At 62.4% G+C, this 56,908-nt stretch carries 54 protein-coding genes (2 of these 54 running past the window's edge); 16 read left to right on the top strand and 38 right to left on the bottom strand.

Translation table 11 applies throughout. The annotated features are described in order from the left end of the window. On the top strand, nt 1-155 hold the 3' portion of the coding sequence (locus C7H85_RS17015) for a GGDEF domain-containing protein (RefSeq protein WP_106730897.1). It extends 883 nt beyond the left edge of the window; 155 of the gene's 1,038 nt are visible here — the last part of the coding sequence; the start codon falls outside the window, past its left edge; it ends in the stop codon at nt 153-155. Here C7H85_RS17015 and ispH read toward each other — a convergent pair. The 6 genes from ispH to murJ form a co-directional block, all read right to left on the bottom strand. Further along, nucleotides 152-1,096: a 4-hydroxy-3-methylbut-2-enyl diphosphate reductase gene (gene ispH / locus C7H85_RS17010; protein WP_106730896.1), complete on the bottom strand. Its 945-nt coding sequence runs from the start codon at nt 1,094-1,096 to the stop codon at nt 152-154. The two genes, C7H85_RS17015 and ispH, sit on opposite strands and share 4 nt — an antisense overlap. A gap of 1 nt (nt 1,097) precedes the next feature. Beyond that, entirely contained in the window at nt 1,098-1,544 is a 447-nt protein-coding gene (fkpB, locus tag C7H85_RS17005; protein ID WP_106730895.1) for an FKBP-type peptidyl-prolyl cis-trans isomerase, read from the bottom strand. Beyond that, on the bottom strand, nt 1,541-2,029 hold the full coding sequence (lspA, locus tag C7H85_RS17000; protein WP_106730894.1) for a signal peptidase II: 489 nt from the start codon (nt 2,027-2,029) through the stop codon (nt 1,541-1,543). The genes fkpB and lspA overlap by 4 nt, the downstream gene beginning before the upstream one ends. Further along, nucleotides 2,029-4,854, bottom strand: coding sequence for an isoleucine--tRNA ligase (ileS, locus tag C7H85_RS16995; RefSeq protein ID WP_106730893.1), 2,826 nt, complete (start codon nt 4,852-4,854; stop codon nt 2,029-2,031). Before ileS ends, lspA begins: the two co-directional genes overlap by 1 nt. A gap of 5 nt (nt 4,855-4,859) precedes the next feature. Further along, entirely contained in the window at nt 4,860-5,807 is a 948-nt protein-coding gene (gene ribF / locus C7H85_RS16990; RefSeq protein ID WP_106730892.1) for a bifunctional riboflavin kinase/FAD synthetase, read from the bottom strand. 66 nt (nt 5,808-5,873) lie between these two features. After that, entirely contained in the window at nt 5,874-7,430 is a 1,557-nt protein-coding gene (gene murJ / locus C7H85_RS16985; protein ID WP_106730891.1) for a murein biosynthesis integral membrane protein MurJ, read from the bottom strand. A gap of 197 nt (nt 7,431-7,627) precedes the next feature. Here murJ and rpsT point away from each other — a divergent pair, with 197 nt between their 5' ends. Further along, nucleotides 7,628-7,888, top strand: a complete 261-nt coding sequence (rpsT, locus tag C7H85_RS16980; RefSeq protein ID WP_106454074.1) for a 30S ribosomal protein S20 — start codon at nt 7,628-7,630, stop codon at nt 7,886-7,888. Between the two features lie 118 nt (nt 7,889-8,006). Here rpsT and C7H85_RS16975 read toward each other — a convergent pair whose 3' ends face one another. From C7H85_RS16975 to rppH, 7 genes are all read right to left on the bottom strand, one after another. Beyond that, entirely contained in the window at nt 8,007-8,306 is a 300-nt protein-coding gene (locus tag C7H85_RS16975) for an ArsR/SmtB family transcription factor (RefSeq protein WP_106730933.1), read from the bottom strand. A gap of 25 nt (nt 8,307-8,331) precedes the next feature. Continuing rightward, entirely contained in the window at nt 8,332-9,279 is a 948-nt protein-coding gene (gene nhaR, locus C7H85_RS16970) for a transcriptional activator NhaR (RefSeq protein ID WP_106730890.1), read from the bottom strand. A gap of 93 nt (nt 9,280-9,372) precedes the next feature. Beyond that, entirely contained in the window at nt 9,373-10,563 is a 1,191-nt protein-coding gene (gene nhaA / locus C7H85_RS16965) for a Na+/H+ antiporter NhaA (protein ID WP_106730889.1), read from the bottom strand. 179 nt (nt 10,564-10,742) lie between these two features. Then, a complete protein-coding gene (thyA, locus tag C7H85_RS16960; protein ID WP_106730888.1) occupies nt 10,743-11,537 on the bottom strand; it encodes a thymidylate synthase in 795 nt (264 codons plus the stop codon). Then, on the bottom strand, nt 11,534-12,352 hold the full coding sequence (lgt, locus tag C7H85_RS16955; protein ID WP_106730887.1) for a prolipoprotein diacylglyceryl transferase: 819 nt from the start codon (nt 12,350-12,352) through the stop codon (nt 11,534-11,536). The genes thyA and lgt overlap by 4 nt, the downstream gene beginning before the upstream one ends. A gap of 68 nt (nt 12,353-12,420) precedes the next feature. Beyond that, nucleotides 12,421-14,679: a phosphoenolpyruvate--protein phosphotransferase gene (gene ptsP / locus C7H85_RS16950; protein WP_106730886.1), complete on the bottom strand. Its 2,259-nt coding sequence runs from the start codon at nt 14,677-14,679 to the stop codon at nt 12,421-12,423. Between the two features lie 31 nt (nt 14,680-14,710). Further along, entirely contained in the window at nt 14,711-15,229 is a 519-nt protein-coding gene (gene rppH / locus C7H85_RS16945) for an RNA pyrophosphohydrolase (RefSeq protein WP_106730885.1), read from the bottom strand. A gap of 675 nt (nt 15,230-15,904) precedes the next feature. Between rppH and mutH the strand changes: the two genes are divergently transcribed. Then, entirely contained in the window at nt 15,905-16,582 is a 678-nt protein-coding gene (mutH, locus tag C7H85_RS16940; RefSeq protein WP_425445080.1) for a DNA mismatch repair endonuclease MutH, read from the top strand. Between the two features lie 127 nt (nt 16,583-16,709). On the opposite strand, the gene rplS is transcribed toward mutH, so the two are convergent. From rplS to ffh, 5 genes are all read right to left on the bottom strand, one after another. Beyond that, complete coding sequence (rplS, locus tag C7H85_RS16935; RefSeq protein ID WP_106730884.1) at nt 16,710-17,072, bottom strand: 50S ribosomal protein L19; 363 nt, start codon at nt 17,070-17,072, stop codon at nt 16,710-16,712. A gap of 32 nt (nt 17,073-17,104) precedes the next feature. Beyond that, on the bottom strand, nt 17,105-17,854 hold the full coding sequence (gene trmD, locus C7H85_RS16930; protein ID WP_106730883.1) for a tRNA (guanosine(37)-N1)-methyltransferase TrmD: 750 nt from the start codon (nt 17,852-17,854) through the stop codon (nt 17,105-17,107). A 29-nt stretch (nt 17,855-17,883) separates the two neighbouring features. Then, nucleotides 17,884-18,405: a ribosome maturation factor RimM gene (rimM, locus tag C7H85_RS16925; protein WP_106730882.1), complete on the bottom strand. Its 522-nt coding sequence runs from the start codon at nt 18,403-18,405 to the stop codon at nt 17,884-17,886. 23 nt (nt 18,406-18,428) lie between these two features. Next, nucleotides 18,429-18,677 (bottom strand): 30S ribosomal protein S16, encoded by a 249-nt coding sequence (gene rpsP / locus C7H85_RS16920; protein WP_106730881.1) that lies wholly within the window; start codon nt 18,675-18,677, stop codon nt 18,429-18,431. Between the two features lie 149 nt (nt 18,678-18,826). After that, nucleotides 18,827-20,212 carry a signal recognition particle protein gene (gene ffh, locus C7H85_RS16915; RefSeq protein WP_106730880.1) on the bottom strand — a complete coding sequence of 462 codons (1,386 nt, stop codon included), beginning with the start codon at nt 20,210-20,212 and terminating at the stop codon, nt 18,827-18,829. A 145-nt stretch (nt 20,213-20,357) separates the two neighbouring features. Here ffh and C7H85_RS16910 point away from each other — a divergent pair, with 145 nt between their 5' ends. Together C7H85_RS16910 and C7H85_RS16905 are read left to right on the top strand one after the other, a co-directional pair. Next, a complete protein-coding gene (locus tag C7H85_RS16910; RefSeq protein WP_210433685.1) occupies nt 20,358-21,152 on the top strand; it encodes a cytochrome C assembly family protein in 795 nt (264 codons plus the stop codon). 80 nt (nt 21,153-21,232) lie between these two features. Further along, the gene (locus tag C7H85_RS16905; RefSeq protein WP_106730878.1) at nt 21,233-22,501 is read left to right on the top strand and encodes an HlyC/CorC family transporter; all 1,269 of its coding nucleotides are present in this window, start codon (nt 21,233-21,235) and stop codon (nt 22,499-22,501) included. 10 nt (nt 22,502-22,511) lie between these two features. Here C7H85_RS16905 and nsrR read toward each other — a convergent pair whose 3' ends face one another. Continuing rightward, nucleotides 22,512-22,973: a nitric oxide-sensing transcriptional repressor NsrR gene (gene nsrR / locus C7H85_RS16900; RefSeq protein ID WP_106730877.1), complete on the bottom strand. Its 462-nt coding sequence runs from the start codon at nt 22,971-22,973 to the stop codon at nt 22,512-22,514. A 139-nt stretch (nt 22,974-23,112) separates the two neighbouring features. Then, nucleotides 23,113-23,766: a tetratricopeptide repeat protein gene (locus C7H85_RS16895; protein ID WP_106730876.1), complete on the bottom strand. Its 654-nt coding sequence runs from the start codon at nt 23,764-23,766 to the stop codon at nt 23,113-23,115. Nucleotides 23,767-23,996: 230 nt separating this feature from the next. Here C7H85_RS16895 and ptsG point away from each other — a divergent pair, with 230 nt between their 5' ends. Beyond that, nucleotides 23,997-25,436 (top strand): PTS glucose transporter subunit IIBC, encoded by a 1,440-nt coding sequence (ptsG, locus tag C7H85_RS16890; RefSeq protein ID WP_106730875.1) that lies wholly within the window; start codon nt 23,997-23,999, stop codon nt 25,434-25,436. A gap of 380 nt (nt 25,437-25,816) precedes the next feature. On the opposite strand, the gene mazG is transcribed toward ptsG, so the two are convergent. Genes mazG through rlmD form a run of 3 tightly spaced genes read right to left on the bottom strand, consistent with a single transcriptional unit; the run spans nt 25,817 to nt 30,165 of the window. Then, nucleotides 25,817-26,620 (bottom strand): nucleoside triphosphate pyrophosphohydrolase, encoded by an 804-nt coding sequence (gene mazG / locus C7H85_RS16885; RefSeq protein WP_106730874.1) that lies wholly within the window; start codon nt 26,618-26,620, stop codon nt 25,817-25,819. An 11-nt stretch (nt 26,621-26,631) separates the two neighbouring features. After that, the gene (gene relA / locus C7H85_RS16880) at nt 26,632-28,845 is read right to left on the bottom strand and encodes a GTP diphosphokinase (RefSeq protein WP_106730873.1); all 2,214 of its coding nucleotides are present in this window, start codon (nt 28,843-28,845) and stop codon (nt 26,632-26,634) included. A gap of 9 nt (nt 28,846-28,854) precedes the next feature. Further along, nucleotides 28,855-30,165, bottom strand: coding sequence for a 23S rRNA (uracil(1939)-C(5))-methyltransferase RlmD (gene rlmD / locus C7H85_RS16875; RefSeq protein WP_106730872.1), 1,311 nt, complete (start codon nt 30,163-30,165; stop codon nt 28,855-28,857). Nucleotides 30,166-30,244: 79 nt separating this feature from the next. Here rlmD and barA point away from each other — a divergent pair, with 79 nt between their 5' ends. Then, nucleotides 30,245-32,941: a two-component sensor histidine kinase BarA gene (barA, locus tag C7H85_RS16870; RefSeq protein ID WP_106730871.1), complete on the top strand. Its 2,697-nt coding sequence runs from the start codon at nt 30,245-30,247 to the stop codon at nt 32,939-32,941. 103 nt (nt 32,942-33,044) lie between these two features. On the opposite strand, the gene pdxJ is transcribed toward barA, so the two are convergent. The 10 genes from pdxJ to rpoE form a co-directional block, all read right to left on the bottom strand. Further along, nucleotides 33,045-33,782, bottom strand: a complete 738-nt coding sequence (pdxJ, locus tag C7H85_RS16865) for a pyridoxine 5'-phosphate synthase (protein WP_106730870.1) — start codon at nt 33,780-33,782, stop codon at nt 33,045-33,047. After that, a complete protein-coding gene (gene recO, locus C7H85_RS16860; RefSeq protein WP_106730869.1) occupies nt 33,775-34,482 on the bottom strand; it encodes a DNA repair protein RecO in 708 nt (235 codons plus the stop codon). The genes pdxJ and recO overlap by 8 nt, the downstream gene beginning before the upstream one ends. A 2-nt stretch (nt 34,483-34,484) precedes the next feature. Continuing rightward, nucleotides 34,485-35,390 carry a GTPase Era gene (era, locus tag C7H85_RS16855; RefSeq protein WP_106730868.1) on the bottom strand — a complete coding sequence of 302 codons (906 nt, stop codon included), beginning with the start codon at nt 35,388-35,390 and terminating at the stop codon, nt 34,485-34,487. Continuing rightward, the gene (rnc, locus tag C7H85_RS16850) at nt 35,387-36,055 is read right to left on the bottom strand and encodes a ribonuclease III (protein WP_106730867.1); all 669 of its coding nucleotides are present in this window, start codon (nt 36,053-36,055) and stop codon (nt 35,387-35,389) included. Before rnc ends, era begins: the two co-directional genes overlap by 4 nt. Next, entirely contained in the window at nt 36,055-36,969 is a 915-nt protein-coding gene (gene lepB, locus C7H85_RS16845) for a signal peptidase I (RefSeq protein ID WP_106730866.1), read from the bottom strand. Before lepB ends, rnc begins: the two co-directional genes overlap by 1 nt. Nucleotides 36,970-36,971: 2 nt before the next feature. Further along, the gene (lepA, locus tag C7H85_RS16840; protein ID WP_106730865.1) at nt 36,972-38,768 is read right to left on the bottom strand and encodes a translation elongation factor 4; all 1,797 of its coding nucleotides are present in this window, start codon (nt 38,766-38,768) and stop codon (nt 36,972-36,974) included. Between the two features lie 80 nt (nt 38,769-38,848). Then, complete coding sequence (locus C7H85_RS16835; RefSeq protein WP_106730864.1) at nt 38,849-39,298, bottom strand: SoxR reducing system RseC family protein; 450 nt, start codon at nt 39,296-39,298, stop codon at nt 38,849-38,851. Beyond that, nucleotides 39,295-40,260: a MucB/RseB C-terminal domain-containing protein gene (locus tag C7H85_RS16830; protein WP_106730863.1), complete on the bottom strand. Its 966-nt coding sequence runs from the start codon at nt 40,258-40,260 to the stop codon at nt 39,295-39,297. The genes C7H85_RS16835 and C7H85_RS16830 overlap by 4 nt, the downstream gene beginning before the upstream one ends. Nucleotides 40,261-40,278: 18 nt before the next feature. Further along, complete coding sequence (locus C7H85_RS16825; RefSeq protein WP_106730862.1) at nt 40,279-40,833, bottom strand: sigma-E factor negative regulatory protein; 555 nt, start codon at nt 40,831-40,833, stop codon at nt 40,279-40,281. A gap of 16 nt (nt 40,834-40,849) precedes the next feature. Continuing rightward, nucleotides 40,850-41,428: an RNA polymerase sigma factor RpoE gene (gene rpoE, locus C7H85_RS16820; RefSeq protein WP_106730861.1), complete on the bottom strand. Its 579-nt coding sequence runs from the start codon at nt 41,426-41,428 to the stop codon at nt 40,850-40,852. 180 nt (nt 41,429-41,608) lie between these two features. Between rpoE and nadB the strand changes: the two genes are divergently transcribed. Continuing rightward, complete coding sequence (gene nadB / locus C7H85_RS16815) at nt 41,609-43,234, top strand: L-aspartate oxidase (RefSeq protein WP_106730860.1); 1,626 nt, start codon at nt 41,609-41,611, stop codon at nt 43,232-43,234. Here nadB and C7H85_RS16810 read toward each other — a convergent pair. Further along, nucleotides 43,210-43,593 carry a protein YgfX gene (locus C7H85_RS16810; protein WP_106730859.1) on the bottom strand — a complete coding sequence of 128 codons (384 nt, stop codon included), beginning with the start codon at nt 43,591-43,593 and terminating at the stop codon, nt 43,210-43,212. The two genes, nadB and C7H85_RS16810, sit on opposite strands and share 25 nt — an antisense overlap. Next, on the bottom strand, nt 43,562-43,825 hold the full coding sequence (locus C7H85_RS16805) for an FAD assembly factor SdhE (RefSeq protein WP_106730931.1): 264 nt from the start codon (nt 43,823-43,825) through the stop codon (nt 43,562-43,564). The genes C7H85_RS16810 and C7H85_RS16805 overlap by 32 nt, the downstream gene beginning before the upstream one ends. A gap of 118 nt (nt 43,826-43,943) precedes the next feature. On the opposite strand from C7H85_RS16805, the gene ygfZ reads away from it, so the two are divergent. Continuing rightward, a complete protein-coding gene (gene ygfZ / locus C7H85_RS16800) occupies nt 43,944-44,852 on the top strand; it encodes a CAF17-like 4Fe-4S cluster assembly/insertion protein YgfZ (protein WP_168388276.1) in 909 nt (302 codons plus the stop codon). On the opposite strand, the gene C7H85_RS16795 is transcribed toward ygfZ, so the two are convergent. Next, nucleotides 44,834-45,724: a LysR family transcriptional regulator gene (locus C7H85_RS16795; RefSeq protein WP_106730857.1), complete on the bottom strand. Its 891-nt coding sequence runs from the start codon at nt 45,722-45,724 to the stop codon at nt 44,834-44,836. The two genes, ygfZ and C7H85_RS16795, sit on opposite strands and share 19 nt — an antisense overlap. An 89-nt stretch (nt 45,725-45,813) precedes the next feature. Here C7H85_RS16795 and C7H85_RS16790 point away from each other — a divergent pair, with 89 nt between their 5' ends. After that, nucleotides 45,814-46,257 carry a PACE efflux transporter gene (locus C7H85_RS16790; RefSeq protein ID WP_106730856.1) on the top strand — a complete coding sequence of 148 codons (444 nt, stop codon included), beginning with the start codon at nt 45,814-45,816 and terminating at the stop codon, nt 46,255-46,257. 35 nt (nt 46,258-46,292) lie between these two features. On the opposite strand, the gene C7H85_RS16785 is transcribed toward C7H85_RS16790, so the two are convergent. Next, nucleotides 46,293-47,567 (bottom strand): dicarboxylate/amino acid:cation symporter, encoded by a 1,275-nt coding sequence (locus C7H85_RS16785; RefSeq protein WP_106730855.1) that lies wholly within the window; start codon nt 47,565-47,567, stop codon nt 46,293-46,295. Between the two features lie 389 nt (nt 47,568-47,956). After that, nucleotides 47,957-49,357, bottom strand: coding sequence for a MocR-like ectoine utilization transcription factor EhuR (gene ehuR, locus C7H85_RS16775; protein ID WP_210433684.1), 1,401 nt, complete (start codon nt 49,355-49,357; stop codon nt 47,957-47,959). A 423-nt stretch (nt 49,358-49,780) separates the two neighbouring features. Here ehuR and C7H85_RS16770 point away from each other — a divergent pair, with 423 nt between their 5' ends. From C7H85_RS16770 to eutB, 6 genes are all read left to right on the top strand, one after another. Continuing rightward, on the top strand, nt 49,781-50,968 hold the full coding sequence (locus tag C7H85_RS16770; RefSeq protein ID WP_106730853.1) for a M24 family metallopeptidase: 1,188 nt from the start codon (nt 49,781-49,783) through the stop codon (nt 50,966-50,968). A gap of 7 nt (nt 50,969-50,975) precedes the next feature. Continuing rightward, on the top strand, nt 50,976-51,977 hold the full coding sequence (doeB, locus tag C7H85_RS16765) for a N(2)-acetyl-L-2,4-diaminobutanoate deacetylase DoeB (protein ID WP_106730852.1): 1,002 nt from the start codon (nt 50,976-50,978) through the stop codon (nt 51,975-51,977). Between the two features lie 106 nt (nt 51,978-52,083). Further along, entirely contained in the window at nt 52,084-52,563 is a 480-nt protein-coding gene (locus C7H85_RS16760) for an Lrp/AsnC family transcriptional regulator (RefSeq protein WP_106730851.1), read from the top strand. 470 nt (nt 52,564-53,033) lie between these two features. Continuing rightward, entirely contained in the window at nt 53,034-54,551 is a 1,518-nt protein-coding gene (locus C7H85_RS16755) for an NAD-dependent succinate-semialdehyde dehydrogenase (RefSeq protein WP_106730929.1), read from the top strand. Nucleotides 54,552-54,604: 53 nt separating this feature from the next. Next, entirely contained in the window at nt 54,605-56,011 is a 1,407-nt protein-coding gene (locus tag C7H85_RS16750; RefSeq protein WP_106730850.1) for an aspartate aminotransferase family protein, read from the top strand. Between the two features lie 101 nt (nt 56,012-56,112). Continuing rightward, nucleotides 56,113-56,908: the 5' portion of a hydroxyectoine utilization dehydratase EutB gene (gene eutB / locus C7H85_RS16745; protein WP_106730849.1), read on the top strand. Its footprint extends 197 nt past the window's final position; 796 of the gene's 993 nt are visible here — the first part of the coding sequence; it begins with the start codon at nt 56,113-56,115; its stop codon lies beyond the right edge, outside the window.

The following is a 56,908-nucleotide window of genomic DNA, read 5'->3' as shown; positions in this document are numbered from 1 at the left end:
TACGGTCCCAGGAGCACAGGCTGATCATGACGGTCAGCATCGGTCTTATCGAGCTGCAACCCGAGCGCAGCCTGTCGGCGACGCTCAAGCTGCTGGACGATACCCTCTACCATGCCAAGGAAGAAGGCCGCAACCGGACCCTGATCGCCGGTTAGGGCAGCTGTTTTATCTTCAGCTCGGCGGGTACTTCGAACACGATGTTCTCTTCCCGGCCCGGGTGCTCGGCCACGGTGTTGCCGCCCAGAGACTGCAGGTGGGAGATCACCTCCTGCACCAGCACCTCGGGCGCCGAGGCGCCGGCGGTCACGCCGATGCGCGCCGCCCCCTCGAGCCAGGCCGGCTCGACCATCTCCAGGCAGTCGATCAGATAGGCACGGGTGCCCATCTTTTCGGCCAGCTCGCGCAGCCGGTTGGAATTGGAGGAGTTGCGCGAGCCCACCACCAGCAGCAGATCCACCTTGGCGGCCAGCTCCCGCACCGCGTCCTGCCGGTTCTGGGTCGCGTAGCAGATGTCGTCCTTGCGCGGCCCTTCAATGGTGGGGAAACGCGCGCGCAGGGCGTCGATCACGTCCGAGGTTTCGTCCACGCTCAGGGTGGTCTGGGTCACGAAGGTGAGGTTGTCCGGATGTTTGACCACCAGGCGCGTCACGTCGGCCGGGCTTTCCACCAGGTACATGCCGCCCTCGGCGCTTTCGTACTGGCCCATGGTGCCTTCCACCTCCGGGTGGCCGGCATGGCCGATCAGTATGGTCTCGATGCCCTTCTTGCTGGCCCGGTGCACCTCCATATGCACCTTGGTCACCAGCGGACAGGTGGCGTCGAACACCTTGAGGCCCCGGTTCTTGGCCTCTTCCCGCACCGCCTTGGACACCCCGTGGGCGGAGAAGATGACGATATTGCCGTCCGGCACCTGATCCAGTTCGTCCACAAACACCGCGCCCGCCTCCTTGAGCTTGTTCACCACGTAACGGTTGTGTACCACCTCATGGCGCACATAGATGGGCGCGCCGAATTTTTCCAGGGCGCTCTGCACTATGCTGATGGCCCTGTCTACGCCGGCGCAAAAGCCGCGAGGGTTGGCGAGGAGAATGTCCATGTCAGGCTCCGTGTTGATCGACGGCCAGAATTTCCACCTCGAAGGTGACGGTGCGGCCGGCCAGCGGGTGGTTGAAATCCACGGTGACCGAATCGCCGGCCACGCCGCGCACTATGCCGGGGATTTCGGCGCCGTTGGGCTGGGTGAAGGAGAGGATGGCGCCCTCTTCCAGCTCCATGTCGGCGGCGAAGCGGCTGCGCTCCATATGGTGGATGTTGTCCGGGTTGACCGGGCCGAAGGCGTCTTCCGGGCCCAGTTCAAAGCTTTTACTGGTGCCGGCTTCCAGCCCCAGCAGGCAGGCCTCGAAACTGGGGGTCAGGCTGCCGTCGCCCATCTGCAGCTTGGCCGGCTTGCCGTGCAGCTGGGTGCTGTCGGCGACGGAGCCGTCTTCCAGCTTGATGGTGAAATGAAACAGCACTTCGCTGCGAGGACCTATCTGTTGGCTCATTGGGGGCTGTCCTTCCTGAAACTGTCGATGATGATCATGGCGGCGCCGACGAAGATGAAGCTGTCGGCCAGGTTGAACGCCGGCCAGTGCCAGTTGCCCACGTAGAAGTCGAGAAAGTCCACTACGTGGCCCAGCGCCAGCCGGTCGATCACATTGCCGATGGCACCGCCGATGATCAGGGCGTAGGCCGCCGGCAGCCAGCGGGCGCTTCTGGGCGCCTTGTACATCCAGATGCTGAGCAATATGGTTACGGCACAGGCCAGGCCGGCGAAAAACCAGCGCTGCCAGCCGCCCTGGTCGGCCAGGAAGCTGAAGGCTGCGCCCGGGTTGTACACATGCACCAGGTTGAAGAAGGGGGCGATCTCCACCCCCGGGTAGCCGTAGTCCAGGTAGGACATGGTGAGCCACTTGCTCACCTGATCCAGCACCATGGCGACGATGGCCAGCCACCACCAGCGCAGGCCGCTATCGAGCAAGGGCTTCATCAGGCGAACCGGCGAACTTCGCCGTCTCCGGCCACGTTGGACACGCAGCGGCCACAGATGCCGTCGTGCCCCTCATGGCTGCCCACATCACTCACATGGTGCCAGCAGCGGCCACACTTGTCGGCGCAGCTCTTGCTCACCCGCACCTTGAGCCCCGCCAGTTCGGTGTCGGCGGCGCCCTCGGCCTCCGCCAGCGGCCTGACCACCGCCCTGGAGGTGAGCATCACGAAGCGCAGCTCGTCCTGCAGTTGCTCCAGCCGGCTGGCCAGCGCCTCGTCGGCATAGAGGGTGACCTCCGCCTCCAGCGCCGCGCCGATCACCTTGTCGGTACGGGCGGTTTCCAGCGCCTTGTTCACCGCCTGGCGCACCTTGAGCAGCTCGGCCCAGTAGGCGTCGTTCAGTGGCTCGCCTTCGGCCAGGCCGAACAGCCTGTCGTAAAACTCCTGGGTGAACACGAAATGGTCCCGCTCGCCGGGCAGCAGGGCCCAGATCTCGTCGGCGGTAAAGCTCATGATCGGCGCCATCCAGCGCACCAGGGCCTCGACGATATGGTAGAGGGCGGTCTGGCAGGAGCGGCGCGCCTGGCTGTCGGCCTTGGCGGTGTACTGCCGGTCCTTGATCACGTCCAGGTAGAAGGAGCCCATTTCCACCGAGCAGAACTGCATCAGCTTCTGGGTCACCTGGTGGAAGTTGTACTCGTCGTAAGCCTTGGTGATGTCCTGCTGGATGGACTGGGCCCGGCCCACCGCCCAGCGGTCGATCACCACCATGTCTTCCGGCGCCACCATGTCGGTAGCCGGGTCGAAGCCGTTCAGGTTGGCCAGCAGGAAGCGGGCGGTGTTGCGGATGCGGCGATAGGCGTCGGCGCTGCGCTTGAGGATCTCGTCGGAGACAGTCATCTCGCCGGAATAATCGGTGCTCGCCACCCACAGCCGCAGGATGTCGGCGCCCAGCTTGTTCATCACTTCCTGGGGGCTGACCACGTTGCCGATGGACTTGGACATCTTGCGGCCCTGGCCGTCCACGGTAAAGCCGTGGGTCAGCACCTGGCGGTAGGGGGCGTGGCCCTTCATGGCGGTGGAGATCATCAAGGAAGACATAAACCAGCCCCGGTGCTGATCCGAGCCTTCCAGGTACATGTCGGCGGGATGGCCCTGGAACTCGGGCCGCACGTCCACCACCGAGGCGTGGGTGGAGCCGGAGTCGAACCAGACGTCCAGGGTGTCCAGCACCTTCTCGTACTGCTCCGCCTCCTCGCCCAGCAGCTCGGCGGGATCCAGATCCCACCAGGCCTGGATGCCGGCCTGCTCGACCCGTTTGGCCACCTCTTCCATCAGCTCGGTGGCGCGGGGGTGCAGGGCCTGGGTGTCCTTGTGCACGAACAGGGCGATGGGCACGCCCCAGGTGCGCTGGCGGGAGATGCACCAGTCGGGGCGGTTTTCCACCATGGACTCGATACGGCTCTGGCCCCACTCGGGTACCCACTGTACCTTGCGGATTTCGCTCAGCGCCTGGCCGCGCAGCCCGGCCTGCTCCATGCTGATGAACCACTGGGGGGTGGCGCGGAAGATGATGGGCGTCTTGTGGCGCCAGCAGTGCGGATAGGAGTGGTTGTAGGCCTCGTGGTGCAGCAGGGCGCCGCGCTCCTTGAGCACCTCCACCACGGCGTCGTTGGCCTTGAACACGTGCTGGCCGGCGAACAGTTCGGTGTCGGGCAAGTAGACCCCGTTGCCGCCCACCGGGTTGGCCACTTCCAGGCCGTACTTCTGGCCCACCACGAAGTCTTCCTGGCCATGGCCGGGCGCGGTGTGCACGGCGCCGGTACCGGAGTCGATGGTGACATGCTCGCCCAGCACCACGGGCACATCGTAGCCGTAGAAGGGGTGGCGGAAGCGCTTGAGTTCGAGCGCCGCGCCCTGGCAGTAGCCCAGGTGGTGGTAATGGGCGATGCCGGCGCGGTCCATCACGTCCTTGACCAGGTCGGCGGCCAGGATCAGCCGCTCGGGCTGGTCGCCTTCCACCTGCACCAGGGCGTAGTTGAGCTCGGCGTGCAGCGCCACGGCGCGGTTGGCGGGCAGGGTCCAGGGGGTGGTGGTCCAGATCACCAGCGACACCGGGCCCTGGCCGGCATGGCCGTCGGCGCAGTCGAAGCTGGCCACGGCGGCGGCTTCGTCCGCCGCCCAGAAGCGCACGTCGATGGCCGGGGAGCGCTTGTCTTCGTATTCCACTTCCGCTTCCGCCAGGGCGGAGCCGCAGTCAGTACACCAGTGTACCGGCTTGGAGCCCTTGTGCAGGTGGCCGTTGTCGATGATCTTGGCCAGCGAACGGATGATGTTGGCTTCGGTGTCGAAGTTCATGGTGAGGTAGGGATTGTCCCAGTCACCCAGCACGCCCAGGCGGATGAAGTCGGTCTTCTGCGCCTCGATCTGCTCCCTGGCGTAGGCACGGCAGGCCTCACGGAATTCGGCGGCGGAGACCTTGACGCCGGGCTTGCCGACCTTGCCTTCCACCTTCAGCTCGATGGGCAGGCCGTGGCAGTCCCAGCCCGGAATGTAGGGCGAGTCGTAGCCCAGCAGGCCCTTGGACTTGACGATGATGTCCTTGAGGATCTTGTTGACCGAGTGACCGATATGAATGCTGCCGTTGGCGTAGGGAGGGCCGTCGTGCAGGATGAAGGGCTTGTTGCCGTGCTTGGCGCGACGCACCGCGCCGTACAGGTCCTGCTCATACCAGCGCTTTAGCATTTCCGGCTCGCGCTGAGCCAGGTTGCCGCGCATGGGAAACTCCGTTTCGGGCAAATTCAGGGTATTTTTATAGTCGCTCATGGATCCTACATTCCGTTCGGTTCTGATGCCGCCAGCCCGAACCAGTGTCGGGCGGCGGCGGCATCGCGTTGAATTTGCTCCTTTAACAGCTCAAAGGAAGCGAATTTTTGCTCGTTCCGCAATTTGTGGCGAAGCTCTACTTCCACCTGCCGGCCGTACAGATCGCCGATGAAATCAAACAGGTGGACTTCCAACAGGGCGCGGGTGCCGCCGACGGTGGGCTTGTGGCCGATATTGGCCACCCCGGGATAGTGCCGGCCATCGAGCAGCAGTTCGACCGCATAAACCCCGGACACCGGTATCACCTGCCGCTTGAGCGCCACATTGGCGGTGGGAAAGCCGATGGTGCGCCCCAGTTTGGCGCCGTGGGCCACCCGGCCGCACAGGCTGAACGGGCGGCCCAGCATCTGGTTGGCGTCATCCAGACGATCCGCCGCCAGCGCTTCGCGGATCAGGGTGCTGCTCACCCGCTGGCTGTTCATGCGCCAGCTCTGGGTACTGACCACCTCGAAGTCGAAGGCGCGGCCGGCCCGGGTCAGCAGTTCGAAGTCCCCGACCCGGTTCTTGCCGAAACGGAAATCATCCCCCACCACCAGGAAACGCACCCCCAGCTTGTCGACCAGCAGGCCGCGGATGAAGTCGTCCGGCGACTGGGCCGCGAAGGCGGCATTGAAACGCACGCACAGCAGGCGGTCGATGCCGAGCCGCGCCAGTTGCAGGTACTTTTCCCGCAGCCGGGTCAGCCGCGGCGGCGCCTGGGTGCCAGTGAACAGCTCTTGCGGCTGGGGCTCGAACACCATTACGCAGGCCGGCACCTTGAGCCGGCGCGCCTGCTCGGTCAGCCGGCGCAACACCGCCTGGTGCCCCAGGTGCACGCCATCGAAGTTGCCGATGGTCAGCACACAGCCGCGATGCCATGCCTTGATGTTGTGAATGCCGCGAATAAGCTCCATAAATCCCGCTGCTGGCCCTGCAAATCGGCGGATTATACCCCAGCCGGGCGCAAGGATCAGCCCTTGCTACGAGGTTTTGAGATGCTTGGGCCGCACACCGGCCAGCAACAGCAGCACACCGTAGCACAAGGCACCGGCGCCGATGTAACCCAGCAGGCAAAGCGCGCTTTGCAGCAGATCCCAGCCAGCCCACACCGTCAGCGGCGGCGACAGGTACCACAACAGCGCCGCCATGCCACCGCCCGCCAGCACTACTTTGAGGGCGAACAGCCCGGTCTGCCGGCTGGGGCTGTATACCCCGTGCCGGCGCAGCCCCCAGCCCAGCAGCCCCGCATTGAGGATGCCCGAAAGGGCGGTGGCCAGGGCCAGGCCCACGTAGCCGAGGGGGAAGATCAGGATGATGTTGAACACCATGTTGGCCACCATGGCGATGATGCCGAAGCGCACCGGGGTTTTGGTGTCCTGACGGGCGTAATAACCCGGCGCCAGCACCTTGATCAGCATAAAGGCCTGCAGCCCCAGGCCGTAGGCCACCAGGCTCCTGCCCGCCGCCGCCACTTCCTCGGCGCCGAATTCGCCGCGCATGAACAGCACCCGCAGCATCGGCTCGCTCAGCACGATGAGTCCCAACATGGCGGGAAAGCCCATCAGCAGCACCATGCGGATGCCCCAGTCCATGGTGGCGGCGAAACCGTCCCTGGCGTCGTCCACATGACGGCTGGAGAGGGCCGGCAGGATCACGGTGGCGATGGCGATGCCGAACAGCCCGAGGGGAAACTCCAGCAGCCGGTCCGAGTAATACAGGTAGCTGATGGAGCCGGTGGCCAGGAAGGAGGCCAGCATGGTGTCGAATAACAGGTTAACCTGGCTCACCGACACCCCGAACAGCGCCGGTATCATCAGGGTACGGATTTTCACCACCCCCGGGTGGTGCCAGGCCCAGCGCGGCCGCACCAGCAGGTGCAGCCGGGCCAGGAAGGGAAACTGGAACAGGAACTGGACGAGCCCCCCGGCGAACACGCCGATGGCCAGGCCGAGTTCGGGCTGGGCCAGCCGCGGCGACAGCCAGAGCGCCGCCGCTATCATCGCCACGTTGAGGAACACCGGGGTGAAGGAGGACACCGCGAACTTGCCGAAGGTATTGAGGATGGCGCCGGCCATGGCGGTAAAGCTGATGAACCACAGGTAGGGAAAGGTGATTTTCAGCAGCAGCGAGGCCAGCTCGAACTTGTGCGCCTCGGGACCGTCGTTCAACCACTCCATAAACCAGCCGGCGCCGAACAGAGCGGTGACCGCACCGGAGCCAAGCATCCCCGCCAGGGTCACCCCGGTCACGATCAACCCCAAGGTGCCGGACACCGCCGCCAGCAGGTCCTGGGTGTCCTTGAAACTGCGGGTCTGCTTGTATTCCGTCATCACCGGCACGAAGGCCTGGTTGAAGGCGCCTTCGGCAAACAGCCTGCGCAGAAAGTTGGGAATGCGGTTGGCGAAGAAGAACACGTCGGCCGCCGCCCCGGCTCCCATCAGGTTGGCGATCACCACGTCCCGCACCAGCCCCAGCACCCGGGAAACCAGGGTCATGGCGGACACAATCAGGCCCGATCGCAAAAGCGCCTTGCTCAAAATGAAAACCTCACGGTAAGAAAATTGCTGAATGCAGGCGAATGCTGCTAGAATTCGGCCGACAGTTTAACCCCCTGCCCTGTGCCTTGCCACAGGGCGGTGTTTATTTGCACAAATCAATTGACAATCAGCGGTGAAAAAGGCATATTCCTCGGCCTTTTAAGAACACTCGCTAAGACAGTTTTAGGAGTTTTACCTTGGCTAATATTAAATCTGCTAAGAAACGCGCGATTCAAGCAGAGAAACGCCGTAAGCACAACGCCAGCCGCCGTTCCATGGTGCGCACCTACGTCAAGAAAGTAGTTGCTGCCATCGCCACCGGTGACAAGGCCAACGCCCAGAAAGCCTTCGATGCCGCCCAGCCCCTGCTGGACCGCATGGCCACCAAAGGCCTGATCCACAAAAATAAGGCAGCTCGTCACAAGAGCCGCCTGAACGCTCAGATCAAGGCCCTGTAAACCAGGCTTGTTCCAAGCGCTCTAAAAAAACCGGCTCAATGCCGGTTTTTTATTGCCTGTCAGAAGGTGAAGCGTTAGAGACAACGCCGGGGTCATAGTCACTCCTCGCGCCTTCCCCTTACTCCTCTCTGCAATAAAGCCTGTGCAGCAGGGCGATGACTTCCCGCACTTCCTCGCTTTGCAGCGAGTAGTACACTGTCTGTGCCTCCTTGCGGGTGCGCACCAGTTCATCGTTGCGCAGTATCGCCAGGTGCTGGGACAGGGCCGACTGGCTCAACCCCAGGTGCTGGTTCATTTCCCCCACCGACAGCTCCTTGTCGAGCAAATGGCATAAAATGAACAGCCGGCGCTCGTTGGCCAGCGCCTTGAGCAGTTTCACGGCCTGGGCCGCGTTGGCTTCCATTTCCTCGATATTCATCGCCATAGTCGTCACATTCAGGTTCTCAGCTAAATTCACTGTCAAAGGTGGGCGGCGGTACCGTCACCGCCGAAAAATCGTCCAGGCCGGAAAACAGGGAAGTGAAATCGCTTTCACACAGCCGTTTCACCGCCGGGTGCTGGATCATGCGTTCGGCAAAGATCACATAGTACTCTTCCTTCAGTTCTTCCGCCCGGCCGATCTCGATCACCGGCTGGTGCTGCAGGATCGCCTCCCGGTAGATGGCCGGCGCCACGAAGATGCCCTGGTTGAAAAAGCCGAAGGCCTTCATCAGGGCGGCGTCGTCGAACTCGCCCAGGATCTGCGGCTTGAGCCCCTGCACCTCCAGCCAATGGCGCAGTTGCCGGCCCATGGCGGTACGCCGCCCGGGGATCAGCAACCGCCGCTCTTCCAGGCAGGCGGGAAAGGGCTTGCTCGGCAGCGGCTCGCGACAGTAGAAACCGATGTCGCACTCCCCCAGCTTCTTGGACAGCAGGCCCGCGTGCTGGGCCGAATCCACCGGGCAGTCGGACAGTATCATGTCGAGTTTGTGCTGGCTGAGCTGCTCCAGCAGCATTTCGTGGGTCGACTCATAGCAGCGCAGGTGGATGGAGCCGTCGTTGGGGATCACCGACAACAACACCCGGCTGGCCAGCCGCTTCGACAGCGCATCGGCGATGCCGACCTCGAACACCAGGTGATCTTCCTTGCGGTAGTTGACGATATCCAGCATCTCGTAGGACAGGCTGAACATGCGGTCCGCATACTGGAACACCAGTTGGCCCAGTTCACTCGCCTCCAGTTGCCGCCCCTTGCGCTTGAACAGCTTGCCACCCAGGCGCTGCTCGAGTTGGCGGATCTGCCCGGTTACCGTTTGCGGCGTCAAAAACAACGCTTCGGCAGCCTTGGTGACCGAGCCCTTTTTCTGGGTCATCCAGAAATAATACAGGTGGTTGTAGTTGAGGTGTGACAAGGAACCATCTCCGATACGCGGTGGCACCATCATAAAGAAACGGGCCGGGTTTGAATACCCGGCCGGTCATGTTGTGCAGAGAACAGAGTCAGCTCAGATGCGCTGCACCTGCAAAACCGGGGACTTCTCGGCCCGGGGCAACGCCAGGTGCAGCATGGTATAGCCGATCAGCGCCGCCAGGGTAGAGCCCAGCAAAATGCCCAGTCGGGACAGGTTGGCCAGCTCCGCGTGGCCGCTGAACGCCAGGGAGGTGATGAAAATGGACATGGTAAAACCGATTCCGCATAGCACCGACACCGCAAAAATCTGTTTGAAGCAGACGCCCGCCGGCAGCTGGGCGATGCGCAGCTTGACCGCCAGCCAGCTGATCAGGAACACCCCCATCGGCTTGCCCACCAGCAGTCCCATCATCACCCCCAACGGCAGGGCGGAAGACAGGTCGCCCAGCGACAGCCCGCGCAGCGAAACCCCCGCGTTGACGAAGGCAAACAACGGCAGGATCAGGAAGGCACACCAGGGATGCAGGGCGTGCTCCAGCCGCTTGGAGGGGGAGCCGCCAGCACCATACAGCGGCACCAGAAAGCCCAGCAGTACGCCGGCCAGGGTGGCATGAATACCCGACTTCAGCACCGCCACCCAGACCACCAGTCCCAGCAGCAGATAGGGTGCCAGGCTGCCGACCCGGGCGCGGTTGAGCCAGACCAGTCCCAGTATCCCGAGCAGGGCGATCCCCAGCGGCGGCAGTGACAGGCCATGGCTGTAGAACAGCGCGATGATCAGGATCACCCCCAGATCGTCGATGATCGCCAGGGCCAGCAGGAAGATCTTCAGGCTGAGCGGCACCCGTTTGCCCAGCAGCGCCATCACCCCCAGGGCGAAGGCGATATCGGTGGCGGCGGGAATGGCCCAGCCGTTCTGGGTAACCGGGTTGTCGGCATTGAACGCCAGGAACCACAGGGCGGGGAAAACCATGCCGCCGAGGGCGGCCAGGGCCGGAAATATCGCCTGCTCCCGCCGGGACAGCGCCCCTTCCACCAGTTCGCGCTTGACCTCGAGGCCGATCAGCAGGAAAAACAGCGCCATCAGGCCGTCGTTGACCCACAGCAGCAAGGGTTTGTCCAGGTCAAGGCCGCTGATGCGCACCTGGACCTGGGTGTTGAGAAAGGCACTGTAGAGATGGGCCCAATCGCTGTTGGCCATCAGGATGGCGGCAACGGCGGCCAGGATGAGCAGGATGCCACTGGCCGATTCCATGGCCATAAATCGTTTCAATACGGTTGACATAGATGAGTCTCCACACTTGGACTTACCCGAGTGTAATCAGCTCATGCGGTGGCGAGTAATCGGTTGTTTCTGCTTAACTACTCGGCAAAATCGAATATTTTTACAATTAGACCTTGGTATATCCGATATAAATAAAATTTATCACTTTAATTTAACAAAATTAACCATATTAATTCGCGTCAAACCGCCACCGGTGCCTTGATATGCGGGTGCGCCTGGTAGTTTTCCAGCACAAAATCCTCGAAGGTGTAATCGAACAGGGAGTCGGGCTGGCGGGCCAGGCGCAAGGTCGGCAACGGCAGAGGCTCACGCGTCAGTTGCAGCCGGGCCTGCTCCAGATGGTTGCGGTAGAGGTGCACGTCGCCCCCGGTCCAGACGAAATCCCCGACCTCCAGCCCCGCCTGCTGCGCCATCATGTGGGTCAGCAGGGCGTAGCTGGCGATATTGAACGGCAACCCGAGGAACACATCGCAGCTGCGCTGGTATAGCTGGCAGGACAACCGGCCGCCCGCCACGTAGAACTGGAACAGGGCATGGCAGGGGGCCAGCGCCATCCGGTCCAGCTCGCCCACGTTCCAGGCCGAGACGATGATGCGGCGTGAATCCGGGTTGTGTTTGATGGTCTCGAGCGCCTGGCTGATCTGGTCGGTCACCCGGCCATCCGCCCCCTGCCAACTGCGCCACTGATGACCGTAGACCGGCCCCAGATCGCCGTTTTCGTCGGCCCATTCGTCCCAGATACGCACCCCGTGCTGCTTGAGGTAGCCGATATTGGTGTCACCGTTCAGGAACCACAGCAGCTCATGGATAATCGATTTCAGATGGCACTTCTTGGTGGTGACCAGCGGAAAGCCCTGTTGCAGATTGAACCGCATCTGATGGCCGAACACCGACAGGGTGCCGGTGCCGGTTCTGTCTTCTTTCCGTTCCCCCTGCTCAAGAATATGCTGCATCAGCTCGAGATAGGCCTTCATGCGGTTCTTTCTCCATTGCCAAACCATCGGGGACGGCGGTACGCCGCCCATAACATCAATACGCCGGCCAGCATCATCGGCATTGACAGCAGTTGGCCCATGCTGAACACATTGAGATAGACCCCCAGGTGCGCGTCGGGCTCGCGCACGAACTCCACCATAAAGCGGAACAGCCCGTAGCACAGCAGGAACAGGCCGGACACCACGCCGCGCGGCGCCCGCAGCCGCCAGGCCAGGTTGAGGATGAGCAGCAGGGCCACCCCTTCGAGGGCGAACTGGTAGAGCTGGGAGGGATGACGCGGCAGCTCGCCCGCCGCCGGGAAGATGATGGCCCAGGGCACCTCGGTGACCCGGCCCCACAGCTCGCCGTTGATGAAATTGCCGATGCGCCCGGCGCCCAGGCCAAAGGGGATCAGCGGGGCGATAAAGTCGGAGACTGCGAAGAAGGTCTTGTTCTGCTTGCGGGCAAACAGCCAGAGGGCGGTGATCACCCCGATCAGGCCGCCGTGGAACGACATGCCACCGGTCCAGATCTTGATGAGGTAAAGCGGATCGGCGAGAAAGGTGTCGAGCTGGTAGAAAAACACATAGCCCAGGCGTCCGCCGAGGATAACGCCGAGGAAGCCGTAAAACAGCACGTCGGACACCTGATCCCGGGTCCAGCCCGAGCCCGGCTGCGCCGCCCGGCGATTGGCCATCCACCAGGCGAACATGAAGCCCAGCAAATACATCAGTCCGTACCAGTGCACGGCCAGTGGGCCGATTTGCACGGCGATGGGATCAAATCCGGGAAACACCCAGTGGCTTTCAGACATGCACTTACCCCGTCAAAAACAAAAACGGTATTGTGCAATCGGACGGCGGCAAAAGCCAGCGGTGCGGACTAACGCCCAGCCCGCATCAGGCCGCCCAGCCCCCGCTCTTCCAGGTAACGGCCGAAAACGCCCTTGAAAGCGCCGGTATGCTGATGGCTCAGGGCCTCCTGCAGCACCTTCTGCAATTCATCGGTACGAGACTGACGCACCACGTATTTGATACGCATGATATTGCTGTTGTTCATGCTGAAACGGCGGTAGCCCATGGCCATCAGCACCAGCACCCCCACCGGATCCCCCGCCAGCTCGCCGCAGATGGACACCGGCTTGGCATAACGGCGGGCCGCATCGATGATCTGCTGCAGGGCCCGCAGCACCGCCGGATGCATGGCATCGTAAATGTCCGCCACCCGGCCGTTGTTGCGGTCCACCGCCAACAGGTATTGGGTCAGGTCGTTGGTGCCCACCGACCAGAAATCCACCAGCGGCGCCAGTTCGGGCAACTGGTACAGCAGGGAGGGTACCTCGATCATCACGCCCAGGCTGGGGTAGCGGATGGTTCCCTGATGGGCGGCGGTTTCCGCCGACACTTCCCGCCAGGCCCGGTCCAGCAGCCGCCGGGCCGCCCGGACTTCGTCCAGGTTGCCGACCATGGGCAGCATGACCGACAGATTGTCCAGCCCCTCGCTGGCGCGCAGCATGGCCTTCAGTTGGACCAGGAAGATCTCCGGGTGATCCAGGGTCAGGCGGATGCCCCGCCAGCCGAGGAAGGGGTTCTCCTCGACGATGGGGAAATAGGGCAGCTGTTTGTCGCCCCCCACGTCCAGGGTGCGCATGCATACCGGTTTGCCCTGGTAGCTGGTCAGCACCCGGCGGTAGTTGGCCGCCTGCTCCAGCTCGGAGGGAAAGCGGTCCCGCATCATGAAAGGGATCTCGGTACGGAACAGCCCGACCCCGTCGGCGGCATCGTTCATGGCGATGTCGGTGTCGGCACTCAGGCCCGCGTTGAGCAGCAGCGACACGCTGACCCCGTCGAGGGTTTGCGAACGCTCCTGGCGCACCGTGGCAAACAGCTCGTCCATCTGGGCTTCTTCGGCCATCAGCCGGCGGTACTCGCGCAGCACCGACTTGATCGGCTCGACCAGCAGCTCACCGCTGTAGCCATCGACGATCAGGGTGCGATCTTCCAGCAGCTCGAAGGAGTGATCGATGCCCATCACCGCCGGTATGCCCATGGCCCGGGCCAGGATGGCGGCATGGGAGTTGATGGAGCCCTTGGCGGAGACGATACCCTTGAGCTTGCCCCTGGGGATTTCGGCGATCAGGGTGGCGCTGATCTCGTCCGCCACCAGGATGATCGGCTCCTCCGGAGTCAGCGGCCCCTCATCTTCATGGATCAGCCGGGTCAGCAGCCGCTGCCCCAGGTCGCGGATATCCGCCGCCCGTTCGCGCAGGTAAGGGTCGGACATGGTGGAAAACTGGGCGACCTGCTTTTCACACACCCGCTTGACCGCGCTGCCGGCGATCCAGCCTCGCTCGATTTCCTCACGGATCAGGCCGATGAACACCGGATCCTTGAGAATGTACTGATACACCTCGAACACCGCCACCGACTCGCTGGCCTGGGACTCCTTGAAGCGCAGCGCCATGCTGTCCAGCTCTTCCTCCACTTGGACCAGCACCTTGTCGAACCGGGCATGCTGCAAGGCGGGATCGTCGCCCTTGCGCGCCGTCACCTGGCTGAGCTCGACCCGCGGCCGCCATACCCAGGCCTTGCCGATGGCGATGCCGGGTGAACCGGCCAGGCCGCGCAGCACGCCGTGCCAGTTGGGGGACTTGAGGTTGCCCTTGGCTTCCGCATGGGCGATGACCGTTGCCAACTGGGAGGCCAGGGTCACCAGGAAGGATTCTTCCCCCTCCTCGAACAGTCGCACTTCCTTCTGCTGCACCACCAGCACGCCGAAGGTCTTGCGCTGGTGGATGATGGGGGCGCCGAGGAAGGACTTGAAGGCATCTTCATGGGCTTCGGGCAGGTATTTGAACTTGGGGTGATGCTGGGCATCGGCCAGGTTGATCAGCTCTTCCTTTTCACCGATAAGGCCGACGATCCCCTCCCCCAGCGGGATCTTGGCATGGCCCACCGCTTCCAGCGCCAGGCCGTCGGTGGCGGCAAGCAGATAGGCCTGCTCCAGATCCCGGCGCAGATAGATGGAACAGCAATCAACCTGCATGGCACTGCGGGTTTTCCTGACCAGTTCAGACATGGCTTCGTCAAGATCGGAGCTGGCCGTTACCCGCTGAACGATTTCCCGCAATTCCTTTAACACCGAGGCTTACTCCTGTATTGGTTGTGCCCTGCTACCTGTACCGCTTGCGCCCGTCTTTGCGGCCCTGTTGCTGCTCGGCCATGACGATGGGCGCAAACTCCCTCAGCACCCGCCTGTATACTTCCCGTTTGAAAGACACCACCTGTCGCACCGGGTACCAGTAGCTGACCCAGCGCCAGTCATCGAACTCGGGGTGCCCGTGGCAACCGAACTCGATGTGTGATTCATGATCCGAATCCAACCGCAACAGAAACCATTTCTGCTTTTGACCTATGCAGACGGGATTGCTGTCCCACCTTACCAGACGTTTGGGTAACTTGTATTTGAGCCAGTGGCGGGTCACCGCCAGCAAAGTGACATTTTCGGGCCTTAGCCCTATCTCTTCATACAATTCCCGGTACATGGACTGTTCCGGTGTTTCGCCGTCATCCACGCCGCCCTGGGGAAACTGCCAGGAGTGCTGCCCGTAACGTCTGGCCCATAACACCTGGCCTTTGCGATTGCAGATCACTATGCCTACATTGGGACGAAAACCGTCACCATCTATCACGCAATCACCAGACTAAAAAGCTCACATGAGGATGATTGTTCCATATTCCCCTATTTCCGGCAAATCATGCTGTGATACCACCACCGGCAAGACATCTTGAATAACTCGGCGTTTTGTCAATAGTTATAAACAGAAAAAGGATCCCTCCGCCGTTATTTTCCCCCAAAACATGTGGATAATCTTGTGGTAAAGGTTGTATAGCTTACCCTTTATCCTTCCTCACGATCCGTATTCCCGACGATGATCATCAGGAATGAATAATAAAAACACATAAAAATCATAAGATTAAAATACAACACCCGGATCAACCTGGATCTTTTCACAGGCGTTCAACGGCTGCAATCGGTGTTAATAAGTCCGGTAGCTCAAAGATCAACCACCGGATAGTTATCCACAGAAACCGGGTAAAGCCGGGGTTAACGGGAGGAAAAAAATCCTCTTTTTCGGCCCGCAGCACGCCGAAAAATCATCGGCAGCACCGCCGAGGCAGTTATCCAGTTTTTCTGTGGATAAGGCTGTGCAACAGCATGTTTATACTCAGGTAAAACCGGTATATCATCCGAAGGCGATGCCCTTCCCCGGATAGAGGCGGTTAAGCATATATAAATCAATCAGTTAAATAGTGATTTCGACAAGGTTCCGCCCACTTCCCCCGCTGCCCGGAGTGATTAAATTTTGAACAAATGTACACCAAGACCCGCTTCTATCGACGCCCTGATGGCAACCGCCGGCCAACTGGCCGGCCTCAGCCTGGGTGAACTGGCCCATCGCCTCGGGATCCCGGTCCCGGCCCACCTGCGCCGGGACAAGGGCTGGGTCGGCCTGTTGCTCGAACTGGCACTGGGCGCTTCCGCCGGCTCCAAGCCGGAACAGGATTTCCCCGAACTGGGAGTCGAACTGAAAACCATTCCCGTCGACAGCCAGGGAAAACCGCTGGAGACCACCTTCGTTTGCGTGGCCCCACTCACCGACATCGCCGGGCTGAGCTGGGAACACTCCAATGTACGCAACAAGTTGTCCCGGGTATTGTGGATACCGGTACTGGGCGAGCGCAGTGTCGCGCCGGGCGCAAGACGGATCGGTCAGCCGCTGCTGTGGACCCCGAGCCGGGAAGAAGAACGGCTGCTGCGCCAGGACTGGGAAGAGATCATGGAATGGATAAGCCTCGGCCGAGTGCAGGAGATCACCGCCCGTCACGGCCAGGTACTGCAGCTGCGGCCCAAGGCCGCCAACGGCCGGGCCCTGACCGAGGCGGTGGGCCGGCAGGGGCAGCCGATCCAGACCCTGCCCCGGGGGTTTTATCTCAAGACCACCTTTACCGGGGCCCTGCTGGCCCGACATTTCATGCTGTAACCGGGCCTGTTCCCGCGGCCACCGACTCGGCAGCGCCGCCGGCAGGATCTCGGGAGATCAGGGCCCGACGGCGGAGGCAGAAAACAAAAAGGCCCGCAAATGCGGGCCTTTGGCACAGCCGGTCGGCTTACTTGCCGTTTTTGCTGGTAAGACGCTCTTTGATACGGGCAGACTTACCGGCACGGTCGCGCAGGTAGTAAAGCTTGGCACGACGCACGGCGCCGCGACGCTTCACTTCCACGCTGCCGATCAGCGGGCTGTGAGTCTGGAAAGTACGCTCTACGCCTTCACCGTTGGAGATCTTGCGCACGGTGAAAGAAGAGTGCAGACCGCGGTTACGCTTGGCGATAACCACGCCTTCGTAAGCCTGCAGACGCTCTTTGCCGCCTTCGGCAACGCGTACCTGTACACGCACGGTGTCACCCGGACCGAAGTCGGGGATATCGCTGCGCAATTGTTCGTCTTCAAGCTGCTTAATGATGTTGCTCATGATATTTCCTTACCTAGGGTAAACTGAAAACTCTACTGTTTCGACTCGCGATATTCGCGAACAAATTGGGCAAGAAGTTGTTCTTGCTCGTCAGTCAGAGCTAGGTTATTCAAGAGTTCCGGCCTTCTTAACCAGGTCCGGCCCAACGACTGCTGCATTCGCCAGCGTGCCACCTCGGCGTGGTTGCCACTCAGCAACACCTTGGGAACTGTCATTCCCGCCAGCTGCTCGGGGCGTGTGTAGTGTGGATGATCCAGCAATCCTTCACTGAAGGAATCCTGCTCCGCACTCGCCATGTCACCGAGGACACCGGGCACCAAACGCGCCACCGCATCAATCAGCACCATGGCCGGCAGTTCGCCGCCACTGAGCACGTAATCGCCGACCGACCACTCTTCGTCGACATCGGCCTGGATAACGCGCTCATCCACCCCTTCGTAACGCCCGGCCACCAGGATGAGTTTCTCTTCCCGGGCCAGCTCGGTCACGCCTTGCTGATCCAGCTTGCGGCCCTGAGGAGAGAGATAAATCACCTTTGCTCCTTCGCCGGCCGCCGCCCGCGCCGCCGCGATGGCATCGCGCAGGGGCTGAACCATCATCAGCATCCCGGGTCCGCCCCCGTAGGGCCGGTCATCCACGGTGCGATGCCTGTCCCGGGTAAAGTCCCGCGGGTTCCAGCATTCGAATGTCAGCAGGCCATCGTTCACGGCCCGACCGGTAACGCCATAGTCGGATACTGCCCGGAACATCTCCGGGAAGAGGCTAACCACCCCTATCCACATGATTTTCTCCGCGCGGGATTCGACAGGAATTAAAAATCCGGATCCCAATCAACTTCGATGACCTTGTCCTGAACGCTCACGGACTTGATCACCTGATCTTCTAAAAACGGAATCAACCGTTCTCGCTGACCAAAGGCATCGTTGGCATTGGCCTTGACCACCAGCACGTCGTTGGAGCCGGTTTCCATTAGCTGAGTCACTTGCCCGAAATCATAGCCCCGGGTGTTCTTCACCTGACAACCGATCAGGTCGCGCCAGTAAAACTGGTCTTCCGGCAGTTCGGGAAACACGTTCCCGCTCACCGCGATGTCGACGCCGGTGAGTGCCTGGGCCTCTTCCCGCTGATCGATATCGGCCAATTTGCAGATGAGGCTCTTGTTGTGACGCTTCCATCCGGTTACCCGGATTTCACGCCAGCCTTTGCCGTCTCTTATCAGCCAGGGCTGATAATCGAAAATGCCATCTGGCTGGTCGGTAAAGGAGTTGACCTTCAACCAACCTTTGATGCCGTAAACAGCGCCCAGTTGGCCTACTACTACAGGTTCGCTCACCTTAACTCCCTACCTGTAAAGACTTAGGCCGCTTTGGCTGCGTCTTTGATAAGCTTGGCTACGCGCTCGGATACGTTAGCACCCTGACCTACCCAATGGTTGATACGCTCGAGGTCCAGACGCAGTTTTTCTGCCTGGCCGGCGGCGATCGGGTTGAAGAAGCCTACGCGCTCGATGAAACGACCATCGCGGGCGTAACGGCTGTCAGCAACAACCACTTGGTAGAACGGACGCTTTTTCGCGCCACCACGTTGTAAACGAATGGTTACCATACCGTCCTCTATTTACTTGAAACAAACAAGGTCCGCAGACAATGCGAACCCTGGCTTAAATTAAGCCGCGCAATTGTACTCTGATCCGGTGGAAATGCAACCGACTTGGGGCCGGGAACGGGAAACGGTGTCCTGCCCCCGTCCGTGGTTCAGAAGGGGCCGCGTCGGCCGCCGCCGCCCATCCCGCCGGGGCCCATCAGGCCCTGCATCTGGCTCATCATCTTGCGCATGCCGCCCTTGCCGGACATTTTCTTCATCATTTTCTGCATCTGGGCAAACTGCTTGAGCAGCTTGTTCACCTCCTGCACGTCGGTGCCCGAGCCGGCGGCGATACGACGCTTGCGCGAGCCCTTGATCAGATCCGGATGCTGGCGCTCCTTGGGCGTCATGGAGCTGATGATGGCCTCCATGCGCACCGTCAGCTTGTCGTTGACCTGATCCTTGACGTTGTCCGGCAGCTGGTTCATGCCCGGCAGCTTGTCCATCAGGCTCATCATGCCGCCCATGTTGCGCATCTGCGCCAGCTGATCGCGGAAGTCCTCCAGATCGAAGCCCTTGCCCTTTTTGAGCTTCTGGGCCATTTCGGCCGCCTTGCCCTTGTCGACCGAGCGCTCCATCTGATCGATAAGCGACAGCATGTCGCCCATGCCCAGGATGCGCGACGCCACCCGATCCGGGTGGAACGGCTCCAGCGCATCGGTCTTTTCACCGATACCGATAAATTTGATCGGCTTGCCGGTGATATGGCGTACCGACAGCGCGGCACCGCCACGGGCGTCGCCGTCCGCCTTGGTGAGGATCACCCCGGTGAGCGGCAGCGCCTCGTTGAACGCCTTGGCGGTATTCGCCGCGTCCTGGCCGGTCATGGCGTCGACCACGAACAGGGTCTCCACCGGCCGGACCGCGCCGTGCAGCTGCTGGATTTCATCCATCATCTCGGTGTCGACATGCAGCCGGCCGGCGGTGTCCACCAGCACCACGTCGAAGAACTTCTTGCGGGCGTAATCCACCGCGTTGCGGCCGATGTCCACCGGCTTCTGCTGCGCGTTGCTGGGGAAGCATTCCACCTCCAGATCCGCCGCCAGGGTCTCGAGCTGCTTGATCGCCGCCGGCCGGTACACGTCGGCACTGACCACCAGCACCTTCTTCTTGTGCCGCTCTTTCAGGAACTTGGCAAGTTTACCCACCGAGGTGGTCTTACCGGCGCCCTGCAGGCCGGCCATCAGGATCACCGCCGGCGGCGAGACCGTCAGGTCGAGCCCTTCATTAGCCTCGCCCATCACCGAAACCAGCTCGGCGTTGACTATCTTGATAAAGGCTTGGCCTGGGCTCAGGGACTTGGACACTTCCTGGCCCACCGCCCGTTCCTTGACCCGGTTGACGAAATCCCGTACCACCGGCAGGGCCACGTCAGCCTCCAGCAGGGCCATGCGCACCTCGCGCAGGGTTTCCTTGATGTTGTCCTCGGTGAGGCGCCCGCGGCCGCTGATGTTCTTCAGCGTCCGCGACAATCTTTCGGTGAGATTTTCAAACATGACTGAGTCCGCAATTGGCGAAAATTGCGACCAGTATACCCAACTTGCCCGCCGAACTTAAGCGACCGCAGGTAGCGATATCGCTTGCCTTAGGGGTATACTGGCCGTTCTTCTTTATATTACTGATTAATGGCTTACGTTCATTATGGAATTGCTTGCTGTTTTGGCGATGGCATTTTATCTGTTGGCGGCCTTCGCCTGTGTACATAATCTGCTTAACCCCCAGAACCCGGGTCGCCGATACGGCTTGCTGGCGGCGCTGTTTGCGCTGGCGCTCCATAGTCTGTGGCTGTTCAACACCGTGGTGCTGGTGCCCGACGGTCAGAACCTGAGCATGCTCAACGTGGCCTCCATCGTCAGCCTGATCATCTGCCTGCTGATGACCATGCTGGTCAGCCGCTTCAACGTCTGGCTGCTGATGCCGGTGGTGTACGGCTTCGCCGGCCTGCTGCTGGCCGCGGACTTCCTGCTGCCCGGCTATTACACCATGCACATCGAGACCCGCCCGGAAATCCTGCTGCACATCGGCCTGGGGCTGTTATCCTACTCGCTGCTCAACATCGCCTGTCTGCTCGCCATCCTGCTGAGTTTTCTCGATAACCGGCTGAAAAAACACAAGCTCACCAACCTGCCGGCGATGCCGCCGCTGATGACCATAGAGCGCAACCTGTTCCGCCTGATCTTCGTCGGGGTGCTGTTGCTGACCCTGTCCATTTCCAGCGGCCTGTTCTTCCTGCAGGAAATGTTCAGCCCGGGCAAGGCGCACAAGGCGGTACTCAGCATCCTGGCCTGGTGTGTCTATGTCGGCCTGCTGTGGGGTCACCATCGCCTGGGCTGGCGCGGACGCAAGGTGATCTGGACCAGCGTGGCCGGCAGCGTCCTGCTGACCATCGCCTATTTCGGCAGCCGTTTCGTGCGCGAGGTGCTGCTGGGTTCTTAGCGCCCGCTTGAGCTCTTAACTTGACAGTACAGGCTCAAACCCTTAGAAATTGATCAGATTTTTTACACAGGACGGTCTGCTTGGACGACATATCCACGGGTACCCTAACCGGTATCCTGATTGCATTACTCTTTGTTTCTGCCTTTTTCTCCAGTTCTGAAACCGGCATGATGTCGTTGAACCGCTACCGGTTGCGGCACCTGGCGCAAAATCGCCACAAGGCCGCCACCCGGGTGGAGAAACTCCTGGCCCGTCCCGACCGGCTGATAGGGCTTATCCTGATCGGCAACAACCTGGTCAATATTCTCGCCTCCGCCATCGCCACCCTGATCGCCATTCGTCTGTTCGGCGACCTGGGTGTCGCCATCGCCACCATGGCGCTGACCGTAGTGGTGCTGATCTTCGCCGAGGTCACTCCCAAGACCCTGGCCGCCCTCTATCCGGAACGGGTCGCCTTTCCCGCCTCCCTCATCCTGCGGCCGCTGATGGTGCTGCTCTATCCGGCGGTATGGACCATCAACGCCATCTCCAACGGCCTGCTGACCCTGTTCCGCATCAACCCGCACAGCCGGGAAGACACCGCCATCAGTTCGGAAGAGCTGAGGACCATCGTCAACGAGGCCGGCGCCCTGATCCCCCGCCGTCACCAGGACATGCTGGTGTCCATCCTCGATCTGGAAAAGGTCACGGTGGACGACATCATGGTGCCACGCAACGAGATCTACGGTATCGACGTGACCCAGGACTGGAAAACCATCAGCCGCCGCCTGCTGCAGAGCCCGCATACCAAGGTGCTGCTGTACCGGGACAACATCGACGATGCGCTCGGCTTTATCCACGCCCGGGACGCCCTGCGTCTGCTGGCCAAGGAGGAATTCAGCAAGTCGACCCTGATGCGGGCGGTGCGCGAAGTCTATTTTATTCCCGAGGCCACCCCGCTCAACGTGCAGTTGCTCAAGTTCCAGCGCAACAAGGAGCGTATCGGCCTTATCGTCGATGAGTACGGCGACATCCAGGGCCTGGTGACCCTGGACGATATCCTGGAGGAGATCGTCGGCGACTTCACCACCACCATCAGCCCGACCCTGAGCGACGAGATCAAACCCCAGGACGACGGCTCCTACCTGATCGAGGGTTCGGCCAGCATCCGGGACATCAACAAGGAGCTGGGCTGGAAACTGCCCACCGACGGTCCCCGCTCTCTCAACGGCCTGATCCTGGAGTACATGGAGGAGATCCCCCAGACCAACATCGGCTTGCGCCTGGCCGGGTATCCCATTGAAATTCTGGAAGTGGAAAATAACATGGTGAAGCTGGCCCGGGTACTACCCCACTACTACAAGCCCTGAGCCGCCGGGATTATGGCTGGGCCAGAGCCTTGCGGCTGCCGGGCTCCAGCCGTTCGAAAATCACCATCAGTTCGTCCCGGTTGCCGACCAGATCGGCCAGGGTGTAGCTTTCCATCACCCGCAGAAAGGCTTCCATCGCCAGCCCGAGCGCATCCCGCAGGCGGCAGGCGGGCACCAGGTGACAGGCGGGACTGCCGCAGTCGATGCCCTTGAGGTTGTGCTCCAGCGCCCGGATCACCTGCCCCACGTTGATTTCTTCCGGCGGTCGCGCCAGGCGGATGCCACCATTCTTGCCGCGCACCGCGTGGATGTAGCCTTCCCGCGCCAGCTGGTTGACCACTTTGACCATATGATTGCGGGACACATCGTAAAGATTGGACACGTGGGCCACGCTGGTCAGCTCGCCCTTGGGCAGGGTAGCCAGGTACATCATGGCTCTCAATCCGAAATCGGTGTAGGTGGTCAGCTTCATTGAGCAGGTATCCTGAGTACGGGGCTAATATATATACATGATACACATTCGTGGCTAAAGTGACATGAAATGTCAGGTATGACAACAGACCGGGCCCACAGCGGTATGACGGCACCGGGAAACCGGTGCCGGATGGAGATTAAAACAGCAGCTGGCCGTTCAGCTCGCGCACCGTCCGGGGCGGCATTTTCTTCGCCAGCGCCGCGCTCAGTCGTTCGGCCCGTTGGTGCCTGGCGGTGTCGGCGGTCACCATCTGCTTGAGCCAGAGATAGGCCTGGGGATAATCCAGTGGACTGCCCTCGCCGGCGAGCAGCCATTGTGCCCAGGTGAACTGGGCCTTTTCGAACCCGAGGCTAGCCGCCTCCTGCATCAGCGGCAAGGCCCGCTCCCGGTTCTGCTGTACCAGGGTGCCGTGATAATAGTAGCGGCCCAACTGCTCCAGGGCCGCCGGCAGGCCTTGCCTGGCCGCCAGCCAGATCATGCCCATGCCCCGCCGGGGATCCCGGGGCACACAGACGCCCCAGGCCAGCATGTCCCCCCACAGAAACTGGTAGGAGGGCAGGCGCAGCACTTCGGCCCGGGCCTCGATGTCCTGCACCAGCTGGCACTGGTCCTGGTCTCGCACCCGCTGCAGGTGGCGGTTGTCATTGATCCAGCCAATCAGCTCGTGCTCTTCGTACAGGGGAACCGCCCGCAGCGTTCCCGCCTCGGACTCCGCCGGAACGGGAGACGGCGGCGCCTGCTGGGCTTGCAGGCCACAGCAGAACAGTAATAAACAGGCTATATACTTCATGAGTCACCCTCCTGGCCTGTGTATCGGCGCGGCGCGGCAAAGATTGAGCCTTGTGTAACGTTTTGTAAGGAACTGTTGCGCCGTTATCAGGCAGAACAGGGAAAATGCGTACTGGATCCAGCTTTTTAAACTCAGGCTTGCACTGCTGAATCGATTCAATGAATATAACGACCGATAGCTTCTATACTGCTTGATAACTCGGTTATTCCTTCTGTCCCGGAGTGTTTTTTATGCTTAAAAACGCCTTTTCCAACCTGCAAAAGGTAGGCAAATCACTGATGCTGCCGGTATCAGTGCTGCCCGTTGCCGGTCTGCTGCTCGGTATCGGCGCCGCCGATTTTAGCTGGTTGCCCCATATCGTGTCCATGCTGATGGCCCAGTCCGGCGGCGCCATCTTCGGTAACCTGCCACTGATCTTCGCCGTCGGTGTCGCCCTGGGCTTCACCAACAACGACGGGGTGGCCGCCCTGGCCGCCGTGGTCGGTTATTTCGTGCTGAGCGCCGCCATCGGCGTCATGGGCCCCATCGTCACCGGACTGGATCCGGTCGCCGACGCCACCCTGATCAAGCAACTGACCGATACCGGTGTGCTCGGCGGCATCATTGCCGGTGGCATCGCCGCCTATCTGTTCAACCGCTTCTACCGCATCCAGTTGCCCGACTACCTGGGCTTCTTCGCGGGCAAGCGCTTCGTGCCGATCATCACCGGCATCACCGCCATCTTCACCGGCGTGCTGCTGTCTTTTATCTGGCCGCCCATCGGCAGCACCATCAACAGTTTCTCCGACTGGGCCGCCTACCAGAACCCGGCGCTGGCCTTCGGCATCTACGGCGTGGTGGAGCGGGCGCTGATCCCCTTCGGCCTGCACCATATCTGGAACGTGCCCTTCTTCTTCGAGGCCGGCACCTACACCAATGCCGCCGGTGAAGTGTTCCGCGGCGAGATAGCCCGCTACATCGCCGGCGACCCCAGCGCCGGCAACATGGCCGGTGGCTACATGTTCAAGATGTACGGCCTGCCCGCCGCCGCCATTGCCATCTGGCACTCCGCCAAGCCGGAAAACCGCGCCAAGGTCGGTGGTATCATGATCTCCGCCGCCCTGACCTCCTTCCTGACCGGCATCACCGAGCCCATCGAATTCGCTTTCATGTTCGTGGCGCCGGTGCTCTACGGTATTCACGCCCTGCTGGCCGGCTCCGCCTATGTGCTGACCATACTGCTGGGCATGAAGCACGGCATGACCTTCTCCCACGGCTTTATCGATTTCGTGGTGTTCTTCTCGCAATCGACCAAGGGCTGGATGTTTCCCATCCTGGGCCTGGCCTACGGCGCCCTCTACTACACCCTGTTCCGGGTCGCCATCGTCAAGCTCAACCTGAAGACCCCGGGCCGGGAGGACGCCACCACCGAAGGCGCCAAGCAGGGCGGCTCGGAAATGGCCGAGCAGCTGGTCACCGCCTTCGGCGGCAAGAACAACATCGCCAGCCTGGATGCCTGCATCACCCGGCTGCGGGTCGGCGTGAAGGATGTGGCCCAGGTGGATCAGGCTCAATTGAAAAAGCTCGGCGCCGCCGGCGTGGTGGTGGCCGGCTCCGGGGTGCAAGCCATCTTCGGCACCCGTTCCGACAATCTGAAGACCGACATGGATCACTGGATCAAGGACAACTGATCCCGCCATTCCGCCGATAGCAAAACGCCACCCTACAGGGGTGGCGTTTTTTGTTTGATGACAAAGTCGTCTGTTTCACTGGTATAAGTCGGCTAAAGGGCCAACTCCGCCGACACGCTTCAAGTACATCCCTGTATCGCTCGGCACATGCCATCCCTGGCATATGACGGTCGGCGGAGCCGTTCCTTTTACCCGCCTGTTTTGGCATGGGGGTTGCCTGTTTAGGTAAGCTTAACGCTTTGTCAGCAGTCTGGAAACGCCACCCGCAGGGGTGGCGTTTTTTGTTTGATGACAAGGTCGTTGCCATAACCGAATAAGTCGGCCAAAGGACTACCTCCGGACCCTAGCTGGCAAACTTCGCAACGATCATAAACAGCCGCTCAGGTCTCCTGGCGCTTGACGCTGTTCCAGTAGCCGTCCAGCTCTTCCAGGCTGCAGGCACGGCTGTCCTTGCCGTCGGCCCGCAGCGCCTGCTCCACGCCGCGAAAACGGCGCTCGAACTTGTCGTTGGCCCGGCGCAGCACCGCCTCCGGATCCTGCCTGAGGTGGCGCACCAGGTTGACGCAGGCGAACAGCAGATCGCCGAGTTCGTCCGCCACCCGATCCGGATCCCGCTCCGGCTCGTCCAGCTCGGCCATGACTTCGTCCAGCTCTTCGCGGATCTTGTCCACCACCGGCGGTAGCTCGCGCCAGTCGAAGCCGACCGCGGCGCAGCGCTTCTGGATTTTGTTGGCCCGGGACAGCGCCGGCAACCCCCGGGGAATGTCGTCCAGGGCGCTGGTGGCCGCGGCGTCCTTGGCTCTTCGTTCCTCCGCCTTGGTATTTTCCCAGTTGGCCTTGATCTGCTCTTCGCTGTCGAAGTCGGCGTTGCCGAACACATGCGGGTGGCGGGCCACCAGCTTGTGGCTGATGGACTGCACCACGTCACCGAAGTTGAACAGGGAGCGCTCCTCACCCAGGCGGGCGTAAAACACCACCTGGAACAGCAGATCGCCGAGCTCGCCGGGCAACTCCGCCAGCGCACCGCGCTCTATGGTGTCGGCCACCTCGTAGGCCTCCTCCAGGGTATAGGGCACTATGCTGGCGAAATCCTGTTTCAGATCCCAGGGGCAGCCGTTTTCCGGATCCCGCAGCGCCGCCATGATGGCCAGCAGATCGCCAAGTGAGTAGTTATAGTGTTCCATCCAGGCTCCCGTTACAGCCGCTTGGCTTCCAGTATGTCCGGCAACTGGCTGATCTTGGCCAGGGTCCGGCTCAGGGTGTCGATGTTGTAGACCTCGAGCTCCATGTCGATGATGGCGGTCTGCTGCTTGCGGTTGGAGCGGCTGTTGACGCCCATCACGTTGATTTTCTCGTTGGCGAGGATGGTGGTGATATCCCGCAGCAGGCCGGATCTGTCGTTGGCTACCACCCGCATGGTGAGGTTATAGCCGCCGGAGTAGTTTTCCCCCCACACCGCGTCCACCATCCGCTCCGGATGCTGGGCCGCCAGCTCCTTGAGCTGCTCGCAATCCGCCCGGTGGATGGAGATACCCCGCCCCTGGGTGATGAAGCCGATGATCTCGTCCCCCGGTATCGGCTGGCAGCAGCGGGCGGTATTGGTCAGCAGGTTGCCCACCCCCTGCACCACGATGTGGCCGTGAGCCTTGGCATCCGGTTGCTTCTTCGCGGCTTTCTGCTCCAGCTGGCGCAGCACCTGCTCGTCCTGCTCGGCGCTGGTCGGCTTCTTGTGCTGGCCCTGCAGGTAGTTGAGCAACTGGTTGATGCGCAGGTCGCCGCCGCCGATGCCGGCCAGCAGATCGTCCAGGGTGGCCACGTTAAACCGCTCCAGCGCCTTCTTGTCGATCTGGGAGAAGGTCAGCCCCAACCGCTCCAGCTCCTTGTCGAGCACCTCGCGGCCGGCGTGGATGTTCTTGTCCCTGTCCTGCTTCTTGAACCAGGTGGCCACCTTGGAACGGGCCCGGCTGGTACGCAAAAAGCCCTGGTTGGGGTTCATCCAGTCCCGGCTGGGATTGGGCTGCTTCTGGGTGATGATCTCCACCTGGTCACCGGTCTGCAACTGGTAGGTGAAGGGCACAATGCGGCCGTCGATCTTGGCGCCGATGCAGCGGTGGCCGATCTGGCTGTGGATGTAGTAGGCGAAATCGAGCGGGGTGGCGCCGGCGGGCATGTCCACCACTTCCCCCTTGGGGGTAAACACATAGACCCTATCCTCGAACACCTGGCTGCGCAGCTCGTCCACCAGGGAGCCGCTCTCGGCCATGTCTTCCTGCCAGGCCAGCAGCTTCCTGAGCCAGGCGATCTTCTCCTCGAAGCCGCTCGGCCTGGCGGCGGTGGTGCCTTCCTTGTACTTCCAGTGGGCCGCCACCCCCAGCTCCGCATCCTGGTGCATCTGATCGGTACGGATCTGGATCTCCACCGTCTTGCCCTCGGGGCCGATCACCACGGTGTGGATGGACTGATAGCCGTTGGGCTTGGGGTTGGCCACGTAGTCGTCGAATTCCCGGGGGATGTGGCGCCACTGGGTGTGCACTATGCCCAGGGCCGCGTAGCAATCCTGCAGATGCCGGGTCACCACCCGCACCGCGCGCACGTCGAACAGCTCGTCGAAGTCCAGGTGCTTCTTCTGCATCTTGCGCCAGATGCTGTAGATGTGTTTGGGTCGGCCGTACACCTCGGCCTCGATATCCGCCTCTTTCAGCGCGTTTCTGAGTCCGGATACAAAATCGTCGATATAGGCTTCCCGCGCCAGCCGTTTCTCGTCCAACAGCCGGGCGATACGCTTGTAGGTTTCCGGATGCAGGTAACGGAACGACAGATCCTCCAGCTCCCACTTGAGCTGGCCGATGCCGAGCCGGTTGGCCAGCGGCGCGTAGATGTTGGCGATCTCCTTGGCCACCAGCACCCGGGTTTCTTCATCGGCGCGCTTGACTTCGCGCAGGCAGGTGATGCGCTCGGCCAGCTTGATCACCACCGCCCGCACGTCCTCCACCATCGCCAGCAACATGCGCCTGACCCGGTCGACCTGGGCTTCCGAGCTCTTGTCACTGTGTACGTGCTGCAGCGAGCGAATGGCCTCCATATCGGCCACACCCTGCAGCAGGCGGGCGATATTGTCGCCGAAGTCTTCCCGTGCCCGCTCCAGGCCTAGATAGCCGTTTTCCAGGAAGGGATAGAGCAGCGCCGCCTTCAGGGTGTCCAGATCCATGCTCAGGGTCAGCAGTATGCCCACCATCTCCACTCCCTGGGCGTGCAGTCGCTGCTCGGAGTCGACCGGCGCCTCCAGCCGCAGGCAATACTCGTAGGCGGCCTTGAGCCGGTCGCGCTCTGGGGCTGCCAGCGGCAGGCCGGCGGTCCATTCCTCCAGGCTGAACGAGGATTTTAGATGGGTATCACGCACCGAAACCATAAGCGTCCCTTAACTGAGTTCAAACAAGGCCATCGCTTCGCAATGGACCGTATGGGGAAACATGTCGATCAGGGCGAGCCGGCTGAGCCGGTAGCCGCCGGCCAGCAGCACCTGGCTGTCCCTGGCCAGGGTGGCCGGGTTACAGGATACATAAACCAGCCGCTCGGGCGACAGTTTTAGCAGATAGGGCATCACCTGCTCGGCGCCGGCGCGCCCCGGATCGAGCAACACCCGCTCGAACCCCTCCCGGGCCCAGGGCTCGGCGGTGAAGTCGGCGGCCAGATCGGCGCGATAAAAGCGGGCATGATCGAGCCGGTTGTCCTCCGCGTTGCCACGGGCCTGCTCCACCATCTCCATCACCCCCTCGACGCCGATCACGGCGTTGCCGGCCGCCGCCAGCGGCAGGGCGAAATTGCCGATGCCACAGAACAGATCCAGGATGCGGTGTCCGGGTGCCGGGGCCAGCCAATCCAGCGCCTGGCGGACCATGGCTTCGTTGGGCTCGCTGTTGACCTGAATGAAATCCCCGGGAGTAAACGAAAGCCTAATATTATCTACTTGATAATAAAGAGAAAAGGGAACATGCAACGGGCGCCGGCCCTGATCGTCCTGCAGGAACAGCGCCAACTCCCTCTCCTGGGCGAAGGCCAGCAACAGATCCAGATCCCGGCTCGGCAGGGCGTCGGTATGGCGCAGCAGCAGCGCGACCCCTTCGGCGGCGTCATACAGCTCGAGGTGACCGAGCTGCCGCCGCGACTTCAGCCGGTTGAGCAGTTGGCGCAACGGGACGATCAGCGCCGACAGCGCCGGACGCAGCACGCCGCAGTGGTCAATCTCCACCAGTTCGTGGGACTGGCTGCGGCGAAAGCCCAACGCCACCCCCTGGCCCTGGCGGCGAATCGCCAGCCGGGCCACCCGCCGGTAGCCCAGCTCCGGTCCGGCGAGCCACTCCGGGGACGGCAGAGTCAGCTGCAACCGGTCGAACAGCCGTTGCACGCCACGGGCTTTCAGCTCCCGCTGCCCGGCCGCGGGCACCTGCTGCAGCGAGCAGCCGCCGCACTGGCTGCTGTAGGGGCAAAACGGCTTGACCCGCAGCGGCGACGGCGTCAGCACCTTGACCGGGCTGGCGGTCAGGTACCTGCTGTTCTGGCTGGTCAGCCGCACCCGCACCCGCTCGCCGGCCAGCACCCCGGGCACGAACAGGGGTTTGCCCTGATGGCGGGCCACGCCGAGGCCGTGGGGGTTCAACTCGAGAATAGTGACGTCCAGGGGAGCCTGAGCCTGGGTATCGGGCTTTTTCACCTTAAAGAACTGAACCATAAAACGTGGAGCCCTCGAACCGGCTATGTCATCATAAGCTTATGTCTGTTAAGCGCGCATTGTCCCACATTAGCCCCCTATGACCAAATACGGCCTGCGAGCCCGGGTACTGGCTTTCACCATTCTACCGACCCTGATCATCGGCATTCTGCTGGCCGGTTATTTTTCCGTTAACCGCTACCAGCAACTGGAGGACGCGCTGATCAAACAGGGGGTCAACGTCATCGAACCGCTGGCCCTGGCCAGCGAGCTGGCCCTGACCAGCCGCAACCGGGAAGCGCTCAACCGCCTGCTCAGCAACATCCACCGCAACAACAGCCCGCTGGTCAAGTCCATCGCCCTGTTCGACGTGGAGGGCCGGCTGCTGGTCACCTCCAACTACCATCGGGATTTCAACGCCATGCGCCTGCCCGACGGCATTCCCCTGCCCCGGGTCACCCTGGTGGAGACCGGCCACGACAGCATTATTCTGCGCACTCCGGTGGTGACCGACAGCATCCGCATGGACGCCCTGTGGGAAGAGTCCTCCTCCACTCCCATCGGTTATGTGTCGATGCAGCTGACCAACGACTCGGCCATGCTGGTGCACTACCGGGACAGCTTCTTCGCCGGCCTGATCGTGCTGCTCGGGGCCAGCCTCAGTACCCTGTTCGGCATCCGTCTGATCAAGGGCGTGTCCCAGCCGATCACCGACATGGTCAGCGCCGTCTACAAGATCCGCGAAGGCCGGCTCGATACCCGGGTCAGCGGCGAATTCACCGGCGAGCTGGAAGTGCTGAAGAGCGGTATCAACGCCATGGCCAAGTCGCTGTCGGAATACCATGAGGAGATGCAGCAGAATATCGATCAGGCCACCTCGGATCTGCGCGAGACCCTGGAGCAGATCGAGATCCAGAACATCGAGCTGGACATGGCCAAGAAGCGCGCCCAGGAAGCCGCCCGGGTCAAGACCGAGTTCCTGGCCAACATGTCCCACGAGCTGCGCACGCCGCTCAACGGCGTGATCGGCTTCGCCCGCCAGCTGCAGAAGACCCGGCTCACCTCCAACCAGCTGGACTACCTCAAGACCATCGAGAAGTCGGCACAGAACCTGCTCGGCATCATCAACGATATCCTCGACTTCTCCAAGCTGGAAGCCGGCAAGCTGAAGATGGAGCAGATCCCCTTCTCCCTGCGCGACACCCTGCAGGAGGTGATGACCCTGCTGGCCCCCAGCGCCCACGACAAGGGGCTGGAGCTGTCGATGCGGGTGGATACCGCCGTCTACGACAGCCTGGTGGGGGATCCGCTGCGGCTGCAGCAGGTGCTCACCAACCTGGTGGGCAACGCCATCAAGTTTACCGAGCAGGGCAACGTGGACGTGCGGGTCGACGCCCGTCCCGCCAGCCAGCCGGAACGGGTCAAGCTGTGCGTCCATGTGCAGGACACCGGCATCGGCATCTCCGACAGCCAGCGCCGCCAGCTGTTCCAGGCCTTCAACCAGGCCGACTCCAGCATCTCCCGCCGCTACGGCGGCACCGGCCTGGGGCTGGTGATCACCCAGAAGCTGGTGCACCAGATGGCCGGCGACATCGAACTCTACTCCGAGCTGGGCACAGGCTCGGTGTTCAGCTTTACCCTGGAGCTGGGCCGGGCCGCCCTGCCCCTGGCCGAGCCCCTGCCCCTGGCCCAGCTCAGCGGGCTGACCGTGCTCTACATGGAAGAAGACAACTTCAGCCGGCGCGCCACCCAGGCCCTGCTGCGCGAGTGGGGTCTGCAGGTACTGCACGAACCCTACCCGGGCGTGGCCATCGACTGCGTGCTGCTGGGCTTCGGGCCCAACGCCATGCCGAGCCAGATGGAACAGGCCATCAGGAAACAGCGGGAATACGACAACAGGGTGGTGGTGCTGCTCAGCTCCACCGATCCGACCCTGGTCGACGCCCTGCTGCAGTCCGGGGCCGGTTACTGCCTGAGCAAGCCGGTGCACTATCAGAAGCTGGCCCATGCCCTAGTGGAGGGCGAGGCCCCGGCCCCCGAAGCCATGCTGCAGATCACCCTGGCCCCGCCCTCCCACAAGCAGCCCCTGCGGGTGCTGGCGGTGGACGACAACCCCGCCAACCTCAAGCTGATCAGCGCCATGCTCGGCGAACAGGTCAGCCAGGTGGAAAGCTGTACCAACGGCAAAGAGGCGCTGAACCTGGCCACGGCCAACCGCTACGACATCATCTTCATGGATATCCAGATGCCGGTGATGGACGGCATCCAGGCCACCCGGGAGATCCGCGTCCAGGGCGGCCCCAATGCCAGCACCCCCATCGTCGCCGTGACCGCCCATGCCATCGAGGGGGAGCGGGACCGGCTGCTGCGCCAGGGCATGGACGATTACCTGGCCAAGCCCATCGACGAGGCCATTCTGGCCCGCATCATCGATCGCTTCAGCCTCCGGGAAACACCCGGGGGGCAGATCGACTGGCGGCTGGCCATCAGGCAGGCCGGTAACAAGGAGTCGCTGGCGAAGGAAATGCTCACCCTGCTGTTACAGAGCTTCAACGAGTTCGAGCCCCTGCTGGGTGCCGCCCTGTCCGGTGAGCTCGACGGTGAGCGGCTCTATCCGCCGCTGCACAAGCTGCACGGCGGCACCGCCTATTGCGGCGTGCCCCAGTTGCAGGCCCTGGTGGCCCAGCTGGAGAAGGCCCTGCTGGCCAAACAGCCGCTGGAGGAGCTGGAGCCCGAGCTGCTGGAGCTGGAGGAACGGATGGGGCAGGTCCGGGAAGAGGCGAAGGAATATTTGTAGCGGGGACTCGGGATTGGGGATCTGGGACTGGAAAGACCAGCCCCGGCTGCGGTTTTCAGTCCCGAATCCCGGTTGTTAAGCCCCCCAGTCACGAGTCCCGTCCTCAAATCCCCTGGCGGGCTTCGCGCATCAGCCGTTTCATGTCACGCACGGCTTTTTCCAGGCCGTCGAAGGCGGCGCGGGCGATGATGGCGTGACCGATGTTGAGCTCCAGCATCTCGGGGATGGCGGCGATCGGCTTGACGTTATGGTAGTGCAGGCCGTGGCCGCCGTTGACCTTGAGCCCCAGATCATGGGCATGAGAAGCGGAGGCGGCGATGCGCTTCAGTTCGGCCAGCTGCTCGGCCTCGCTGGGGGCGTCGGCATAGTGGCCGGTGTGGATCTCGATGTAAGGGGCACCGGTGACCACCACCGCGTCGATCTGGGTCTTGTCCGCGTCGATAAACAGCGATACCTTGATGCCCGCCTCGGTCAGCCGGGTCACCGCGTCTTTCACCTTGTCGAGCTGGCCGGCCACATCCAGGCCGCCTTCGGTGGTGACCTCTTCCCGTTTTTCCGGCACCAGACAGACGAACGTCGGCTTGATACGGCAGGCGATATCGAGCATTTCCTCGGTGACCGCCATTTCCAGGTTCATCCGGGTTTGGATGGTCTGAGCCAGGATCTCCACGTCCCGATCGACGATATGGCGCCGGTCTTCCCGCAGGTGCACGGTGATGCCGTCGGCACCGGCCAGTTCGGCCACCGCCGCCGCCTGCACCGGATCCGGATAACTGGTGCCCCTGGCATTACGCAAGGTGGCAATATGATCGATATTGACCCCTAGATACAATTCACTCACTGCGACTTCCTCTCTTTCCTTTGATAAACAGGGTCCGGCTGCGCAAGGCCCGGCCGCCGAGATAGGGCCCCAGCGCCTGCCGGCTGAAGCGTTTGGCGGACACCAGCACCTCGGCCCGGCTCAGATCGAGCTCGGCCAGGGCCTGGAGGTGATCCCCCGGATAGGCGCCGGGTTCGGCCTGCGCCAGGGCGATAAAGCCGGACTCCGGCCGGTAGCCGTACCAGCCCCCGGGGCGGATCGCCTCGCCGGTTTCCGCATCCTGGGTAAAGTCCACGCCGTAGCCCAGTACATTTAGCATATAAAACTCGAAATGGCGCAGGCATGGTTCAATGCCATCGCCGTTTGCCAGTTTTCTCAGCGTTTTATGATAGGCATCAAACACCTCGTCGAAGGGAGTCTGGATTTCCAGCAAGTAATAGATCAGTTCGTTGAGGTAGAGCCCGCTGTACAGGGCCGGGCCGACGAGGGCAATGGCCGGCGCCGAGGCTTCGGCGCTGTGCAGATTTTTCAGCTCGCCCTTGCCGGCAAAACCGAGTCGCAGGGGCACAAAGGGCTGCAGCAACCCCTTGAGCGGTGAGCGGGGCTGGCGACTGCCCTTGGCAACCAGGCTCTGCCGGCCCTGCTCCCGGGTAAACACCTCCACCAGTTGGCTGGTTTCCCGGTAGGGCCGGCTGTGGATGACGAAGGCGGCATGCGCCATGCTCAGTCGTCGCCGTAACCCAGGCTGCGCAAGGCCCGCTCGTCGTCGGCCCAGCCGGACTTGACCTTGACCCACAGTTCGAGGAACACCTTCTGCTCCAGCAGGCGTTCCAGATCGATGCGCGCCTCGGTGCCGATTACCTTGAGCTTTTCGCCCTTGTTACCGATCACCATCTTCTTCTGGCCGCTGCGTTCCACCAGGATCAGGCCGTTGATGTGCACCACGCCCTTGTCGTTGACCTGGTAACGCTCGATCTCCACCGTCACCGAATAGGGCAGTTCCTCGCCCATGAAACGCATCAGCTTTTCACGGATGATCTCTGCCGCCATGAAGCGGGAGGAGCGGTCGGTGATGTAGTCCTCCGGGAAGTAGTGCAGCGAGGGCTTCAGCCGCGATGTCGCCAGCCTGGCAATGGTGTCCACATTGGTGCCTTTTTCCGCGGAGATTGGCACGATATCGGCAAAGTTCATCTGCTGGGACAGCCACTGGATATGGGGCAGCAGTTCGTCCTTGCTCTGGACGTTGTCAATCTTGTTGATCGCCAACACCACCGGACAGTGGAGATGGCGCAGCTTGTTCAGCACCATGTCGTCATCGGCGGTCCATTTGGTGCCTTCCACCACGAACACCGCCATCTCCACGTCGCCCAGCGAGCTGGTGGCCGCCCGGTTCATCAGCCGGTTGATGGCCCGCTTTTCCTCGATGTGCAGTCCCGGGGTATCCACGTAGATGGTCTGGTAAGCACCCTCGGTATGAATGCCCATGATGCGGTGGCGGGTGGTCTGCGGTTTGCGCGAGGTAATGCTCACCTTCTGCCCCAGCAGCTGGTTCAGCAGGGTGGATTTGCCCACGTTGGGACGGCCCACGATGGCGACAAAGCCGCAGTAGGTCTGTTGTTGTTCGGTCATAGCAAGGTATCCAGGGCATGTTCGGCGGCGGACTGCTCGGCCTTGCGGCGACTGGTACCTATACCAATCACCGGTTTGGGCAGGCCGTCCACCAGGCAATGCACGGTAAATTTCTGATTATGGGCTTCGCCGATCACTTCCACCACCGTATAGGTGGGCAAGGGCTTGCGCTTGGCCTGCAGCAGTTCCTGCAGCCGGGTCTTGGGATCTTTCTGCTCCACCCCCGGCTGGATATCGTTGAGCCGCTCGTCGTACCAGGACAGCAGCAGCTCACGTACCCGCTCGATGTCCGTATCCAGATAAACGGCGCCGATCAGTGCCTCTACCGCGTCCGCCAGTATCGACTCGCGCCGATAACCGCCGCTTTTCAGCTCGCCCGGGCCCAGGATCAGGTACTCGCCCAGCTCGAACTCCCGGGCCAGCTCGGCCAGGGTCTTCTCCCGCACCAGGGTGGCACGCATGCGCGACATGTCCCCTTCGTTCACCTTGGGAAAACGGTGAAACAGCGCATCGGCGATCACCATGCTGAGAATGGAATCCCCCAGAAACTCCAGTCGCTCGTTATGGCGGGAGCCGGCGCTGCGGTGGGTCAGGGCCCGTACCAGCAGGGTTTCGTCGTTGAAGGTATGGCCCAGTTTCTTCTGCAGAATATTCAGTTTTTTCATCAATGAATGGCGCCTATACGGCTGAAACGCACATCGCTCGGCACCCAGGAAGGCAGCCAGCTGTCGGCGTTACGTTCAAACTCAAAGCTTATCCAGATGGCGACCGCCTTGCCCACCAGATTCTGCTCGGGCACGAAGCCCCAGAAGCGGCTGTCGGTGCTGTTGTCCCTGTTATCGCCCAGGGCGAAATAATGCCCCTCCGGCACCACCCACTCATTGCGCGCCGTGCCCGGCTGGCGGTAGTACATGGATACCCGGTCGGGCAACAGGGGGTTGCGCAGTATCTCATGCGGACGTTCGCTCAGGCTCTCGCTGTAACGCTCGAGCGGGATCCCCATTTGGGTAAACTCCCCACTTTGCTCAAACTTGAGCGCCACCGGCGCCGCCTCGGGGCAGTCCCCTCCGTCGCAGGCCGGTTGGACATAGAGCTGCTTGTCCTGGTAGACAATACGATCCCCGGGCAGCCCCACTATGCGTTTAATGTAGTCGATACGCGGATTTTCCGGATACTTGAACACCGCCACGTCGCCCCGCTCCGGCGCACCGGTGGGGATGATGGTGGTGTTGTTGACCGGCTCCTTCAGCCCGTAGGAAAATTTTTCCACCAGGATGAAGTCACCCACCAGCAGGGTCGGCATCATGGAGCCCGAGGGGATCTGGAACGGCTCGTAGATGAAGGAACGCAGCACCAGCACGGCGGCGATCACCGGGAAGATGGACTTGGCCTGCTCCACCCAGCCCGGCGCCGTCGAGGCCCTGGCCAGGGCGGAAGGGTTTACCTTGTTGCCGTAAGCCTGCTGGGCGTCGGCAAGCTTGCGGGCCCGTTGGGGGGCCCAGATCCATTTGTCACAGGCCCAGATGATACCGGTGACCAGGGTCACCAGCACCAGGATCAGGGCAAAGGTACTCGCCATGGTTATTTATCCTTTCCGACATGGAGTATGGCCAGGAAGGCATCCTGGGGGATATCCACCCGCCCCAGGGATTTCATCCGCTTCTTGCCTTCTTTCTGCTTGGCCAACAACTTCTTCTTGCGGCTGACGTCACCGCCGTAACACTTGGCGGTCACGTCCTTGCGCAGGGCCTTGACCGTGCTGCGGGCGATGATGTGGTTGCCGATGGCCGCCTGGATGGCGATGTCGAACATCTGCCGCGGGATCAGCTCGCGCATCTTCTCCACCAGCTGACGGCCGCGGTACTGGGCGTTGTCCTTGTGGGTCACGATGGCCAGGGCGTCGACCCGGTCGCCGTTGATCATGATGTCGAGACGCACCATGTCGGCGGCCTCGAAACGCTTGAAGCCGTAATCCAGCGAGGCATAACCGCGGCTGCAGGACTTGAGCCGGTCGAAGAAATCGAGCACCACTTCCGCCATGGGAATGTCGTAACTCAGCGCCACCTGGTTGCCGTGGTAGACCATGTTGGTCTGCACGCCGCGCTTCTCGATGCACAGGGTGATGACGTTGCCCAGGTATTCCTGGGGCACCAGTATGTTGCACTCGGCGATGGGCTCGCGGATTTCCTCGATGTTGTTTACCGCCGGCAGATGGGACGGGCTGTCGACATAGACGGTTTCACCGTCGGTCTTGATCACTTCGTATACCACGGTCGGCGCCGTGGTGATCAGGTCCAGATCGTATTCCCGCTCCAGCCGCTCCTGGATGATCTCCATGTGCAGCATGCCGAGGAAACCGCAGCGGAAACCAAAGCCCAGAGCATTGGAAGTTTCCGGCTCGTAGAACAGGGAGGCGTCGTTGAGGGACAACTTGTCGAGGGCGTCGCGGAAGGCTTCGTAATCGTCGCTGGAGATGGGGAACAGACCCGCATACACCTGGGGCTTGACCTTCTTGAAGCCCGGCAGGGCCCTGTCGGCACCGTGCTTGGCGTGGGTCAGGGTATCGCCCACCGGCGCGCCGTGGATCTCCTTGATGCCGCACACCACCCAGCCCACTTCGCCGCAATTGAGGCCGTCGGTGTCCTTCTGTTTGGGGGTGAAGATGCCGATGCGATCCACGCCCCACACCTGGCCAGTGCTCATTACCTTGATCTTGTCGTTCTTCTTCAGGTTGCCGTGCTTGATGCGCACCAGCGACACCACACCCAGGTAAGGGTCGAACCAGGAGTCAATGATCAGCGCCTGCAGCGGCCCCTCGGGGTTGCCCTCGGGAGACGGGATCTTCTGGACTATGGTCTCCAGTACATCGTCCACCCCCAGGCCGGTCTTGGCGGAGCAACGCACCGCGTCGATGGCGTCGATGCCGACAATGTCTTCGATTTCCTGGGCTACCCGCTCCGGTTCCGCCTGGGGCAGGTCGATCTTGTTCAGCACAGGGACCACTTCCAGGTCCATGTCCAGGGCGGTATAACAGTTGGCCAGAGTCTGTGCCTCAACGCCCTGACCCGCATCCACCACCAGCAGGGCGCCCTCACAGGCCGCCAGGGAGCGGGAGACTTCATAGGAAAAGTCCACGTGTCCCGGGGTATCGATAAAATTCAGCTGGTACTGGTTGCCGTCTTTGGCCTGGTAGTTCAGGGTCACACTCTGTGCCTTGATGGTAATGCCGCGTTCCCGCTCCAGATCCATGGAATCGAGGACCTGCTCCTGCATTTCCCGATCGGACAGGCCACCACACACCTGGATCAAACGATCGGACAGGGTCGACTTGCCATGGTCTATGTGAGCGATGACGGAAAAGTTACGAATATGCTTCATGATGCAATAAGGAGTCCGTAGTCTGAATAGCGAGAGTCAAAGGCGAGATTCTACTGGATTCACGCTACCGTGGCCAATCCTTAGTCGATATTGGCGACCGGAATCAGGGGGCCCAGGATCACCGGGCCGGCCAGCCCCAGATCCCGGCGTCGCGCCAGCCGGGCTGCGAGGCCGAAGCCCAGTCCGGCGCCGAGCAAGGCGCCCAGCACGGTGCTGCCATCCCCGGCGCCTGGCAAGGTGCTGGCCAGCAGGGCGGCGAGCAACAGGCACAGCAACGGCAGCAGGTAAATCAGGGCGGCACTTCGGATCAGGCTTTGTTCGGGAATGCCGATACGCACCTGCGCCCCCACCCGGAGCGACAACTCGGTGGCGATAAAAAACCGGTGGCTGCGGCCGGGCAGCGCCTTGGCCACCAGGCCGGTGCCGCACTGGCTGTTTTGCCGGCACTGGCCGCAGGCGGATTTGCTGAAACAGGCCACCTCGACCCCCTCGGGAGTCACCGCCATCACGGTGGCAACTTCTTCGATCATGGGGTGTCGACCTTGGGCTTGACCGATTCGGCGATACGCCGGGCGGTTTCCGCCGGGATATCCCCCACGACCGTAACTTCCACCCGCGACGGATTGACCAGGCTGACCAGATGGGTCGCCCCCTGGCGAATGAGCTGCTGGCGCGGCTCGGCACCGGCCTCGGCCACGTAGACGGAGATATCGACCAGACCGTTGGAGGCCATCAGATAATCCACCGGTTGTTCGGTGACCGGCAACTTGTGCTTGTCCTGGGAGCGCACCTCGAATCCTTCGGGCAGCCATTCCGCCTGCCATTGCAGCGGCTGCTGCGGCGCCGGGTAGACCTCGGCCAGGGACATGGCCGGCGGCAAGGTAGCCGCCTTAAGCTCCCGCAGAAAGACGGACGGCTCCTCGCTGATGTGCAGGGCCACTCCCATGGTCTGCTCCACCAGGCCAGCGTCCTGGTCCAGGGTATCCAGCTTGAGCAACAGGCCGGATTCCTGATCCAGCCAGAGCACATAGCCGTAGTAATGGTCGGACCTGGGCACCAGCCGCACCACCTGGGCCACCCGCCCCAGCACCCGGCTGCGCCCGGCGATCACCAGATCGTAATGGTCCAGCACCGGCTCCAGCGAGGTCAGCTGCAGGCGGGTAAAAAGCCCGGGCAGGCGGGAGTGCTTGAGGGTATAGCCTTCGTGGCTGGCATCAAAGAAACTGATCTCGTCGTCGCGCTGCACAAATTCCCGTGGCCGACCGTTGAGATGGGTCAGATGGGTCATGACCAGGCCGTCGAAGTGGCCGCGGGTCAGACGCTTGGGTTCAAGCTGGCCCTGGCGGGATTCCACCAGGGTCAGTTCAAAATTGAGCTGGCGGTAGGCCTGCTGCATCTGCTGCAGCAGCGCCTCGGCCGGGCCAGCCTCGGCGAAAACAACGGCGGACAAGGTCCACGTGAATACCAGTACAACCGCACGCAGTCCGGACATGCTCAAGACAGATTACCCTTAATGCTGGCGCAGCCTTTGCTGCAGCTCGTGATCCATCAACAGCGCATTGATCTTGCGCTGCTGTTCGAGCAGCGCCTGCTCACTCATCCGCTCGTTGTTCTCGGCCTGGTAATTGAGGCTGACCGGTGCGGCGCCGCCGCTCAGGGGGACGGTATTCAGTACCGGCGACCCGGCATCGGGCTGCTGGCTGTATTGCTGCACCCCGAAGATCACCGCGGCGGATACCGAGGCGGCCACCGCAAACTGGCCCACATGACGCAGTGCCGGGGCCAGCCGGCCGAACCGCGGGCGAACGACCTCGGCCTGTTGCACCTGCCGGGCCGGCGCCGACGTCGGTGCGACAATAGCTGGCTCCTGCTCGAGGGCGGCGGCGATCCGGTCACTCAGATCCAGTTGCAGATGCTCCGGCAATTCGTTGCGCATGGCATCGCCGTAAAGATGGTAGCGAGCGAAGGTATCGGACAGCTCATGATCGCGGCCGAGTTGCTCCAGCAGCACCTTGTCCTGAATTTCTCCGTCCACCAGTGCTGAAATGTGCTCTTTGTTTGCCATAACACTTGTTCCCCGTTCAACCCTGAAGTAACGGCTGGACCCGCTTGTCGATTGCTTCCCGTGCCCGGAAGATCCGGGAGCGGACCGTCCCTACCGGACAGTCCATCACGCTGGCAATTTCTTCATAGCTCATCCCTTCCAGCTCGCGCAAGGTAATTGCTGTTTTTAGATCCTCCGGAAGGGAATCAATGGTCTCGAACACCGCCCGTTTGATCTCATCCGACAACATGAGGTTTTCCGGCGACGACAGCTCTTTCAGCGCGTCGCCGCCATCGTAATATTCCGCATCGTCAATTTCGACGTCGGAGCCCGGCGGTCGCCGCCGCTGGGACACCAGGTAATTCTTGGCCGTATTCACCGCGATACGATACAGCCAGGTAAAGAAGGCACTCTCTCCCCTGAATCCGGGCAGAGCCCGGTACGCCTTGATGAAAGCTTCCTGGGTCACATCCGGCACATCGCCGGGGTTGGACACGTATCGGGACACCAGGTTCGCCACTTTATGTTGATATTTTCTTACCAGCAGGTTGTATGCATTCTTATCGCCACGCTGAACCCGTTCGACCAGCTGCTGGTCCGTTAAATGATCGCTCATGCGAGCCGCGTAACCTCCGATTATTCCAGTGCTTTGCCACCGGCCCGTGATAAGCGCACCTTAATAGACTTCGGGTGCGGAAAAAAGTTCTGAACTCATTTGAGAAAGCTGATTCCGGCTGCGCCGGCATTCGGCATGGGATAACATAGAACCACTATCCATACCGGCCAATGATACTTTATGAACGATCCTGTTGAATACCTCTGCGACGTGCTCATCATTGGCAGCGGTGCCGCTGGCCTGTCGCTGGCGCTGAAACTGGCCGATCATGCCAGGGTCCATGTCCTCAGCAAAGGTCCGCTTGCCGAAGGTGCCACGCTCTATGCCCAGGGCGGCATCGCCGCCGTGTTCGATGAAACCGACAGCATTGAATCCCATGTAGCCGACACCCTGATCGCCGGTGCCGGGCTGTGCGACGAAAACGTGGTGGAATTTACCGCCAGCAATGCCCCCGGGGCCATCCAATGGCTGATCGGCCAGGGCGTTCCCTTCGACACCGAGGAGTCGTCCCAGGGCGAGCCCTCCTATCACCTGACCCGGGAAGGTGGCCACAGCCATCGGCGCATCTTCCACGCCGCCGACGCCACCGGCCGGGCAGTGCAGATGACGCTCACCGAGCAGGTGCAACGCCATCCCAACATCCACATCCTCGAGCGGGTCAACGCCCTGGATCTGATCACCACCGCCAAGCTGGGTCTGCCCGGTAACCGGGTGCTCGGTGCCTATGTATGGAACCGCAACAAGGAGCGGGTGGAAACGGTGCGTGCCAAATTTATCGCCATGGCCACCGGCGGCGCTTCCAAGGTCTACCAGTACACCTCCAACCCGGACGTCAGCTCCGGCGACGGCATCGCCATGGCCTGGCGCGCCGGCTGCCGGGTGGCCAACATGGAATTCAACCAGTTCCATCCCACCAGCCTGTTCCATCCGGCGGACAACAACTTTCTGCTGAGCGAGGCCCTGCGCGGCGAAGGTGCCCTGTTGAAACGCCCGGACGGCAGCCGCTTCATGCCCGACTATGACCAGCGGGCCGAGCTGGCGCCGCGCGACATCGTGGCCCGTGCCATCGACCACGAGATGAAGCGCCTGGGCGCCGAGTGCATGTACCTGGACATCAGCCACCAGCCGGCGGACTTTGTCGTCAAGCACTTCCCCACCATCCACGAACGCTGCCTCAAGGTGGGCATCGACATCACCAGGGAGCCGATGCCGGTGGTGCCCGCCGCCCACTATACCTGCGGCGGCGTCATGGTGGACCGGCAGGGTCGCACCGACATCGAGGGCCTCTACGCCATCGGCGAGGTGTCCTATACCGGGCTGCACGGCGCCAACCGCATGGCCTCCAACTCGCTGCTGGAATGCATCGTGTTCGCCCGCGCCGCCGGAGAAGACATGCTGGCTCAACTGGCGGAAGTGCCCGAGCCGCCACGGCTGCCGCTGTGGGACGAAAGCAAGGTCAGCAACTCGGACGAGGAAGTGGTGATCCACCACAACTGGCACGAGTTGCGGCTGTTCATGTGGGATTACGTGGGCATAGTGCGTTCCGACAAGCGGCTGGAACGGGCCAAGCGGCGCATCGACTTGCTCAAGCAGGAAATCCAGGAGTACTACGCCAACTTCCGGGTCAGCAACAACCTGCTGGAACTGCGCAACCTAGTGCAGGTGGCGGAGCTTATCGTGCTTTCCGCCATGGAACGCAAGGAATCCCGCGGCCTGCACTTTACCCTGGATTATCCGGACCAGCTGGACAACCCCGCCCCGACCGTGCTGACCCCGGCCAACTACCTGGCCAGCAGCACCCGCTGAGACAGGCGCCGGAACACGCTCTCCGGCACCGCGTCCTGGAACAGCCAGAACGGCGGCCAGGGGTCGCCGTCCAGTACCAGCAGCAGAAAGCCGGGCCCGGCCCGGCTGTGCCGCGACAGGCTTCCGCTGCGACCGTTGAGGCGGAGGATGCCGTCGTTGAACTCGCCCTCCAGCCGATAGTCATCCGTGCGGCACCACAGCCATCCGGATACCAGCAGCCAGCCGGGGGCAAACCAGATCAGGCGGCCGGCATCCAGCCACAGCATCGCCGGCAACCAGAGGGAAGCGGCCACCGCCAGCAAATAGCAGCGGTGCAGGCGGGAAGGCTCAGCGCTGATTGCGAACCTGGTTACGTTCAAGGATGAACTCCACCATCGCCTGCAATGCTGCATCCTGCGAGCTGTCGTGTCCCATAAACCAGGCGAACAGATCCGGGTCGTCACACTCCAGCAGCCGCCGGAACACGGCCCTGTGCTCCTCGCCCAGGCCGTCATACTCGTGCTCGACAAAAGGCATCAGGATCACGTCGAGCTCGAGCATGCCGCGGCGGCAGGCCCAGATCAGGCGGGGTTTATCAGAAGTATTGAGCATGATGGCTTCCAAAAAATAAAACAAAGCTCATGTTATAAGGTCGAATGAGTACTGACAAATGTGTTGGCCATCTTTACCATGAAGGTCACACTTCACCAATTCATAGACAACAAAGGATTTGCCCGTGTTGACTATTGCCTCTACTCCCGTGCTTTATCCGTTAACCGATCGTGCCGTGCTGAGCCTGAGCGGCGAAGACAGGGTCAAATACCTGCAGGGCCAGGTCACCTGCGATGTCGCCGCGCTGGAAGCCGGCGACGCCACCCCGGGCGGCCACTGCGACAGCAAGGGCAAACTGTGGGCCCCCTTCTGGCTGGCCAACCTGGGCGAACAACTGCTGCTGCTGCTCAATCGTTCCCTGGTGGCACGCCAGTTGCCCGAGCTGAAAAAATTCGCGGTGTTCGCCAAGACCGACGTGGAAGACGTGAGCGAACGCTGGCAGGTATTCGGCCTGGCCGGCGAAGGCCTGTCGCACTGGCTCAACCACCACGTGGGCGATGGCAACCTGTGGCAGGGCGGCATCGTCATTCCGGTGGCGGCCGAGCATGCGCTGTTGGTGCTGCCGGTGGAAGCCGAGCTGCCCGAGCTGCCGAGGGGCAGCGAGCAGGAATGGCTGGGGCTGATGATCCAGGCCGGGCTGCCGGACATGAGCGCCGAGCACCAGGGCGAATACATCCCGCAGATGCTCAACCTGCAGGCGCTCGGCGGCATCAGCTTCACCAAGGGCTGCTACATGGGCCAGGAAATCGTGGCCCGGGCCAAGTACCGGGGCGCCAACAAGAAGGCGATGTTCGTGCTGGTCGGCAAGGCGACGGACAAGATTGCCGTCAACCAGGATCTGGAGCTGCAGCTGGGCGACAACTGGCGCCGGGCCGGCACCGTGCTGAGCCACTGGCAACAGGGGGAAGACTGCCTGCTGACCGCCGTGCTCAACAAGGATCTGGACGCGGACACCGTGTTCCGGCTTAAAGATCAGCCGGACAGCCGGCTGCAACTGCATCCCCTGCCCTACGATCTGGTGGACTGAGCGGCGCCGATGGCCGCGTTCTTCAGCCAGGACGCGGCCTTGCCCAGGGGCCGCTGTTTGTGCCAGATAAGCTCCAGCGCCACCTGCCAGTCGGTGTCGTCGAACGCCAGCCGGGGCGACACCAGCAGGCCTTCGCCCAGGGCCCGGGACACGATATGCTCGGGCACATAGGCCCAGCCCAGGTTGCGCTGCACCAGCTCGACGATGACCCAGTGGCTCTCCACCCACCACACCTCCGACGCCACCCGCAACCGCACCTTCTCCTCGCTGTCGTTACGGGTCGCCACCATCAGCTGGCGATGGCGCTTGAGTTCTTCCCAGTCCACCCGCTGCCCGGCCAGCACATGGCCGGGAGCACAGACGATCTTCATCGGTACCCAGCCCAGGGCATGGAAGTTGAGCGCCGAAGGCAGAATTTCCTGGCGCCACATGATGCCGAGATCGACCCGCTCTTCCAGCACCATGCGGCTGACGTCCTCCATCAGCGGGAACAGCAGCTCCAGCTCGACGCTGGGAAACTGGCGGGCGAACTCGTCCATCAGCCCGCCCAACTGCTCGGAGGGATAGAGCTCGTCCACCGCCAGCACCAGCCGGCTTTCCACCCCTTCCCCCAGGCTCCTGGCCAGGCCGCGAAAATGCTCGCAGCGTTCCAGTATCACCCTCGCCTCCGCCAATAATCGCTCACCGGCCGGGGTCAGCCGGGGATAACGGCCGTCCCGGTCGAACAGCGGGTTGCCGAGATCGATCTCCAGGTTGGCGACGGCGGTGCTCACCACCGACTGCACCTTGCCCAGGCGGCGGGCGGCCGCCGAGAAGGAGCCGGTTTCCACGGTGGCGACGAAGGCCTGCAATTGCTCGAGTGAGAAACTCATCTATCTGTATATCCGATACTAGCTAACTTTTACTCTCGATATTAGCAGATAGAATCGGGAGCCATGAGCTTGCTTGCAGAGGACATAACATGCGCACCACCAAAGACCGTATTCGCCATACCCTGGGATTTGAAATCATCGGCCTGCTGATCTTCGCACCCCTGGCCAGCCTGCTATTCGATCACCAGTTGTTCGACATGGGGCTGATGGCCGTGGTCGGCTCCCTGATCGCCACCTTCTGGAACTACGCCTACAACCTGCTGTTCGACCATGCCATGGTGCTGCTGCGCGGCGATGTACGCAAGACCACGCCGATCCGGGTATGCCATGCCCTGCTGTTCGAAGGCGGGCTGCTGCTGCTGTTCATGCCGATGATCGCCTGGTACCTGGGGATCAGCCTGTGGGAAGCCTTCGTGATGGACATCGCCATGGCCAGCTTCTACCTGGTGTACGCCTTCGTCTACAACCTGGCCTACGACCGCGTCTTTCCCATTCCCCTCTCCGCCCGGGAGCAGGCCGCCGGCCAGGGATAAAAAAAACCGCCAAACGGCGGTTTTTTTTTTATCCTTTATTTTTCCGGTGCCGGAGTCAGCCCGGCGGCCTCTTCCAGGCTGTCCGGGTTGCCTTCCATCCTGGCCACTATGGTGTTGACCGCGGTGTCGCCCACCACGTTGGAGGCGGTACAGAACATGTCGTTGATGCGGTCCACCGCCATGATGATGGCCATGGCTTCCACCGGCAGGCCCATCTGGTGCAGCAGCACCCCGGCCATCACCACGGCGCCGCCGGGCACGCCGCCGACCCCGATGGACATCAGCAGCACGGTCACCCCCACCGTCAGCAGATCGCCGGTGGCGATGGGCGTGCCGGAGATATTGGCGGCGAAGATGGCCGCCAGGGTAATGTAGATGGCGGAGCCGGACATGTTGATGGTGGCGCCCAGCGGCACCCCGAAACCGGCGATGGCCCGGGACACGCCCAGCTTCTCGGTCAGGGTGCGCATGGTCACCGGAATGGTGGCGTTGGAGCTGGCGGTGGACAGGGAGAACAGCAGCTGCTCCCGGGTCGCCTTGCGGAAAACGCCGGGCCGGATGCCGGTGGTCAGCCATACCGCCAGCGGATAGGCCACCAGGATCCAGAACCCCAGCACCAGCACCACCAGGGCCACGTAACCGGCCACCGACATCAGGGTGTCGGCCTCCAGGGTGGCGCCCAGGCTGATCATCAGCGCGAACACGCCGTAGGGAGCCAGGGTCATCACCAGACCCACCAGCTTCATCATCACCTCGTTGGCGATCCGGAAGGTGCGCGCCGCCGGGGCCGCCGAAGTGCCCATGGCCTGCAGCGCCAGGCCGGTGAGGATGGCCATGAAGATGATCTGCAGCATGTCGCCGGAGGCGAAGGCCTGGACCGGGTTGCTGGGCACTATGCCCACCAGCATGGCGCCGATATCCGGGGTTTCGGTAGTGGTCAGCTCGACCGCGCCGGAGGCGCCGTGGGGCAGGCTGGCGCCCAGTCCGGGCTGGAAGATCACCCCCACCAGGATGGCGGCGGCGATGGACAGGACGGTATTGACAATATAGAGCCCGAAGGTCTTGCTGCCGAGCCGGCCGAAGCTGGCGATGTCGCGCAACTCGCAGATACCGGTGACGATGGAGATGTAGACCAGGGGCACCACCATCAGCTTGATCAGCGACACGAACATGCCACCCACCCCCTCGGCCAGGCCGACCACCCCTTCATTCAAGAAGGAGACGCCAGAAAACAGGTACTGGATCATGCTGCCGATGAGCAGACCGGCAAAGAGGCCGGCGAAAATCCGGGTGGAAAGAGAACCTTTCATCTTGTATTCCTCAGCAAATACTGAACAATTTATCTGCTATTGGTTGTTTTTATAGATAAGTAAACCAACCATATAGCAAGCGTCAGGATTTTACATTCATAGAACAGATCGGCAACCCGGTTGCCGTCCGGGAACACCGAACTGAGAGGGTTATCACAAGAATTGAAGAGTTACACAAAAAGTTGAGCGCTGAATGACCCCAGGGCATGCCGCCAGGATGGAGAGGATAACGCCATGGGAAGGGAGAGTTACCGCCCTCCCCGATGGCAGGATAAACACCACGGCGGTGATCAGGCCGGTGGATTTGGTGATAGTGGGCACCTCGTTGCTGATGGCGAAGAACACCGAGTCGTGCGCGGCAAAGTGGCGACGTCTTCTGTAATGGCCCCTCACAGCAGAAAATGGGTGGGCGGCGGTGGCGTATTGAGCATGCCCGCCAACAGCTGCAGGCCGTGCCCGACCCGGTAGCGGCTGCTTTCGCAGCCCAGGCTGATGCGTACCCGGCCGAGCCGGCGTTCCGGATCCACCACGAAGGGCTGGTAACCGGTGAGCAGAACATTGGCCTGCCGGGCCGATCCCACCAGTTCATCGGCCCCCCAGCCCTCGGGCAGGCGCAGCCACAGGTGCATGCCATGCTCGTGGCTGTCGTACTCGAATCCGGTCAACAGCTCCCGCGCCAGCCGCTGGCGGGCGGCGAACTCCTGCTGCTGAAAGGCGATCAACCGGCGCAGGGTACCGTCCTGGATCCACCGGCTGACAACTTCAAACACCAGCGGCGGCGCCATCCAGCTGGAGGCGGCCAGCCGGGCGACACAGTGTTGCAGCAGGTGCCGCGGTACCACCATAAAGCCGCAACGCAGGCCGGGCGCCACCGTCTTGGTCAGGCTGGTCACGTAGAACGCCTGCTCCGGCAGCAGGCTGGACAGGGGCGGCAACCGGTCCGGCTCCAGGGCGCCGTACACATCGTCTTCGATCACCATCAGGTGATAACGACGAGCCAACTCGGCAATGGCCAGTCGCCGTTCCTGGCTCATGTGACAACTGGCCGGATTGCTCATGCTGGGGGTACAGCACAGTACCTTGATTTTCTTCTTGCGGCAGGCATCTTCCAGGGCGTCGGGAATAATGCCCTCCCGATCGACGGGCAGACCGCACAGGCGCACACCCAGCATACGCGAACGGGCGATCAGGCCGTGATCCACCAGCTCCTCGCAGGCCACGATGTCGCCCGGCTGCAGCAGTACCCCCATCGCCAGCATCAGGCCGTGGGAGACACCGTTGCACAGCAGTACCCGCTCCGGCTCTGCCGGCAGTTTCTGGCTCTCCAGCCACCGGGCCGCCGCCTCGATGTGTGGCCACAGCCCCTGCACCGGCCGGGCCGCCCGGATCAGCGACTCGGTGTTACCCTGTCCGACCCGCACCAGCACCTCGCCGAACAACCGGGTCAGCTCATCGGTGCAGACCGGATGGGCGATGGACAGGTCGATGGCCCGCCCTTCGGTGTTCTTCTCTTCAGCCAGCATCAGCTCGGTTTCCTTGCCGCCACCATAATCGCTGACGAAAGTGCCACTGCCGACGCGGGCCGCCACGAACCCCTGCTTCTCCGCATGGGCATAGGCATTGCTTACCGTCTGTACGCTCACCCGCAGTTGCTCGGCCAGCACCCGATGGGGGGGCAGACGCGCGCCCGGCAACAGATCGCCGCGGGCGATGGCCTCTTCCAGTGCCTTGGCGATCGCCAGGTACTTGGGCATTCCTGTCTTCAGCAAGGGTTTCAGATCAATTGTCATGGATCAATAAATTCATTGACACACCCAAATGCACTAATGTGTACTGACCAATAAAGCAACATACTAGGACAATGACCGGTCTTCATCCAGTCTTTCGACCAATTGTCATGATTGCAGGGACCGATTGCATCACTTAGGCGCTATGGGCCAAGGGCCTGACGAGGTAACACTCATGGATAAACACAGCCTGAACACCATCCTGCTTCCTCCGGCCGCGGCACCACGGTGGCCCCGGCCACGACGGTCTTTGTTCCCGCGAACGGAAGGTCCGAACACACCCAATCGCTGATTAGCGGCTGTGCCGCAGCCATGAACGCCGGCACAGCCGCAAACCCAGCACCGAAACCACAACCCAGCCGACTGTCCGCCCTCCGGGCCGGCAGAGGTTGGTGGTCCCGACTGCCACATACAGGGGTAGTGCTTATGCATCACCATGTACCCAGTTTCTCCATCGAAGAATACCATCAACGCCTGGCCAAGGTTCGCGCCGCCATGGATCAGCATGAAATCCAGACCCTGATCGTGCACGATCCGTCCAATATCGCCTGGCTCACCGGCTACGACGGCTGGTCTTTCTACACCCCACAGGTCGCGGTGGTCGGCACGGCCGGCGAGCCGATCTGGTATGGTCGCCAGATGGACTACAATGGTGCCAGGCGTACCGTCTACCTGCAGGAAGAGAACATCACCTGGTACCCGGACTACTACGTGATGAATCCGCCGCTGCACGCCATGGAATACCTGGCCAACCAATTGCTAAAGCCCCGGGACTGGGCCCGCGGCAATATCGGCATCGAGATGGACAACTACTACTTCAGCCCCACCGCCTACCTGGCGCTGAAGGAAAACCTGCCCGACGCCCAGCTGGTGGACGCCACTGGCCTGGTCAACTGGTGCCGGGCGGTGAAATCCGAGACCGAACTGCGCTACATGCGCATCGCCGCTCGCATCGTCGAAAACATGCACCAGGCAGTCTTCGACATGATCGAACCAGGTCTGCCCAAGAACCGGCTGGTGGCCGAGATCTACCGGGTGGCGATGGAAGGACACGAAGGCCATTTCGGCGACTACCCGGCCGTCGTGCCCATGCTGCCTTCGGGGGAAGACGCCTCGGCCCCGCACCTGACCTGGGACGAGCGTCCCTTCAACCACAACGAAGGCACCTTCTTCGAAATCGCCGGCTGCCACCGCCGCTACCACTGCCCGCTGTCGCGTACCATCTTCCTGGGCCAGCCCAATGACGACTTCCTGCGCGGGGAAGAGGCGCTCAACGCCGCCCTTGAGGCCGGCCTGGCCGCCGCCAGACCCGGCAACCGCTGCGCCGACATCGCCGACGCCCTCAACGCCACCCTGGCCGAATACGGTTTCGATCGGGAAGGCGCCCGCTGCGGATACCCCATCGGCCTGAGCTACCCGCCGGACTGGGGCGAGCGCACCATGAGCCTGCGTAACACCGACGGCACCATTCTGGAGCCGGGCATGACCTTCCACTTCATGCCGGGGCTGTGGCTGGAAGACTGGGGCATCGAGACCACCGAGAGCATCGTGATCACCGAGTCCGGGGTGGAAACCCTGTGCAACTATCCCCGCAAACTGTTCGTGAAGAGGTAACCAGAAGATGCAGGCCACCACCATTACCGCCACCGTCGACTTCGGGCGGGACGGCAAGCAGCACGGATTCCTCAAGCTGCCCTATTCCAGCGATCGGTCCGCCTGGGGCTGCATCATGATCCCGATCACCCAGGTGAAAAACGGCGCAGGCCCCACCGTCCTGCTCACCGGCGGCAACCACGGCGACGAATACGAGGGCATCACCGCCCTGTTCAAGCTGGCCAACCGCCTGGAGCCCGGGCAGGTGCAGGGCCGGGTGATCATAGTGCCGGCGATGAACTATCCGGCGGTGCGCAACGGCAGCCGCACCTCCCCCATCGACAAGGGCAACATGAACCGCAGCTTTCCGGGCGCTCCCGCGGGAAGCATGACGGAGCGCATCGCCGACTACTTCAACCGCTACCTGGTGCCCCTGTGCGACTACGCCCTGGACCTCCATTCCGGCGGCAAGACCCTGGATTTCATCCCCTTTTCCGCCGCCCACCGGTTGCCGGACCCGGCTCAGGAAGCCGCCTGCATCGAGGGCGCCAGGCGGTTCGGCGCGCCCGACGTGGTGGTGATGTTCGAGCTGGACAGCGCCTCCCTCTACGACACGGCGGTCGAATCCCAAGGAAAGGTGTTCGTCACCACCGAGCTGGGTGGCGGCGGCACCAGCCGCCCCGAGACCATCGCCCTGGCGGACCGGGGCGTGCACAACTTCCTGATCTTCGCCGGTGTCACCGAGGGCGATTACCAGTTGCCCGACACCCCGCCGCGCCTGCTCGACATGCCCGACGGCTCCTGCTACATGATGAGCGAGCACCAGGGCCTGCTGGAGCTGTGCGTGGCCCTGGGCGACGAGGTCCGGACAGGCGATCTGGTGGCGCGCATCCATACCCTGGAGCGCACCGGCCAGGCGCCGGCGGAATACCGGGCTCAACGCGACGGCATCGTCGCCGGCCGCCGCCACCCGGCGCTGATCGACATCGGCGACACCTTCGCGGTGCTGGCGATCGAGATCGACGCCTGAACATAATTTAAGGTAAGTGCTTGAGCAAAAAGGGCTGCGGGTTGCCACCGGCGGCCTTTTGTATACTCAAGCCATCAAGATTGCACAACAACAAGCAGGAAGCCCCATGCGTCTGGATCGCTACGACATCAAAATTCTGCACATCCTGCACCGGCAGGGCCGCATCACCAAATCCGGCCTGGCCGAGGCCATCAACCTGTCGGTCAGCCCCTGCTGGGAGCGGGTCAAACGGCTGGAGGACGCCGGCATCATCCAGGGCTACGGCGCCCGTATCAATACCGACGTGCTGTTCAAGCGCTCGCCGGTACTGGTGGAAGTCAGTCTCAAGCAGCACAGTGCCGAGGCCTTTCAGCGCTTCGAGCAGGCCATGCTGCAGTGCGACCAGGTGGTGGACTGCTACGCCACCGGCGGCGGCGTCGACTACATCCTCAAGGTGATGTGCGACGGCATCGACCAGTACCAGCGGCTGATCGACAGCTGGCTCACCTCCGGGCTCGGCATAGAGCGCTACTTCACCTATATCGTCACCAAGACCATCAAGCAGCAGCAACCCAGGCTGGAATTCGCGGCTGAATACAAGGAGTAGGGCTGGGGACCAAAACTCTCCAGTTTGTGGACAACCTTGACTGTTATAACCCAGTAAGCCGGCCAAAGGGCCAGCTCCGCCGACACGCCGCGGTAGATGACACTCGCCGCTTCAGCCTGCTGCGAACATTCACTGGATGTTCGGTCAGGCTGAAGCAACTCGTCACGGCGAGACAAGCTCGCCCCAAGTGGGCTCGAAATGCCATCCATGGCATTTCATGGTCGGCGGAGCCGTTCCCTTTGTCCGCCTGTTTTAACATAGGTGTTGCCTGTTTAAATCAGCCCGGGCTTGGGCAGTAGTCCGTCATACCCCACCTTTCTCTCCCCTCCAGAAAAAAACAATTTTTTAACCTCGGTTATAAGAAAAATCGCCCCGCCAACGCCGGGGCAACAAAAAGTATCTCCCCGCCATCGCTCCTAGAATGACCTCATGGCAACAACCTGTACCCAAACAACGAATTGGTGGTGTTTATGAGCCTTACCCTCAAGCAGGTATCCGACAGCAAGGTCACCGCAGCCATGATGCCCTATCTCAAGGATCCCCGGCTGGTTCGCGAACTGGCCTATGTCAACGGCAAATGGGTCAGCGGCAACGCCGATCTGGCGGTGATCAACCCGGCCACCGACGACATCATCGGTCACTGCACCCAACTGCAACCGCTGCAGGTCAGCCAGGCCATCGACGCCGCCGAGCGCGCCTTTCCGGCCTGGCGGGCGCGGCTGGCCGACGAGCGCGCCGCCATCCTGATGTGCTGGCACGATCTCATCCTCGACAACAAGGAGGACCTGGCAGTGCTGATGGTGCTGGAGCAGGGCAAGAGCCTGAGTGATGCCCGCGGCGAAATCGACTACGGCGCCTCCTTTATCCGCTGGTTCGCGGAGGAGGCCCGCCGCGCCTACGGCGAGACCATTCCCAGCCATATCCCCAACGCCCAGCTGGCCACCCTGCGCGAGCCCATCGGCGTGGCGGCGCTGATCACCCCCTGGAACTTCCCCAGCGCCATGATCACCCGCAAGGCGGCGGCGGCCCTGGCCATCGGCTGCACCGTGCTGGTCAAGCCAGCCAATGAAACCCCCTTCTCCGCCCTGGCGCTGGCGGAGCTTGCCGAGCGCGCCGGCTTCCCGGCCGGGGTCTACAATGTGATCACCGGCGACGGCGCCGAGCTGTGCGGCGTGCTGTGCCGCTCCGACAAGGTCAAGGCGCTCTCCTTCACCGGCTCCACCCGGGTCGGCAAGCTGCTGCTGGAACAGGCCGCGGCCACCGTCAAGAAGTGCTCCATGGAGCTCGGCGGCAACGCCCCCTTCATCGTGCTGCCGGACATGGACATCAGCGCGGCCGCCAGGGCGGCGGTGGACGCCAAGTTCCAGACCGCCGGGCAGGACTGCCTGGCCGCCAACCGCATTTTCGTGCCGCGCGCCAAGTATGAAGACTTCCTCGCCGCCTTCGCCGCCGGGATGGCCAAAATCCAGGTGGGCAACGGCTTCGACGAGGGCGTGACCATGGGCCCGCTGATCTTCCGCCAGGCGGTGGACAAGGCCCAGGCCATCGTCGACGACGCCCTCGCCAAGGGCGCCCGGCTGATTGCCGGCGACCAACGCCGGGCGCCGGGCGCCAACTTCTTCATGCCGACCCTGCTGGCCGACGTGACCCCGCAGATGAAGGTATTCCGCGAGGAGAACTTCTGCCCGGTGGCCGGGGTGCTGCCCTACGACAGCATCGACGCGCTGATCCCCCTGGCCAACGACACCGAGTACGGCCTGGCCGCCTATGTGTACGGCCACGACATCCGCCATATCTGGCAGCTGATGCGCGGCCTGGAGTTCGGCATGGTGTCGGTCAACTCGGTGAAGATGACCGGCCACCCCATCCCCTTCGGCGGGGTCAAGCAGTCGGGCCTGGGCCGCGAAGGCAGCCGTCACGGCTTCGATGAGTACAGCCAGATCAAGTACTACTGCCTGGGCGCCATGCCAACGTTAAGCGGCAGCTGAGACCAGAACTGAACACCCATACCGGATTGAACGCTATCAAGGGAGCGACCACCATGACCATAGATACCAAAAAGCTGCTCGACATCGACCGCAACACCGTGTTCCACGCCTCCACCCACCTGAAGCAGTACGCTCAGGGTGAAGTGAGCGGACGCATCATCACCGGCGCCCAGGGCATCCGCATCCAGGATTCCGAAGGCGTGGAGCTGATCGATGCTTTCGCCGGCCTGTACTGCGTGAACATCGGCTACGGCCGCACCGAAATGGCCGAGGCCATCTACGAGCAGGCCAAGAAGCTGGCCTACTACCACACCTATGTGGGCCACACCAACGAGGCGCTGATCGCGCTGTCCGACCGCATCATCAAGATGGCGCCCGCCGGCATGAGCAAGGTGTACTACGGCCTGTCCGGCAGCGACGCCAACGAGACCCAGCTCAAGCTGGTGTGGTACTACAACAACGCCCGCGGCCTGCCTCAGAAGAAGAAGGTGATCTCCCGGGATCGGGGCTACCATGGCTCCAGCATCGCCTCCGGCTCCATGACCGGCCTGCCGCTGTTCCACGCCCACTTCGATCTGCCGCTGGAGCGCATCAAGCACACCATAGCGCCGGTCTACTACCGCCGCCCCGATGACAACATGAGCGAGCTGGAGTTCTCCAGGTACTGCGCCGCCAAGCTGGAAGAGATGATCCTGGCGGAAGGGCCGGACACCGTCGCCGCCATGATCGGCGAGCCGGTGCTGGGCACCGGTGGCATAGTACCGCCGCCCGAGGGCTACTGGGCCGAGATCCGCAAGGTGCTCGACAAGTACGACATCCTGCTGATCGCCGACGAAGTGGTGTGCGGTTTCGGTCGCCTGGGCGCCGACTTCGGCTCCCTCTACTATGACATGAAGCCGGACCTGATCACCGTCGCCAAGGGCCTGACCTCCGCCTACCAGCCGCTGTCCGGCGTGATCGTGGGCGAGAAGGTGTGGCAGGTGCTGGAGCAGGGTACCGATCAGTGGGGCGCCATCGGCCACGGCTACACCTATTCCGGCCACCCCATGGGTGCCGCTTCAGCCCTGTGCAACCTGGACATCATCGAGCGCGAAGGGCTGGTGGCCAACGCCCGTGAGGTGGGCGCCTACCTGCAGCAGCGCATGCAGCAAACCTTTGCCGAGCACCCGCTGGTGGGCGAAAGCCGCGGCGTGGGCCTGCTGCACGCCCTGGAGTTCTCCAGCAACAAGGCCAAGCGCGAGCACTTCGATCCCAACCTCAAGGTGGGCCCGCAGATCGCCGCCGCCTGTCTGGAGCAGGGCCTGATCGCCCGCGCCATGCCCCACGGCGACATCCTGGGCTTTGCCCCGCCGCTGGTGGTCACCAAGGGCGAGGTGGACGACATCGTCGAGCGCACCGCCAAGGCGGTGAACAAGGTCACCGACAAGCTGGTCCGCAGCGGCGACTGGAACGCCAAGTAAATAGACGAAAGCCGGAAGCTTCCAGCTTCGGCAGATATCACCCAGCCAGGTTCGCCCGTCGAACCTGGCTTTTGCGGTCATCACCACCAGAGAGGCAAAGGATGCCAGCAACGGACGCACTCCCCGACCTGTCGCGGATCTATCAGGCCCGGCAGGCACTGCAAGGCCAGGTGGCGCGCACGCCCCTGATCCGCTCCGAATCCCTGTCGCGCCGCTTCGGCTGCGAAGCCTGGCTCAAGCTCGAAACCCTCCAGCCCATCGGCGCCTTCAAGCTGCGCGGCGCCACCTTCGCCATGAGCCGGCTCGGCCCGGAACAGCGCCAGGCCGGCGTGGTCACCTGCTCCACCGGCAACCATGGCCGCGCCATCGCCTACGCCGGCAAGCGGCTCGGCATTCACACCGTGATCTGCATGTCCCGGCTGGTGCCGGCCAACAAGGTCGAGGCCATCAAGGCCCTGGGCGCCGAGGTGCGCATCATCGGCAATTCCCAGGATGAGGCCGAGGTGGAAGCCCTGCGCCTGGTCGAGGAGCAGGGCATGGTCTACCTGCCGCCCTTCGATCACCCGGACATCATCACCGGCCAGGGCACCATAGGCCTGGAGATCCTGGAGGATCTGCCGGCCGTCGACACCGTCTTCGCCGGCCTGTCCGGTGGCGGCCTGGTGGGCGGCATCGGTATCGCCCTCAAGGGCATCAAGCCCAGGGTGGAGCTGGTCGGCGTCACCATGGACAGGGGCGCGGCCATGGTGGCCAGCCTGGAGGCGGGCCAGCCGGTGCAGGTGACCGAATACGAATCCTTCGCTGACAGCCTGGGCGGCGGCATCGGCCTGCACAACCGCTACAGCTTCGAGGCGGTGCGCCGGCACATGGACAGCGCCTACCTGGTCAATGAGGCCG

It is taken from the genome of Zobellella endophytica (assembly GCF_003012775.1).
GTDB classification, from domain to species: domain Bacteria; phylum Pseudomonadota; class Gammaproteobacteria; order Enterobacterales; family Aeromonadaceae; genus Oceanimonas; species Oceanimonas endophytica.
The sequence above is the reverse complement of the archived record's forward strand: the minus strand, read 5'-3'. Positions and strand labels throughout refer to the sequence as shown.

What these genes read in the sequence shown, in the direction of transcription:
- ispH (WP_106730896.1), bottom strand. Translation starts at nt 1,096, where the DNA reads ATGGACATTCTCCTCGCCAACCCTCGCGGCTTTTGCGCCGGCGTAGAC.
- fkpB (WP_106730895.1), bottom strand. Translation starts at nt 1,544, where the DNA reads ATGAGCCAACAGATAGGTCCTCGCAGCGAAGTGCTGTTTCATTTCACC.
- lspA (WP_106730894.1), bottom strand. Translation starts at nt 2,029, where the DNA reads ATGAAGCCCTTGCTCGATAGCGGCCTGCGCTGGTGGTGGCTGGCCATC.
- ileS (WP_106730893.1), bottom strand. Translation starts at nt 4,854, where the DNA reads ATGAGCGACTATAAAAATACCCTGAATTTGCCCGAAACGGAGTTTCCC.
- ribF (WP_106730892.1), bottom strand. Translation starts at nt 5,807, where the DNA reads ATGGAGCTTATTCGCGGCATTCACAACATCAAGGCATGGCATCGCGGC.
- C7H85_RS16975 (WP_106730933.1), bottom strand. Translation starts at nt 8,306, where the DNA reads ATGAATATCGAGGAAATGGAAGCCAACGCGGCCCAGGCCGTGAAACTG.
- nhaA (WP_106730889.1), bottom strand. Translation starts at nt 10,563, where the DNA reads ATGTCAACCGTATTGAAACGATTTATGGCCATGGAATCGGCCAGTGGC.
- thyA (WP_106730888.1), bottom strand. Translation starts at nt 11,537, where the DNA reads ATGAAGGCCTATCTCGAGCTGATGCAGCATATTCTTGAGCAGGGGGAA.
- lgt (WP_106730887.1), bottom strand. Translation starts at nt 12,352, where the DNA reads ATGTCTGAAAGCCACTGGGTGTTTCCCGGATTTGATCCCATCGCCGTG.
- rplS (WP_106730884.1), bottom strand. Translation starts at nt 17,072, where the DNA reads ATGAGCAACATCATTAAGCAGCTTGAAGACGAACAATTGCGCAGCGAT.
- trmD (WP_106730883.1), bottom strand. Translation starts at nt 17,854, where the DNA reads ATGTGGATAGGGGTGGTTAGCCTCTTCCCGGAGATGTTCCGGGCAGTA.
- rpsP (WP_106730881.1), bottom strand. Translation starts at nt 18,677, where the DNA reads ATGGTAACCATTCGTTTACAACGTGGTGGCGCGAAAAAGCGTCCGTTC.
- ffh (WP_106730880.1), bottom strand. Translation starts at nt 20,212, where the DNA reads ATGTTTGAAAATCTCACCGAAAGATTGTCGCGGACGCTGAAGAACATC.
- C7H85_RS16910 (WP_210433685.1), top strand. Translation starts at nt 20,358, where the DNA reads ATGGAATTGCTTGCTGTTTTGGCGATGGCATTTTATCTGTTGGCGGCC.
- nsrR (WP_106730877.1), bottom strand. Translation starts at nt 22,973, where the DNA reads ATGAAGCTGACCACCTACACCGATTTCGGATTGAGAGCCATGATGTAC.
- C7H85_RS16895 (WP_106730876.1), bottom strand. Translation starts at nt 23,766, where the DNA reads ATGAAGTATATAGCCTGTTTATTACTGTTCTGCTGTGGCCTGCAAGCC.
- ptsG (WP_106730875.1), top strand. Translation starts at nt 23,997, where the DNA reads ATGCTTAAAAACGCCTTTTCCAACCTGCAAAAGGTAGGCAAATCACTG.
- mazG (WP_106730874.1), bottom strand. Translation starts at nt 26,620, where the DNA reads ATGGAACACTATAACTACTCACTTGGCGATCTGCTGGCCATCATGGCG.
- relA (WP_106730873.1), bottom strand. Translation starts at nt 28,845, where the DNA reads ATGGTTTCGGTGCGTGATACCCATCTAAAATCCTCGTTCAGCCTGGAG.
- rlmD (WP_106730872.1), bottom strand. Translation starts at nt 30,165, where the DNA reads ATGGTTCAGTTCTTTAAGGTGAAAAAGCCCGATACCCAGGCTCAGGCT.
- barA (WP_106730871.1), top strand. Translation starts at nt 30,245, where the DNA reads ATGACCAAATACGGCCTGCGAGCCCGGGTACTGGCTTTCACCATTCTA.
- recO (WP_106730869.1), bottom strand. Translation starts at nt 34,482, where the DNA reads ATGGCGCATGCCGCCTTCGTCATCCACAGCCGGCCCTACCGGGAAACC.
- era (WP_106730868.1), bottom strand. Translation starts at nt 35,390, where the DNA reads ATGACCGAACAACAACAGACCTACTGCGGCTTTGTCGCCATCGTGGGC.
- rnc (WP_106730867.1), bottom strand. Translation starts at nt 36,055, where the DNA reads ATGAAAAAACTGAATATTCTGCAGAAGAAACTGGGCCATACCTTCAAC.
- lepB (WP_106730866.1), bottom strand. Translation starts at nt 36,969, where the DNA reads ATGGCGAGTACCTTTGCCCTGATCCTGGTGCTGGTGACCCTGGTCACC.
- lepA (WP_106730865.1), bottom strand. Translation starts at nt 38,768, where the DNA reads ATGAAGCATATTCGTAACTTTTCCGTCATCGCTCACATAGACCATGGC.
- C7H85_RS16835 (WP_106730864.1), bottom strand. Translation starts at nt 39,298, where the DNA reads ATGATCGAAGAAGTTGCCACCGTGATGGCGGTGACTCCCGAGGGGGTC.
- C7H85_RS16830 (WP_106730863.1), bottom strand. Translation starts at nt 40,260, where the DNA reads ATGTCCGGACTGCGTGCGGTTGTACTGGTATTCACGTGGACCTTGTCC.
- C7H85_RS16825 (WP_106730862.1), bottom strand. Translation starts at nt 40,833, where the DNA reads ATGGCAAACAAAGAGCACATTTCAGCACTGGTGGACGGAGAAATTCAG.
- rpoE (WP_106730861.1), bottom strand. Translation starts at nt 41,428, where the DNA reads ATGAGCGATCATTTAACGGACCAGCAGCTGGTCGAACGGGTTCAGCGT.
- nadB (WP_106730860.1), top strand. Translation starts at nt 41,609, where the DNA reads ATGAACGATCCTGTTGAATACCTCTGCGACGTGCTCATCATTGGCAGC.
- C7H85_RS16805 (WP_106730931.1), bottom strand. Translation starts at nt 43,825, where the DNA reads ATGCTCAATACTTCTGATAAACCCCGCCTGATCTGGGCCTGCCGCCGC.
- C7H85_RS16795 (WP_106730857.1), bottom strand. Translation starts at nt 45,724, where the DNA reads ATGAGTTTCTCACTCGAGCAATTGCAGGCCTTCGTCGCCACCGTGGAA.
- C7H85_RS16790 (WP_106730856.1), top strand. Translation starts at nt 45,814, where the DNA reads ATGCGCACCACCAAAGACCGTATTCGCCATACCCTGGGATTTGAAATC.
- C7H85_RS16785 (WP_106730855.1), bottom strand. Translation starts at nt 47,567, where the DNA reads ATGAAAGGTTCTCTTTCCACCCGGATTTTCGCCGGCCTCTTTGCCGGT.
- ehuR (WP_210433684.1), bottom strand. Translation starts at nt 49,357, where the DNA reads ATGACAATTGATCTGAAACCCTTGCTGAAGACAGGAATGCCCAAGTAC.
- C7H85_RS16770 (WP_106730853.1), top strand. Translation starts at nt 49,781, where the DNA reads ATGCATCACCATGTACCCAGTTTCTCCATCGAAGAATACCATCAACGC.
- doeB (WP_106730852.1), top strand. Translation starts at nt 50,976, where the DNA reads ATGCAGGCCACCACCATTACCGCCACCGTCGACTTCGGGCGGGACGGC.
- C7H85_RS16760 (WP_106730851.1), top strand. Translation starts at nt 52,084, where the DNA reads ATGCGTCTGGATCGCTACGACATCAAAATTCTGCACATCCTGCACCGG.
- C7H85_RS16755 (WP_106730929.1), top strand. Translation starts at nt 53,034, where the DNA reads ATGAGCCTTACCCTCAAGCAGGTATCCGACAGCAAGGTCACCGCAGCC.
- C7H85_RS16750 (WP_106730850.1), top strand. Translation starts at nt 54,605, where the DNA reads ATGACCATAGATACCAAAAAGCTGCTCGACATCGACCGCAACACCGTG.